This window comes from Nocardia sp. NPDC052254 (assembly GCF_040679495.1).
In the GTDB taxonomy this organism is placed as follows: Bacteria; Actinomycetota; Actinomycetes; order Mycobacteriales; family Mycobacteriaceae; genus Nocardia.
This window is the reverse complement of sequence record NZ_JBFAUW010000010.1, coordinates 203336-261006: the sequence shown is the minus strand read 5'-3', so window position 1 is coordinate 261006 and position 57671 is coordinate 203336. Positions and strand designations below refer to the sequence as shown.

General features: G+C 67.6%; 51 protein-coding genes and 2 tRNA genes (1 of these 53 cut by a window edge). 29 read left to right on the top strand and 24 right to left on the bottom strand.

The window, feature by feature from the left end:
* The 3 genes from AB0L57_RS24435 to AB0L57_RS24425 all read left to right on the top strand — a co-directional run.
* On the top strand, positions 1-97 hold the 3' end of the coding sequence (locus tag AB0L57_RS24435) for a glycosyltransferase 87 family protein (RefSeq protein WP_364966367.1). It extends 1208 nt beyond the left edge of the window; only the last 97 of its 1305 coding nucleotides appear in the window; its start codon lies beyond the left edge, outside the window; its stop codon occupies positions 95-97.
* A 136-nt stretch (positions 98-233) separates the two neighbouring features.
* Positions 234-1097, top strand: coding sequence for a hypothetical protein (locus tag AB0L57_RS24430; RefSeq protein ID WP_364966364.1), 864 nt, complete (start codon positions 234-236; stop codon positions 1095-1097).
* 103 nt (positions 1098-1200) lie between these two features.
* Complete coding sequence (locus AB0L57_RS24425) at positions 1201-2628, top strand: amidase (protein WP_364966361.1); 1428 nt, start codon at positions 1201-1203, stop codon at positions 2626-2628.
* On the opposite strand, the gene AB0L57_RS24420 is transcribed toward AB0L57_RS24425, so the two are convergent.
* A complete protein-coding gene (locus AB0L57_RS24420) occupies positions 2629-3453 on the bottom strand; it encodes an alpha/beta hydrolase (protein ID WP_364966358.1) in 825 nt (274 codons plus the stop codon).
* Between the two features lie 139 nt (positions 3454-3592).
* On the opposite strand from AB0L57_RS24420, the gene AB0L57_RS24415 reads away from it, so the two are divergent.
* The gene (locus AB0L57_RS24415; protein ID WP_364966355.1) at positions 3593-4453 is read left to right on the top strand and encodes a DUF1266 domain-containing protein; all 861 of its coding nucleotides are present in this window, start codon (positions 3593-3595) and stop codon (positions 4451-4453) included.
* 12 nt (positions 4454-4465) lie between these two features.
* On the opposite strand, the gene AB0L57_RS24410 is transcribed toward AB0L57_RS24415, so the two are convergent.
* Entirely contained in the window at positions 4466-5383 is a 918-nt protein-coding gene (locus AB0L57_RS24410) for a hypothetical protein (protein WP_364966352.1), read from the bottom strand.
* Positions 5384-5757: 374 nt separating this feature from the next.
* Between AB0L57_RS24410 and AB0L57_RS24405 the strand changes: the two genes are divergently transcribed.
* On the top strand, positions 5758-6741 hold the full coding sequence (locus AB0L57_RS24405) for a phosphatase PAP2 family protein (RefSeq protein WP_364966349.1): 984 nt from the start codon (positions 5758-5760) through the stop codon (positions 6739-6741).
* A gap of 39 nt (positions 6742-6780) precedes the next feature.
* On the opposite strand, the gene AB0L57_RS24400 is transcribed toward AB0L57_RS24405, so the two are convergent.
* Positions 6781-7143 (bottom strand): nuclear transport factor 2 family protein, encoded by a 363-nt coding sequence (locus AB0L57_RS24400; protein WP_364966346.1) that lies wholly within the window; start codon positions 7141-7143, stop codon positions 6781-6783.
* A gap of 300 nt (positions 7144-7443) precedes the next feature.
* Between AB0L57_RS24400 and AB0L57_RS24395 the strand changes: the two genes are divergently transcribed.
* Together AB0L57_RS24395 and AB0L57_RS24390 are read left to right on the top strand one after the other, a co-directional pair.
* A complete protein-coding gene (locus AB0L57_RS24395) occupies positions 7444-8901 on the top strand; it encodes an MDR family MFS transporter (protein ID WP_364966343.1) in 1458 nt (485 codons plus the stop codon).
* 129 nt (positions 8902-9030) lie between these two features.
* Complete coding sequence (locus AB0L57_RS24390) at positions 9031-10248, top strand: acyl-CoA dehydrogenase family protein (RefSeq protein ID WP_364966340.1); 1218 nt, start codon at positions 9031-9033, stop codon at positions 10246-10248.
* On the opposite strand, the gene AB0L57_RS24385 is transcribed toward AB0L57_RS24390, so the two are convergent.
* The 3 genes from AB0L57_RS24385 to AB0L57_RS24375 form a co-directional block, all read right to left on the bottom strand.
* On the bottom strand, positions 10245-11405 hold the full coding sequence (locus tag AB0L57_RS24385) for an amidase (protein WP_364966529.1): 1161 nt from the start codon (positions 11403-11405) through the stop codon (positions 10245-10247). The genes AB0L57_RS24390 and AB0L57_RS24385 overlap by 4 nt on opposite strands.
* Positions 11406-11488: 83 nt before the next feature.
* Positions 11489-13306, bottom strand: coding sequence for a hydantoinase B/oxoprolinase family protein (locus tag AB0L57_RS24380; protein WP_364966337.1), 1818 nt, complete (start codon positions 13304-13306; stop codon positions 11489-11491).
* A complete protein-coding gene (locus AB0L57_RS24375; protein WP_364966334.1) occupies positions 13303-15384 on the bottom strand; it encodes a hydantoinase/oxoprolinase family protein in 2082 nt (693 codons plus the stop codon). The genes AB0L57_RS24380 and AB0L57_RS24375 overlap by 4 nt, the downstream gene beginning before the upstream one ends.
* A gap of 318 nt (positions 15385-15702) precedes the next feature.
* Between AB0L57_RS24375 and AB0L57_RS24370 the strand changes: the two genes are divergently transcribed.
* The 6 genes from AB0L57_RS24370 to AB0L57_RS24345 all read left to right on the top strand — a co-directional run bounded on the left by AB0L57_RS24370 (position 15703) and on the right by AB0L57_RS24345 (position 21778).
* The gene (locus AB0L57_RS24370) at positions 15703-16437 is read left to right on the top strand and encodes a FadR/GntR family transcriptional regulator (RefSeq protein WP_364966332.1); all 735 of its coding nucleotides are present in this window, start codon (positions 15703-15705) and stop codon (positions 16435-16437) included.
* Between the two features lie 175 nt (positions 16438-16612).
* Positions 16613-17167 carry a MaoC family dehydratase gene (locus AB0L57_RS24365; protein ID WP_364966329.1) on the top strand — a complete coding sequence of 185 codons (555 nt, stop codon included), beginning with the start codon at positions 16613-16615 and terminating at the stop codon, positions 17165-17167.
* The gene (locus AB0L57_RS24360) at positions 17164-18381 is read left to right on the top strand and encodes a CoA transferase (protein ID WP_364966326.1); all 1218 of its coding nucleotides are present in this window, start codon (positions 17164-17166) and stop codon (positions 18379-18381) included. Before AB0L57_RS24365 ends, AB0L57_RS24360 begins: the two co-directional genes overlap by 4 nt.
* Positions 18378-19748, top strand: coding sequence for an MmgE/PrpD family protein (locus AB0L57_RS24355; protein WP_364966323.1), 1371 nt, complete (start codon positions 18378-18380; stop codon positions 19746-19748). Before AB0L57_RS24360 ends, AB0L57_RS24355 begins: the two co-directional genes overlap by 4 nt.
* Positions 19749-19772: 24 nt before the next feature.
* Positions 19773-20936, top strand: coding sequence for an acyl-CoA dehydrogenase family protein (locus AB0L57_RS24350; RefSeq protein WP_364966320.1), 1164 nt, complete (start codon positions 19773-19775; stop codon positions 20934-20936).
* Entirely contained in the window at positions 20933-21778 is an 846-nt protein-coding gene (locus tag AB0L57_RS24345) for an aldolase/citrate lyase family protein (RefSeq protein WP_364966317.1), read from the top strand. Before AB0L57_RS24350 ends, AB0L57_RS24345 begins: the two co-directional genes overlap by 4 nt.
* Before the next feature lie 87 nt (positions 21779-21865).
* Here AB0L57_RS24345 and AB0L57_RS24340 read toward each other — a convergent pair whose 3' ends face one another.
* Positions 21866-22399, bottom strand: coding sequence for a MarR family winged helix-turn-helix transcriptional regulator (locus tag AB0L57_RS24340; RefSeq protein WP_364966315.1), 534 nt, complete (start codon positions 22397-22399; stop codon positions 21866-21868).
* 68 nt (positions 22400-22467) lie between these two features.
* Between AB0L57_RS24340 and AB0L57_RS24335 the strand changes: the two genes are divergently transcribed.
* Complete coding sequence (locus AB0L57_RS24335; protein WP_364966313.1) at positions 22468-23277, top strand: oxidoreductase; 810 nt, start codon at positions 22468-22470, stop codon at positions 23275-23277.
* Positions 23278-23709: 432 nt separating this feature from the next.
* Positions 23710-24381: a response regulator transcription factor gene (locus AB0L57_RS24330; protein WP_364966310.1), complete on the top strand. Its 672-nt coding sequence runs from the start codon at positions 23710-23712 to the stop codon at positions 24379-24381.
* A gap of 106 nt (positions 24382-24487) precedes the next feature.
* Here AB0L57_RS24330 and AB0L57_RS24325 read toward each other — a convergent pair whose 3' ends face one another.
* Both AB0L57_RS24325 and AB0L57_RS24320 read right to left on the bottom strand, forming a co-directional pair.
* Positions 24488-25651 (bottom strand): histidine kinase, encoded by a 1164-nt coding sequence (locus AB0L57_RS24325; RefSeq protein WP_364966308.1) that lies wholly within the window; start codon positions 25649-25651, stop codon positions 24488-24490.
* Between the two features lie 76 nt (positions 25652-25727).
* Complete coding sequence (locus AB0L57_RS24320; protein WP_364966305.1) at positions 25728-26906, bottom strand: trypsin-like serine protease; 1179 nt, start codon at positions 26904-26906, stop codon at positions 25728-25730.
* Positions 26907-27260: 354 nt separating this feature from the next.
* Between AB0L57_RS24320 and AB0L57_RS24315 the strand changes: the two genes are divergently transcribed.
* On the top strand, positions 27261-27953 hold the full coding sequence (locus AB0L57_RS24315) for an NAD(P)H-binding protein (RefSeq protein WP_364966303.1): 693 nt from the start codon (positions 27261-27263) through the stop codon (positions 27951-27953).
* 88 nt (positions 27954-28041) lie between these two features.
* Here AB0L57_RS24315 and AB0L57_RS24310 read toward each other — a convergent pair.
* From AB0L57_RS24310 to AB0L57_RS24280, 7 genes are all read right to left on the bottom strand, one after another.
* Positions 28042-28115: transfer RNA gene (locus tag AB0L57_RS24310), tRNA-Leu, on the bottom strand.
* A gap of 55 nt (positions 28116-28170) precedes the next feature.
* Positions 28171-29652, bottom strand: coding sequence for an oligopeptide:H+ symporter (locus AB0L57_RS24305; protein WP_364966300.1), 1482 nt, complete (start codon positions 29650-29652; stop codon positions 28171-28173).
* Positions 29653-29755: 103 nt separating this feature from the next.
* Positions 29756-30703 carry a Ppx/GppA phosphatase family protein gene (locus AB0L57_RS24300; RefSeq protein ID WP_364966298.1) on the bottom strand — a complete coding sequence of 316 codons (948 nt, stop codon included), beginning with the start codon at positions 30701-30703 and terminating at the stop codon, positions 29756-29758.
* Positions 30696-31208 (bottom strand): DUF501 domain-containing protein, encoded by a 513-nt coding sequence (locus AB0L57_RS24295; protein ID WP_364966528.1) that lies wholly within the window; start codon positions 31206-31208, stop codon positions 30696-30698. Before AB0L57_RS24295 ends, AB0L57_RS24300 begins: the two co-directional genes overlap by 8 nt.
* Positions 31209-31285: 77 nt before the next feature.
* Positions 31286-31939, bottom strand: a complete 654-nt coding sequence (locus AB0L57_RS24290; protein WP_364966296.1) for a septum formation initiator family protein — start codon at positions 31937-31939, stop codon at positions 31286-31288.
* 66 nt (positions 31940-32005) lie between these two features.
* On the bottom strand, positions 32006-33292 hold the full coding sequence (eno, locus tag AB0L57_RS24285) for a phosphopyruvate hydratase (RefSeq protein ID WP_364966293.1): 1287 nt from the start codon (positions 33290-33292) through the stop codon (positions 32006-32008).
* 172 nt (positions 33293-33464) lie between these two features.
* Positions 33465-34142: a lytic murein transglycosylase gene (locus AB0L57_RS24280; RefSeq protein WP_364966526.1), complete on the bottom strand. Its 678-nt coding sequence runs from the start codon at positions 34140-34142 to the stop codon at positions 33465-33467.
* A gap of 285 nt (positions 34143-34427) precedes the next feature.
* Here AB0L57_RS24280 and AB0L57_RS24275 point away from each other — a divergent pair, with 285 nt between their 5' ends.
* The 8 genes from AB0L57_RS24275 to AB0L57_RS24240 all read left to right on the top strand — a co-directional run bounded on the left by AB0L57_RS24275 (position 34428) and on the right by AB0L57_RS24240 (position 41885).
* Positions 34428-35522, top strand: a complete 1095-nt coding sequence (locus tag AB0L57_RS24275; RefSeq protein ID WP_364966290.1) for a TauD/TfdA family dioxygenase — start codon at positions 34428-34430, stop codon at positions 35520-35522.
* Positions 35519-36523: an ornithine cyclodeaminase family protein gene (locus AB0L57_RS24270; RefSeq protein WP_364966287.1), complete on the top strand. Its 1005-nt coding sequence runs from the start codon at positions 35519-35521 to the stop codon at positions 36521-36523. Before AB0L57_RS24275 ends, AB0L57_RS24270 begins: the two co-directional genes overlap by 4 nt.
* 25 nt (positions 36524-36548) lie before the next feature.
* Positions 36549-37898 carry a Y4yA family PLP-dependent enzyme gene (locus AB0L57_RS24265; protein WP_364966285.1) on the top strand — a complete coding sequence of 450 codons (1350 nt, stop codon included), beginning with the start codon at positions 36549-36551 and terminating at the stop codon, positions 37896-37898.
* A 35-nt stretch (positions 37899-37933) separates the two neighbouring features.
* Positions 37934-38974: a cysteine synthase family protein gene (locus tag AB0L57_RS24260; protein WP_364966282.1), complete on the top strand. Its 1041-nt coding sequence runs from the start codon at positions 37934-37936 to the stop codon at positions 38972-38974.
* 43 nt (positions 38975-39017) lie between these two features.
* Positions 39018-40412, top strand: a complete 1395-nt coding sequence (locus AB0L57_RS24255) for an MATE family efflux transporter (RefSeq protein ID WP_364966279.1) — start codon at positions 39018-39020, stop codon at positions 40410-40412.
* 104 nt (positions 40413-40516) lie between these two features.
* Positions 40517-40969, top strand: a complete 453-nt coding sequence (locus AB0L57_RS24250; protein WP_364966276.1) for a flavodoxin family protein — start codon at positions 40517-40519, stop codon at positions 40967-40969.
* Positions 40970-41106: 137 nt separating this feature from the next.
* Positions 41107-41583, top strand: a complete 477-nt coding sequence (locus tag AB0L57_RS24245; protein WP_364966273.1) for a hypothetical protein — start codon at positions 41107-41109, stop codon at positions 41581-41583.
* A 5-nt stretch (positions 41584-41588) separates the two neighbouring features.
* Positions 41589-41885, top strand: coding sequence for an MTH1187 family thiamine-binding protein (locus AB0L57_RS24240; protein WP_364966271.1), 297 nt, complete (start codon positions 41589-41591; stop codon positions 41883-41885).
* Between the two features lie 17 nt (positions 41886-41902).
* Here AB0L57_RS24240 and AB0L57_RS24235 read toward each other — a convergent pair whose 3' ends face one another.
* The 4 genes from AB0L57_RS24235 to AB0L57_RS24220 all read right to left on the bottom strand — a co-directional run bounded on the left by AB0L57_RS24235 (position 41903) and on the right by AB0L57_RS24220 (position 48200).
* A complete protein-coding gene (locus AB0L57_RS24235; RefSeq protein WP_364966523.1) occupies positions 41903-42541 on the bottom strand; it encodes a MazG family protein in 639 nt (212 codons plus the stop codon).
* 89 nt (positions 42542-42630) lie between these two features.
* Positions 42631-46245: a transcription-repair coupling factor gene (gene mfd, locus AB0L57_RS24230; protein ID WP_364966268.1), complete on the bottom strand. Its 3615-nt coding sequence runs from the start codon at positions 46243-46245 to the stop codon at positions 42631-42633.
* A 304-nt stretch (positions 46246-46549) separates the two neighbouring features.
* Complete coding sequence (locus tag AB0L57_RS24225; RefSeq protein ID WP_364966267.1) at positions 46550-47197, bottom strand: ScbR family autoregulator-binding transcription factor; 648 nt, start codon at positions 47195-47197, stop codon at positions 46550-46552.
* 388 nt (positions 47198-47585) lie between these two features.
* Positions 47586-48200 (bottom strand): TetR/AcrR family transcriptional regulator, encoded by a 615-nt coding sequence (locus AB0L57_RS24220; protein ID WP_364966264.1) that lies wholly within the window; start codon positions 48198-48200, stop codon positions 47586-47588.
* Between the two features lie 543 nt (positions 48201-48743).
* Here AB0L57_RS24220 and AB0L57_RS24215 point away from each other — a divergent pair.
* The 5 genes from AB0L57_RS24215 (at position 48744) to AB0L57_RS24195 (ending at position 52800) form a co-directional block, all read left to right on the top strand.
* Positions 48744-48814 (top strand) — tRNA-Gln (locus AB0L57_RS24215).
* A gap of 218 nt (positions 48815-49032) precedes the next feature.
* On the top strand, positions 49033-50523 hold the full coding sequence (gene glmU, locus AB0L57_RS24210) for a bifunctional UDP-N-acetylglucosamine diphosphorylase/glucosamine-1-phosphate N-acetyltransferase GlmU (RefSeq protein WP_364966261.1): 1491 nt from the start codon (positions 49033-49035) through the stop codon (positions 50521-50523).
* Positions 50520-51500 carry a ribose-phosphate diphosphokinase gene (locus tag AB0L57_RS24205; protein ID WP_364966260.1) on the top strand — a complete coding sequence of 327 codons (981 nt, stop codon included), beginning with the start codon at positions 50520-50522 and terminating at the stop codon, positions 51498-51500. The genes glmU and AB0L57_RS24205 overlap by 4 nt, the downstream gene beginning before the upstream one ends.
* A 269-nt stretch (positions 51501-51769) precedes the next feature.
* Positions 51770-52108, top strand: a complete 339-nt coding sequence (locus AB0L57_RS24200; protein WP_364966258.1) for a hypothetical protein — start codon at positions 51770-51772, stop codon at positions 52106-52108.
* A gap of 56 nt (positions 52109-52164) precedes the next feature.
* A complete protein-coding gene (locus tag AB0L57_RS24195; RefSeq protein ID WP_364966255.1) occupies positions 52165-52800 on the top strand; it encodes a DUF2461 domain-containing protein in 636 nt (211 codons plus the stop codon).
* 3 nt (positions 52801-52803) lie between these two features.
* On the opposite strand, the gene egtD is transcribed toward AB0L57_RS24195, so the two are convergent.
* From egtD to egtA, 4 genes are read right to left on the bottom strand one after another with little or no spacing between them, the layout of a single operon-like run.
* The gene (gene egtD / locus AB0L57_RS24190) at positions 52804-53775 is read right to left on the bottom strand and encodes an L-histidine N(alpha)-methyltransferase (protein ID WP_364966252.1); all 972 of its coding nucleotides are present in this window, start codon (positions 53773-53775) and stop codon (positions 52804-52806) included.
* The gene (locus AB0L57_RS24185) at positions 53772-54734 is read right to left on the bottom strand and encodes an ergothioneine biosynthesis protein EgtC (RefSeq protein WP_364966249.1); all 963 of its coding nucleotides are present in this window, start codon (positions 54732-54734) and stop codon (positions 53772-53774) included. Before AB0L57_RS24185 ends, egtD begins: the two co-directional genes overlap by 4 nt.
* Entirely contained in the window at positions 54734-56071 is a 1338-nt protein-coding gene (gene egtB / locus AB0L57_RS24180) for an ergothioneine biosynthesis protein EgtB (RefSeq protein WP_364966246.1), read from the bottom strand. Before egtB ends, AB0L57_RS24185 begins: the two co-directional genes overlap by 1 nt.
* Positions 56072-56111: 40 nt before the next feature.
* Positions 56112-57398: an ergothioneine biosynthesis glutamate--cysteine ligase EgtA gene (gene egtA, locus AB0L57_RS24175; protein WP_364966243.1), complete on the bottom strand. Its 1287-nt coding sequence runs from the start codon at positions 57396-57398 to the stop codon at positions 56112-56114.
* Positions 57399-57671: the final 273 nt, after the last annotated feature.

Here is a 57671-nt window from a genome sequence, read left to right as displayed (position 1 = left end):
GGTCTACGTGTTCGCCGGACCGCGCCCGTCCAGCCAGGAACCGCTGCTGCCGGATTCGCTGCGGTCGTTGCGTGGCAAGGTGCTCAGCAAATCCTAATCCGACACGCCAGACGCAATCGATCGGTAAATCCCGGGCCACGCATCCGTCAACTGCAGCCGGATACTCGCGACACATCACGCACGATTCACTGACACCCCGGTCACGCAGGATTTTCGTCGTACCGTAGATAGGTATGGACGACAACACGCCGACCGCGGAAGGTGATCCCACCCGTCCCGATCGGCAGCTGATCCAGCGGCGGGAGCAAGCCTGGAGCAACTACCAGCAGGCGTGCGCCGATCTGGCGGGCACTCGCATCCGCGCGAACCTGGACGGCTGGAAGCGCTGGTTCCGGGTGATGCCCGGCGCCGCGGTCGATCAGGCGCAGCGGCGGCGCGATGAGATCCGCGCGGAGCTGGCCCGCAACGGTGTCGGCGCGGACCCCGACCACTGGGGTGTGCTGTCGGGCGGGGACACCGGAACCTTCGGCGGCTGTTTCGGACTCGAGCACACGATCGATCAGCTCACCGAGCGCTACGCCAAGGTCGATTCGCACTGGGTGCGCACCCTGCGCGCAATCGCCCGCACCACCACCGACATTCGCCCGCTGGCCGCCGACGGTGACCGCAGTGCCATCGAGGAGCTCACCGAGCGGGTGCTGCAGGCCGTGCGGATGGCCCCCGACGACGAGGCACGACGCCGGTTGACCGTGCACCTGCCCGGTGATGTGCGACCGGTGCCGGCGGACCCGGCGAGTCTGGTCGAAACCCGAGGTCCGGTCGCGGTGCAGTTCGACATCTACGCCAGCACCATCAAACTCGACCACATCGACGTCGTCCCGCCACTGCGCCGGATGGGCCTGGGCACCGCCACCTTGCGCCACATCTGCCGCACCGCCGACACACACGCGATGCATATCGTCGCGCAGCTGGTCCCGACCTTCCGCGACGACGACTCCGCGGTCCCGATCCTGGCGCGCTGGTTCCGGGAACAGGGGTTCGAGGTCACCGAACGACTGGGCGGACGGGTGGTGCGGGCACCGGCGAGCGTGCGGTAGTACGGCCGCATCCGAATCCGCGCGCCCGGCGGCAGGCGGATGGTAGACCGGACAGGCATGAGTGCGACGCGCGTGGGCGCCGCCGAAAGGAAGTCGATCCCAGATGACACCGCCGGTCACAGCAGAGCCCGTGCACGCCTTCACCGACGACGCGCTCGGAACCCACGACGCCGTCGGATTGGCCGCAGCCATCCGCGCGGGTGAGGTCGGGCGCCGGGAGGTGCTGGAGGCGGCCATCGCCCGGGTGCAACGGGTGAACCCGATCCTGAACGCGGTGCGGGTGGACTGTTTCGACCGGGCGCGGCAGGCGCCGGCGACCTTCGGCGCCTTCGCCGGGGTGCCGAGTTTCGTCAAGGACAACGCCGATGTGGCGGGCCTGCCCACCTGTCACGGCTCGGCGGCCTTCGATCCCCGTCCACGACGGCGCGACAGCGCACCGGCCGCGCAGTTCCTGCGCCAGGGCTTCGTGGTCCTCGGTAAGTCGACACTGCCGGAGTTCGGTCTCACCGCGAGTACCGAATTCGCCGATCGCGACCCGACCCGGAATCCGTGGAACACAGCGCATTCCGTGGGCGCGTCGTCCGGTGGTTCGGCGGCGCTGGTGGCTTCCGGTGCCGTCCCGATCGCCCATGCCAACGACGGCGGCGGCTCGATTCGCATTCCGGCCGCCGCGGCCGGTCTGGTGGGGCTCAAACCCACCCGGTGCCGCATGCTCGATCAGCCGGGCGCTCGGCAACTGCCGGTGAACCTGGTCACCGAGGGTGTGGTGAGCCGGACGGTACGCGATGTCGCACACTATTTCGCCGCCGCCGAAAGGTATCGCCCCGCCGCGAAACTGCCACCGATCGGCCTCGTCGAGGGGCCCAGTGCCCGCCGACTGCGGATCGGGATCGTCCGCGCCGATGTGCGCGGCCACGGTGTACATCCCGACACCGCGGCGGTACTCGATTCGGCGGCAACCGAACTCACCGCACTCGGTCACGAGCTCACCGAGGTCCGGCTCGACATCGATCCGCAGTTCATCGATGATTTCAAGACGTATTGGGCGCTGTTCGCGGTCCTGATGACGACATCGTTCGCGCTCGAACACGGCCGCCGGTTCCATCCGAGCCGGATCGATCCCTTCACCCGCGGGCTGATCGGCCGGATCCGCGGCAATCCGCTCGCCGTGCTGCCCGCGATTCGCCGGCTGCGTCGCGGAACCGCCATCTACGACGCACATTTCACCGAAGTGGACGCGCTGCTGAGCCCGGTGCTGTCCCATCCGGTTCCGGTCCTGGGTGAGCAGTCTCCACGGCAGCCGTTCGACGAACTGTTCGCCAAGCTCATCGATTACGTGGGGTTCACGCCGCTGAACAATATCGGCGGCGGTCCCGCGATCGCGGTTCCGCACGGCCGGATGAGCGGCAATCTGCCCGGCTCGATCCAGCTGTCGGCCGCCCGTGGTGACGAGGCGACCCTCCTGGATCTGGCATATCAGCTCGAGACGACGTGCGGTTTCCCGGCGATCACGGAATCCGGCGCCGGCTGATCACCGTGCGCGGGTGAGGAATTCGCCGATCGCGGGCGCGAGTTCGGCGGCGACCGGATCGTTGCTCACCTCGGGCAGTTCGCGCAGTGTGGCATCGGGCAGCACCTCGGCGATGCGCTCGGCGCCCTTGGTCAGCGCGGGCGCGGAACGGCCACCGATCAGCAACAGCACGGGCGCCTCCAGCGCCGCCCAGTCCTCGGCCCGCAGGGTCTCGCCGCGGCTGAACGGTTTCAGCACCGCGAAATCGTGTGCGGTCGAATCGGCGGTGGCGACCAGCCCTTTCCACACCGACGACAGACGCATCGCCCCCGCGACCGCCATCGGCACCCCCATGATCTTGGTCAGGTAGTACCAGGCCGCGCCCCCGCGCTTTCCCTCGGCGATCCGGGTGCGCAGCTTGCCCTCGGCGTCGGTGGGCGGGACGTGATCCTTGGGATCGACCACGATGGGCGGTTCGAAGGCCACCACATCGGTCACTCCCGGTACGGCGCCCGAACGCGCCGCCAGCAGTGCGAGCACGGCGCCCGAACCCCAGCCCACCAGCGCGGCCGCGCCCCCTTCGACCTCGACCAGCGCCCGCAGATCGGCGATCTCGTTGGCGCTGTCGTAGACCCCGGGCGAATCCGCGCTGTCGCCGCGGCCGCGCCGGTCGTAGTTGATCACCCGCAGGCCGTACTTCTCGGCCAGTGCCTCGGCCAGTGCGACGGTATTGGGTACCTGCCGATAGCCGAACGCACCGCCGATGAGCACGACGGTCCCCGCATCGCCGGAACCGATCCGGTCGAAGGCGATGGTGGTGCCGTCCTGCGACGTCACGGTCTGCATGTCCTGCTCCTTCTCGGCGACCGATGGCTGGGATGCCCAATCGAAGGTACGCGATCGGTTTCCGACGGGTCGGCGAGCGGTCGGCGGTCCGGTCGGTAGGCTCGCACGGACAAGTATTCACAGGTGAGGGGGTGCCGTGGTGACGACGGTCGCCGGAACGCACGGACTGCCGCGCATCAGCGGATTCCCGAGTTCGGATTTCGATGCCGGACCGGACAAGTGGTCGGGCGACGCCGTGTCCGAGGACCGCATCCGCGCACTGGCAATCGGCGCCTACTACGGCCGCAGCTGGAGCGCCTACAACGACTCCGTCGCCTTCCTGCCCGAACACCCCGGTAGTTCCGAGACCCGGTGCGAATCCACCATCGACGGCCTGCACGAATCGTGGGGAATCGATAGCGGCGAGGACGCTCGCGACACCATCGGCCGCCTGCTCAGCGGAATGCACGCGCCTCTGTTCGCGATGGTGCATCCGCTGGCCACCGCGGCCGCCCAGGACACCACCCGGGTCGACCGCACCGGCCTGGCCGACAGTCATCGCGAATTCCTGCACACGCTGTCGGAGGTGCGCGGGTATCGCGGAGTCAACGGGATCGACCGGGATTACGACGCGTGGTTGCAGGCCATCAAATTCGGCATCGTCGACCGCCTGCCGCAACCACTCAACACCGATGCCACCGCCTGGGATCTCTCGCGCATCGTCTTCATCGCCCGCGCCGCCCACACCGCGGGATATCTGGACGAGGACGAGGCGTGGACATTGCTGGGGCGTGGTCTCGCCGAAGCCCAGCAGCACTACCGCAATTGGCGGCAATTCGCCTCCGGCTTCCTCACCGGCGCCATCTTCTGGGCGGCGACCCAGGATCTGGCCGCGGCCAAGGAACAGGTCGACGAACGTCGCGGGATGATCCGCGGATTGCTGATGCGACCGTCGAGTCCGTGGCGGCGGGTGGCCCTGCATCCCGGTGCACCGGTCTTCGGCCTGTCGCCGTTCCACTGACAACGGGTACGGCTACTGCGGCATCGCGCGCAGGATGCCCACGCCCTCCCATTTGAACTGTTCGGTATCCACCATGCCGAGTTTGCGGCGCTCCACCAGCAGCTGCCATTCACCGAACAGGTCCAGTGACGAGGGCCGCGCCATCACGATCGATCCGTCGACATGTTCGATCTCGCAGGCCAGCTGTGCTCCTTGCAGGACCCGCTGCAGATCCGCCCCTTCGGTCGAGACGAATTCCAGATCGGCGTGGCCGTCCGAGACCCGCAGTGTCGCAACCGACCCCGGCGGGGCGGCGAGATCGACCCGATCGATCGCGGCGACCGGTAGCTCGTAGGTCGCGCCGGCGGAGACGAACAGCAGACGCAGGGTGGTGACGACGACCAGCCCCGGTGCGCCCCGATGCCCGGACGGCGCGCATTCGAGGACGTATTCGTCGGGGCGGGCGTAGGCGTGCAGCGCGCCGAGTTCACGGGCGCAGAGTCCAGGAGTGTGCATGCGCTCGGCCGCGCGCGCCACATCGGGGCGGATGGGCCCGTATTGTCCGGGCACCGCACGCGGCGGGATCAGATTCGGCCGCGGCCGCAGGATGCGGCGCATCTCGAGCAGATCGTCACGGATGGCTCGGACGAGCGCCGCCGCCTGCGGAAATACCTCCGGCTCCAGGAATACCGTGGCGGGATTGCGCCGGGTGGGCACGCCGTCGAGCGCGTAGTCGGGTGCGCGGAAGTACAACAGCACCAGCAGATCTCCGGCATCGGATTCGGCCAGGCAGGCCTCGCGCAGATCGCGGACCGCGATATCGAGCGCGATGTCGTCACCGATGCTCAGCGGTGTGGTGGTGATCCGGCCGCCGGAGTATCTGATCGCGGTTCGCCGCCCCCACACCTCCAGCACCGTCACATCCTCCCCATCCGACCCGGTCGCCCTCATCGCGGGCCGATTCTACCGAGCGGGACCCGTGTTCCACGGTATCCGGATACCCCGGGTCAGAGATTGCCGGCGAACATGCTCGCGAGTCCGGTGACACCCGCCAGTGCGGCACTGCCCGTGCTCAATCCGGCGAGAAGGAGTGTGATGATCATGGTCCCGACCTTTCGAACAGCTGCGATACCTCTCGAAAGATACTGCGGCCCATAGCGCTTCACCATGGCCGTGGCGACACTCACGGCCAACTCGCCGCCGATCGACAGCACATTCACAGCTACGGCGTAGCGTCGGCGTGGTAGACGCCCGATCGGGCCCGCGCCACTCCGTAAACCGGATGGGTGTGTCCGGCCCGTGAACGCTAGTGGCACACTGGCCGAATGCTCGGTGTACATCCGGAAACCACCGAAATCGCGGAGCCGACGACGCAGCGGCGGGCGATCCGCTATGCGGTGCGCTTCGCCTACCTGGCGGCTCTGGTCGCGGCGCTCGTCACCGGGTTACTTCCGGGCGGCCGGGTCCAGGAGGCCGCGTGGATGATCGGCGGCGTCCTCGCCTTCACCATCGACCGGCCGCTGCGTCAGCACGTCCGGGTGGTGGCGGACTGGCTGCCGCTCATCGCGGCCCTGATGGTCTACGACTACACCCGCGACCTCGCCGACAAACTCGGCATGCCGCTGCGCATGCACGAACTCGTCACCGCCGATCGCTGGATGTTCGGCGGCACCCTGCCCACCGTCTGGCTGCAGTCGCACCTCGCATCCGACGGTCAGCCGTGGTGGACCCCGATCATCGGCGCCGTCTACACCACGCACTTCATCCTGCCGTGGGCGACGGCGGCCATCTTCTACATCTACTCCCGGCCGCTGTGGGCCCGGTACATGCGCAGGATCCTGCTGCTGTCGTATCTGGCGCTGGTCACCTACATCCTGGTGCCGGCCGCACCGCCCTGGTACGCCTCGCACGAAGGCGCGATTCCGGACCAGGTGCGCCGGATCTCCGGTTTCGGACTGGGGCTCGTGTCACCGGATATCAGCGCGCAGTGGCTCACCGACCACGGCAACTTCGTCGCCGCGCTGCCGTCGCTGCACACCGCGTTCTCGGTCCTGGTCGCGGCCACCCTCTGGCCGCTCACCACACGCTGGTGGCTGCGGGCGATCCTGGTGGCCTATCCGTGCGCGATGGGATTCACCCTGGTCTACGGCGGCGAACACTATGTGCTCGATGTGCTGCTCGGCTGTGTGTATGCCGGGGGCACCATCCTGCTCACCAGGATGTGGGAGAACTGGCGGGCCGGGCGGGCACCGCTGGGACCGTTGCCGTCGGCACTGCCGGAGCGCAGCAGCGAGCCCGCGCCACAGTAGCTTTCGGTCACGACGGCGCGAAGGCCCACCACATCCGGATCACTCGGCCACGGAGGCGTGCGCCGCGACGACCCGCCAGCCGTGCGACGCATCGTATGACCAGGCGCGGGTGTATCGCATCCTGGCCGCGAACGGTGCGCCGTGCACGCTTCCCTCGACGACGCCGAGGAACCACGTCACCCCGGTGGTCCCTTCCACCAGCACCGTGAGCTGCTCTTCCTCGAGTTTGCGCACGACCTGCGCTCCAGTGCGGTGCAACTCGAGATCCTGCGCCTTGGTCATGGTGTCCGCGCCGAGGGTGAAGATCAGCCGATCGTCCAGCAGTGCGTCCAGGGCCCGGACATCACCCGACAGCTGCGCAGCCTGGAGTTGCCGTTCCGCGTCCCGCAAGTCGTTCTCCATGAGCACCATCATGCTGGTGCGCTGCCGTGGCCGCCGGACAGGCGGAACGATGTGATGAGCGTCTCGTCATCGCATGCCCTGCCGTCGATCCGCAGGTGAGAGCTCTCCGTCGGATACCGCACCCCGGCTGCCGGGCGAATAATCGCGTGCTTGTCCGCCGGAATTGCCGGAATACTGGCGCGGCACCGATGAGTTGACGGTGTCACGGTCGTCACGTCTCGTATGACGCCTGGGGCACACAGGGGTGGCTCGGCGTCGGTCACGACATTTCTGTGTACGCGAACACCCGGAGGTAAACCGATGCCCGCCGAACCTGATCTCGCCGTGGCCGGCCGGCGAACCCCCGCGGTGATCCGGCTCCTGGTCCTCGCCACCTTCGTGGTGATTCTCAACGAGACCATCATGGTCAACGCGATTCCGCGCCTGATGACCGATCTGCACGTCACCGAGCGCTCCGCGCAATGGGTTTCGACGGCGTTCATGCTCACCATGGCCGCGGTCATCCCGGTCACCGGCTGGTTCCTGCAGCGGGTCACCACCCGCCGGGCCTATGCGATCGCGATGGGTGTGTTCCTGCTCGGCACCGCGCTGTCGGCAGCCGCGCCCACCTTCGGCCTGCTGCTGGTGGGCCGGGTGGTCCAGGCCGGCGGTACCGCGGTGATGATGCCGCTGTTGATGACCACGCTCATGACAGTGGTGCCTCAACACGATCGCGGCCGTGTCATGGGCAACGTCACCCTCGCCATCTCGGTGGCCCCGGCCATGGGCCCGGTGATCTCCGGACTGGTCCTGCAGATCGCTTCCTGGCGTTGGCTGTTCCTGCTGGTCTTGCCCATCGCGGCGGCGGTCACCTGGTTCGGCCTGCGGAAACTGGAAAATATCGGCGAGCCGGAGAGCGGTGCGATCGATTGGGCCAGTGTGGTTTTCGCGGCCCTCGGATTCGGCAGCCTGGTGTACGGACTCAGCAAGTTCGAGGTCGGCAACATCGCGGTCCCGGCGTTGATCGTCGCGGTGGGCGCGGTCTGCATCGCGATCTTCGCACTGCGCCAGATCCGCTTGCAGCGCACCGGTTCACCACTGATGGATCTGCGCGTGCTGCTGGCGGGCACCTACACGAAATCGCTGGTCCTGATGGCCGTGGCCTTCTTGGCGATGATGGGTTCGATGATTCTGCTGCCGCTGTATCTGCAGAATCTGCGTGGCCTGAGCCCGTTGCAGACCGGTCTGCTCGTGATGCCGGGTGGTCTGGCGATGGGTGTACTCGGCCCCACCATCGGGCGGGTGTTCGATCGCTTCGGCGGCCGGATGCTGGTGATTCCCGGCGCGATCGGAATCACCGTGGCCCTGGCCGGTTTCACCACCATCTCGCCGACCATGCCCTACTGGCAGTTGCTGGCCCTGCACATCCTGCTGATGCTGTCGCTGGCCGCGGCCTTCACCCCGGTGTTCACCCTGGGTCTGGGTGCGCTGCCGCAGCATCTGTACTCGCACGGCAGCTCCGTACTCGGCACCCTGCAGCAGGTGGCCGCGGCCTTCGGCACCGCACTGGTGGTCACCATCATGTCCGCCCGCGCCACCACGCTGACCGACCACGGCACCGATCCACTCAGCGCGCATCTGTCCGGTATGCGGCTGGCGTTCGCGGTATCGGCGGCGCTGTCGGTGATCGTGATCGTGATGGCGGTGCTGCTGCCCAACCGTGCGCCCGCGCCGGCGGAAGCCGGAGAATCCACGGAATTGGAACCCGTCCACCCATGACCTGAACGGTGGGGCACATCGGCCGCCGTGCCCCACCGGAATCGTCGGCCCGGTACTGCGGACGAGGGATAATTAGAACGTGTTCTATATTCGAGGGAAGTGTTCCGGCAACCCTCGGGAGTTCACGACATGTACCAGTGGTCCGACGAAGATCTGATGCTCCGCGATGCGGTGCGCGGTTTCATCACCAAGGAGATCGAGCCCCACGTCGAACAGCTGGAAAGTGGTGCCCTGCCGCCGTTCGACATCATCCGCAAGCTCTATGCGACCTTCGGACTGGACGAGCTGGCCCGGGAGGGCTTGCAGAAGTCCCTGGACCGCGAGGAAGCCGGGGAATCGGGGAAATCGGGCGAATTCAGCGGTTCGGGCAGCATGGGGGTCATCCTCAACAGTGAGCTGGCCGGGGTCAGTCTGGGACTGGTCGCCTCGATGGGCGTCAGCCTCGGGCTGGCGGCCGGCACCATCCGCAGCCGCGGCACCCTCGCGCAGAAGAAGCGGTGGCTGCCCGAACTGGTCACCTTCGACAAGGTCGGGGCCTGGGCCATCACCGAACCCGATTCCGGCTCGGACGCTTTCGGCGGCATGAAATCCTACGTCCGCCGCGACGGGCAGGACTACATCCTCAACGGCCGCAAGACCTTCATCACCAACGGCCCCTACGCCGATGTGACCGTGGTCTACGCCAAGCTCGACGAGGAAGACGGCACCGACCGCCGCGATCGCAAGGTGCTGGGCTTCGTCCTCGACAAGGGCATGGCGGGATTCACCCAGAGCGCACCCTTCAAGAAGATGGGTATGAACTCCTCGCCCACCGGTGAGCTGTTCTTCGAGAACGTCCGCCTGACCCCCGACCGGCTGCTCGGCGAGAGTGAGACCCCGGCCAAGGGCGACGGAAAGGACAGCGCCAAGGAGTCTTTCGCGGCCGAGCGCATCGGTATCGCCTCACTGGCCCTCGGCATCATCAACGAATGCCACCGGCTCTGCGTCGATTACGCGAAATCGCGCACGTTGTGGGGCAAGGAGATCGGCCAGTTCCAGCTCATCCAGCTCAAACTGGCCGAGATGGAGATCGCCCGGATCAACGTGCAGAACATGGTATTCAACGCGATCGAGCGCATCGCAGCGGGCGAACAGGTCACCCTGGCCGAGGCGTCGGCGATGAAGCTGTACTCCTCGCGCGCGGCCACGGAGGTCGCGATGGAGGCGGTGCAGCTGTTCGGCGGTAACGGCTACATGGCCGAATACAAGGTGGAACAGCTTGCGCGCGACGCGAAATCGCTGATGATCTACGCGGGCAGCAACGAGATCCAGGTGACCCACATCGCCAAGGGGCTGCTCGCCCGCTAGCGCGGCCGTGCCGAATGCCAGTGCGTCACCTGCTGATAGCGGTGCCCGGCCTCGAACAGCACCGCCTCCCGATGCGCGGCGGCGGTGAGCTGGGCACCGATCGGCATCCCCGAATCGGGATGGAATCCGACCGGCAGGGCCAGGGTCGGGCCGTCGTGCAGGGACCAGGGGTAACTGAATTGCCCCATGCGCCGGGACTGGGCGATGACATCCGCGCCGCCGTCGAGCAGTGGCACGTCGGTGGGCATCGTCGGTGTGAGCACGATGTCCACCTGGTCGAATACCGTGGCCAGCCCCCGCCGGAAGGCGGTGCGCCCCGCTGTCGCCGCATTCCGCTCGGCGTCGGAGATCCGCAGCCCCAGCGAGACACGTTCCAGGGTCGCGGGCTGGAACAGCTCGGGAGAGTGCAGGATTCGCTCGCGATGGCGGCGGGCGAGATCGGAATAGATCAGCGTGTAGACGATGTCCTGTGCCCGCTCGGCATCGGGAATCGCCACCGGCACCACCTCGTAGCCGAGGTCGGCGAACCGGTCCGCGGCCGCGCGCACGGCCGCGGCGACGGCGGGATCGACATCGTCGGTGATGAAGACGTCCGGGACTCCGATCCGGCGCGCCACACCCGCCGCGGCCGGGCCGGTGCGCAGCACATCGAAGATGCGGGCGACGTCGGCGACCGAGCGGGCCATCGGGCCCACCGTGTCGAACGGTTCGCTGACGGGGAAGACACCGGCATTGCTGATCGCACCCCAGGTCGGTCGCAGCCCGGTCACCCCGCATGCGGCGGCGGGCAGCCGGACCGACCCACCGGTGTCGGTGCCGAGCGAGGCGTCCACGAGGCCGGCGGCGACGGCCGTCCCCGAGCCGCCGCTGGACCCGCCGGGCACCCGGGCCGGATCCCACGGATTGACCACCGGGCCGGCCGCGGAATTGCGGGAGGTGACCCCGACCGCGAATTCGGCCATGTTCAGCTTCGCGGTCACCCGCGCGCCCGCGGCGATGAGCCTGCGCACCACCTCCGCGTGCGCACCGGCGACCCGGTCGGTGAAGAACGCCGAGCCGCAGGTACTGGGCACGCCGGCCACGTCGATATTGTCCTTGACCCCGATCCGCAGCCCGCGCAACGGGCCGTCGCCATCGGCTGCCGTCGGTGGATCGATCCAGGTGACAACGCTGTTCGTGCTGTCCGCACCCGGATGCGGGGCCGGGCCGCGGATATCGGCGGCCCGGCCCCCGCCCTCGTTCAGGACGCGCTCCCCGCCCGCAGCGCGGCGGTCGCCGCATCGTCGACGGTCCAGTCGTCGGTGTTCACGACGACACCGTAGTCCCGGCGTGCGTCCTCGGCGGTGAGGTATTCATCCCACACATCGCTGAGCACCTGGAAGGGATCGCGTTCGAACGGGTTGCCGAATCCGCCACCGGAGGGCAGTTTGATCTCGAGCGTCTCGCCCGCGCGGATGGTCTCCTGGGTGACCTTCGAGAACAGCACCTGCTCGCGGTCGGTGCCGGCATTGCGGGTGAAGGAGCCCGCGACCCCGTCACGTCCGCCGAGCGCGCCTGCCGGTGGATCGGACCGGTTGTCGGCCTCGGAACCGAGGAAGGTGTCGGTTTCCATCAGCCACTTGCGCACGCTGCCGATACCGCCGCGCCACCTGCCCGGCGCCGGCGCCTCGTCGCGCAATTCGTAGCGCAGCGCGCGCATCGCGTGGTTGAGTTCGAGTTCCTCGATGGGGTTGTTGCGGGTATTGGCCATCAGCGCGTCGACGCTGTCCATCCCGTCCTTACCGTTGCGGCCGCCATAGGAGCCCTCGTTGATTTCGATGTAGACCCAATATGATTCGCCGTCCGGGGCGACACCGGAATAGGCGATCGCGCACAGCGCCGCCGACGAACCCGCGACCGCATGGTCCGGAAGTACCGGCGCCAGAGCCAGATTGATCGAGTCGAACACCCGGTTCACCTGAGAGAAACGCGCGAAGCACGAGGCCGGGAAGTCCGGATTGAAGATGGTGCCCTCGGGGGCGTACGCCCGCACGGGCCGGAAACATCCGTCGTTCTGCGGAACGAATTCCTCGGTGGTGTCCTCGTCGAGCAGGATGGTGCGGATCGCGGAGACCGCCACCGGCAGCACCGAACCCTCGAAGGGCACATTGAAGGCCGTCGGCACCTGATCGTTGGAACCGGTCAGGTCGATGAGGATGTCCTCGCCTTCGACCTGTACCCGCACCGCCACCTTCAGCGGCACACCGCGATTCTTGCCGTCGTCGTCGAGATAGCCGATCGGCGCCTCGTAGCTGCCGTCCGGAAGCTCGCGAATCCTGCTGCGCAGCATGTTCTCCGAGTAGTCCATCCAGCGCTCGGCGGCACTCATGACCGTGTCGAGGCCGTACTTCTCGAGCAATTCGAGGAACCGCTTCTCGCCGATGCGCGAACACGCGATCAGTGCCTCGAGGTCGCCGCGATTCTGTTCGGGCGTACGCACATTGTCGAGAATGTGCTGGATGAGATAGTCGTTGCGAACCCCGGCCTCGTAGATCTTCATCGAGTCCATGAGCTTGCCCTCGGCCCACACATCCACGACATCCATGCACAGACCGGGGAAGTTGCCGCCGACATCGGAGACATGACCGGTGCAGCCGGCGAATCCGATGTGCTGTCCCTGCCAGAAGATCGGGATGATGATGCCGTAGTCGGGCGAATGCGCGGCGCCGTGATACGGGTGATTGTGCAGGATGACATCACCGGGCTGATAGGTTCCGGCCAGCCGGCGGTCGACACCGCGGATGTAGGCCGGAATCGAACCACAGTGCATCGGAGTCGAATCCGATTCGCACAGCTCGCGGCCGTTGACATCGAAGATGCCGGCACCGAGATCCTCGGACTCCCGGATCAGGCTCGAATAGGCCATCCGATACAGAACCTGCGCCATCTCCTTGGCCATCGACTGCAGGGCGCCACCGATCACGCGCAGGGTGATCGGATCGACCTCGACGTCGTTCCAGATTCTGGTGGCCTCGCCCGCGAGCGATACGCCGGTCTTGGGCATCAGCGTCTTGCTCATGCGGACTTCCTCTCGATGATGATGTGGCCGACGGCGTCCACGATGGCCCGCTGATGCATGCCGACGATGGTGGTCGAGTCGAACTGCTCGACGATGGCCGGTCCGTCGATCTCGTTGCCCGCCAGCAACATCGACCGCTCGTAGACCGGCGTGTCGATCCATTCCGGATCGGCCTTGTCATCGCGCCAGAACAACGCGCGTGTGGTGGTCTTCAGTGCGGCCGAACTGTCGGCGGTGCCCGTGCCGATCTCGGCGATCCGCACATGGGGCACCGCACCGACACCGGTGACACGAATATTGATCAACTGCACCGGCTTGTCGTCGAAGCGCTGCGAATAGGTGCGGCCGTGTGCCTGATGGAACGCCTCGGCCACCGTCTTGACCCAGACATCGTCGATCTCGCCCTCGGGCGCCGGGACCCGCAGCTCGTAGCCCTGGCCGACATAGCGGCAGTCCACACTGCGCTCGAGGGAGATGTTCTCCGCGGCGACGCCGTCGGCCTCGAGTTGTGCGGTGGCCTGACGCGACAGTCGCGCCATCTGCGCCGTGAGCAGTTCCAGGTCGGGATCGGCGGAGGAGGTCCACACCGTGGTGGGCACCTCGTAGCGGATATCGGTGGTCAACAGGCCCACGGCGGAGGTGATACCGGGATGGCCGGGCACGATCACCCGCGGGATACCGAGCTGATCGGCGATCTGCCAGGCGAACAACGGCCCGGCGCCGCCCTCGGCGATCAGCGAGAAGTCGCGTGGGTCATAGCCTTTGCGGACCGAGTGCAGACTGATCGCCTCGGTCATCGAATGGGCGAGGATCTTGAAGATGCCCATCGCCGCCGCATCGAGAGTGGTGCCGAGTTTGCCGGCGATATGGGTTTCGATCGCGGTGCGCGCCAGTTCGGGCCGCACCTCCATCGTTCCGGACAGGAAGCTGTCCTCGCGCAACCAGCCCATCGCCACCATGGCATCGGTCGATGTCGGCTCGGTGCCGCCGCGGGCGTAACACGCGGGCCCCGGTACGGCACCGGCACTGCGCGGACCGACCCGGAACATTCCGCCCTCGTCGACCACCGCGATCGAGCCACCGCCGGCGCCGATCGTGTCGACCTCGGCCATCGGCACCATGGCGTGATAGTCACCGATGCGGGTGTCGAGCAGATGCTTCATCCGCAATGCGCCATCGGGCGCGACACCGATATCGGCCGAGGTACCGCCGACGTCGAGGGTGATCACGCTGGGGAATCCCGAGGCCTTGCCGATCGCGCAACCACCGAGCAGACCGGCGACCACACCGCTGGTCAGCAGGGAGACCGGGACCTCGCTCGCACTGCGCGAGGTGACCAGACCACCGGCCGAGGTCATCAGATGAACGTCGTCACCGACCTGGGCGGCACTCGCCTTCTGAGCCAGATTCTCGATGTAGCGCGACGTCTTGGGGCCGATGAAGGCATTCAGCGCCGCCGTGGAAAAGCGTTCGTACTCACGGTATTGCGGTGCGACCTCACTGGACAGGGAGACGAAGACATCCGGGTACTCCTCGCCGATGATCTCCTTGACCCGCTGCTCGTGCGCCGGGTTGCGATAGGAGTGCAGGAATGCGACCGCGATCGCCTCGACTCCGCGCTCGCGCAGCAACCGGACCTGATCGCGCACGGCCGCCTCATCGAGCGGGGTCAGCACAGTGCCCGCGGCATCGATGCGCTCGGGAACCACCCGGCGGTTGCGGCGCGGCACCAGTTGCCATTTCTGCCACGGCAGATCCTGGTAGTTGGAGTAGTTGAGCGGGCGCTTCTTGCGTGCGATGTGCAGCAGATCCCGGAAGCCCTCGGTGGTGATCATGCCGACATCGCAGCCGTTGTGCTCGAGCACGATATTGGTCGCCACCGTGGTGCCGTGGAAGAACATCTCGATATCGGCGGGGTCGATTCCGGCGCGCGCGGCGAGCACCTCGATGCCGTCCATGGTGCCGATCGACGGATCGTGGTTCGTCGACGGCGTTTTGTGCACGACCACACTGCCGTCGTCGTCCCACAGCACGAGGTCGGTGAACGTGCCGCCGACGTCGACTCCAATTCTCTTCATCAAGATTTCCATTCTTCCGGCGCCCACGAGGGAGCGGAGGGGGCGACCGAGGCGGAGAGCCGTCTCTCGAGGTCGGGGGACCACCGCGCGAGGTGATGGGAGCCATCGTGCTTGAGACCGCCGAAGAAAGCAATACCTCAGATGTTTTAACCGTAAATTCGACGTTACGACTGACAGTACGCGGACAACCACGCCAAATTCGACGGTAATTGGCGGATGTTTACCCTCGACTGGACAGTCGAAGTACGGCAGCACACGCGGACCCGGCGACTAGGCTCGGGCCCGTTGACAGCCGCTCGAACAGAAGGACCGAAGCCGGTGACCGAACCGACGACAGGCGACGCACAGACCAAGCCCGGACCCGCCTACGCGGTCCTGGCCGAGCAGTTGCGCAGCCGAATCCTGTCGGGAGAACTGCCACAGGGCGCCCGGTTGCCCAGCGACGCCGAGCTGACCGCCGAATTCGGCGTCGGCCGCAGCACGATTCGCGAAGCACTGCGCTCACTGGCCAGCCAGAACCTGATCACCACCACTCGCGGCGTGACCGGCGGCAGTTTCGTGGCCTCCCCCAGCATCGGGCACATCAGCGCCCACCTGGAGACGGGGGTGGCATTGATGGCCGCCGCCGAGGCCGTCACCGTGGACCAGCTGATGGAGGTCCGCAACCTCATGGAGGTGCCGGCCGCCGGAATCGCCGCGTTCCGGCGCACCGAGGAGCATCTGGCCGAACTGCGGGCCGCCATCTTCGACCCCGACAGCCTGCAAGGCCAGGACACCTATGCCAAGAACCAGGAGTTTCACCTGGTCCTGCTGCGCGCCACCGGCAATCCGCTGCTGGAACTGATCACCGCGCCGGTCTTCCGGGTGCTGTCCACGCGATTCGGCCGCGATCATGCCCCCGGCGGCTTCTGGCAGTGCGTCGATCACGACCACCGCGCCATCCTCGAGGTGGTGGCGGCCGGCGATTCGATGGCCGCCATCGATCTGATGCGCCGACACCTGGATCACCTGGGCGACTCCTACCGCCACATGGACCGACTCCGGAGAGAGTGAACCGATCCTGCGGCCGACGAGACCGCAGACCGCTAAACATCTGCTTTTTAAGCACTCTCGGACGCGCCACTGTCTCATCTTCTTGCGACAACTGTCTAAATCTCACCTCTTGACGATCTAAATGTCTGATGTATTGTTCGAGTCACGCATACGCTGAACGAACTGAGGAGATACGGTGGCAGTGCATGAGGCTGTTCTCGGTCGCTTCTTCGAGGACTACGTCGTGGGTGACGTGTACCAGCACCCCATCGGACGGACGATCTCCGAAGCGGACAACACGTGGATCACGTTGCTGTCGATGAACACCAACCAGAACCACTTCAATGCCCACCTCGCCGCGCAGAACCCGATCACCGACGGCAAGGTGATCGTGAACTCGGGGCTGACAGTGGCTGTGGTACTGGGGATTTCGGTTCTCGACATGAGTCAGAACGCGATCTCGAATCTCGCCTTCACCGATATCAAGATGTCGAATCCCGTCTATGTCGGCGACACCATCTACGCGGAGAGCATCTGCACCGGGCTGCGCAGATCCGAATCGCGCCCGTATGCCGGCATCGTCTCGATGATCACCCGCGGGCTGAATCAGGAAGGCACCGAAGTGATTTCGTGGAAACGCTCGGTCATGGTCGCCACCCGCGACAGCGGTATCGGCCGGAACTACTTCCCGGAGGCGACGAACGGTCCCCTGCGTCTGCCGAGCTCGGACACGGAAGGTGCACAGTCGTGAAACCGTTGGAAGACGTCCGGATCATCTCGCTCGAGCAGTACGGCGCCGGCCCGTTCGGCAGCGTCCATCTGGCCGATCTCGGCGCCGATGTGATCAAGATCGAGGACCCGAACGCCGGCGGAGACGTCGGCCGGTACGTCCCGCCGTACACCGAGGGTGAGGATTCGCTGTTCTTCGAGACCTTCAACCGCAACAAGCGCAGCCTGTCGCTGGACCTGTCGAATCCGGCCGGCCGGGCGGTGTTCGAGGATCTGGTCCGCACCAGCGATGCCGTGTATTCGAATCTGCGCGGTGATGTCCCCGCCAAGATCGGCATCACCTACGACGATCTCAAACACCTCAACCCCGCCATCGTCTGCTGCAGTCTGACCGGCTTCGGGATGACCGGGCCGCGCAGCACCGAACCCGGCTACGACTACATCCTGCAGGGCCTGGCCGGATGGATGAGCCTGACCGGTGATCCGGACGGCCCGCCCACCAAATCCGGTCTGTCCCTGGTGGATTTCTCCGGTGGCTTCGTCGCCGCGCTCAGCCTGCTGTCCGGTCTGCACGCCGCTCGCCGCGACGGTATCGGCGGCGATTGCGATGTCTCGCTGTACGACACGGCGATGTCACTGCTCACCTATCCGGCCACCTGGCATCTGAACGCCGGTTTCGAACCGGTGCGCACGAAGAACTCCGCCCATCCGTCGCTGGTGCCGTTCCAGGCGTTCGAGGCCGCCGACGGGTGGCTCGTGGTGGGGTGTGCGAAGGAGAAGTTCTGGCAGCGTCTGGTCGCCGCGATCGGCCATCCGGAACTGGCGGCCGATCCCCGATTCACGAATTTCACACTGCGTGGCGAGCACCGCGACGATCTGCTCCCGATTCTGGAACGGATCTTCGCGACCGAATCGGTACAGCACTGGCTGGCGCTGCTGCGACCGGCCGGCGTGCCCTCGGGACCGATCAACGATGTGGCACAGGCACTCACCGAACCGCACACCCACGCACGCGGACTCGTCGTGGAGACCGAACATCCGCGGTATGGAACGCTCCAGCAGCTGGCCTCTCCGGTCCGATTCGGTTCCGAGCCACCGCAATACCGTCGCGCGCCCGCGCGTAACGAGCACTTCACCGAAATCGTCGGGGCCGGACTCGGATACGACGACGAGAAGATCGCCCGGCTGGCAGCGGAGGGCGCTTTCGGCACCGAGCACGACCGGGCGAGCGCATGATCTCCGAGGTACTGGCCCAGTGGGTTCACGACCTGACGCCCGGTGACCTACCCGCCGAGGTCGGCCACGCGACCGCCCGTCACCTGCTCGACGGGGTCGGCAACGCCATCGCCGCCCGCCGGCTCGGCCAGGGGTTGCCGGGCTGGGTGGTGGCCGACTCGCTCGGCGGGCCACCCGAGGCCCGGCCGCTGACCGGTACCCGAGCGCTGTCGGCACCCGCCGCCGGTATGGCGACGGCAGTACTGGTGCACGCGTTGGACTTCGACGACACCCATGCCGGTGCGCTGGTGCACGCCACCGCGGTATCGCTGCCCGCGGCATTCACCGTCGGCCAGCGGACGCGTGCCTCGGGTGCGCAGATTCTGACCGCCGCGGCACTCGGACTCGAGGTGGCCTGCCGCCTGGGGCTCGCGAGCCCGCACGGCTTCCACAGCCGAGGTCTGCACGCGACCGCGGTCGTCGGCCCGCCGACCGCCGCCCTCGTCGCGGGCCACCTGTCCGCGCTCACGGTCCGTGAGCTGGTCGATGCCATCGGTATCGCGGGATCGGCCAGTGGCGGGTTGCTCGAATTCCTGGATACCGACGCCGACACGAAGGCACTGCATCCCGGTACGGCCACGCTCAACGGCATCCTCGCGGCGCGGCTGGCGGCGGCCGGTGCCAGCGGTCCGCCGTCCGTGCTGGAGGGCCGGCGCGGACTCTACGCGGCACTGTCGGCCCGCGACGCCGATCCGGCCACCATCACCGATGAGCTCGGAACACGCTGGGAGGCAACGAATATCGGTATCAAGCCGTATCCCAGCTGTCAGCTCATGCACGTCACGCTCGACGCGGTCGCGGCCGCCCTGGCCGATACGCGGGTGGACCCCGCGCGCATCGCCGAGATCGAGGTGCACGTGCACACCGATTCCCTCCCGATCGTGTGCGGGCCCAATGCCGGCGTCGCCGCACCCCGCAGCACCTACGACGGTAAATTCGATCTGCCGTGGAGTGTGGCGGCGCTGGTGCACGACGGCACCGTCGACATCTCGACCTACACACCCTCGTCGATCGCGCGCGAGGCGGTACTGGACACCGCGCGCAAGGTGCGCGTCGTGGAAACCACCACCGCCGGGCCGGCCGCCTCGGCACCCGGATATGCCGTGATCACGCTGGACGACGGGCGCAGAATTCCCGGACGCGTCGACGGCAGCCGAGGCACCAGCGCATTCCCTCTCGACGACGCACAACTGCGCGCCAAGTTCCTGGCCAATTGCGCGGGCCACGACCGCGGCGACGAACTCGCGGAGCGGATCTTCGCGCTCAGCGACGAGCCCGACCTGTCGGCGGTACTCGACCTGGCCGCGGCGATCGCCACCCCGAACTGACCCTTTCGATCCTGGAGCGACATCATGGATTTCACCTTCGACGAGCAGCAGCTCGACTTCCGAAAAGCATTGCGCCACTTCGTCGACAAGGAGATCGTGCCGGTCGCGGCCGAATGGGAGCGCAGCGGCCGCTACCCCACCGAAATCGTCGAGCACATGAAGGCGATGGGCCTGTTCGGTATCACCACACCGGAGGAGTACGGCGGGATCGATCTGGACAAGGTGTCGTTCACGCTCGTCTACGAGGAACTGGCACGCGGCTGGATGGGCATCGCCGGAATCGTCGGGAGCCACAATCTGTCCTGCTGGATGATCAGCAAGCACGGCACACCGGAACAGAAGCGGGAACTGCTGCCGAAGCTGGCCACCGGCACCTGGCGTACCGGTATCGGACTCACCGAGCCCAGCGCGGGCACCGATCTGCAGGGCATCCGGACCACCGCCCGCCGCGACGGTGATCACTACATCGTCAACGGCGCGAAGACCTGGATCACCAATGCCCGCCACGCGAATATCCTTCCGGTACTGGTCAAGACGGACCCCACCGCGACCCCGCCGCACAAGGGGATGAGCATCCTGCTCATCGACACCACGACCGACGGCTTCGAGGTGCAGCGAGACCTCGGCAAACTCGGTTACAAAGGCACCGAATCCTGCGAGATCCGGCTCGACGATGTCCGCGTCCCGGCGACGGCGCTGCTCGGCGGTGTCGAGGGCCGGGGGCTGCAGCAGGCGCTGTCCGGGCTGGAGATCGGCCGGCTCAATATCGCGGGTCGCAGTGTCGGTATCGCGCAGGCCGCCTACGACGCGGCGCTGGCCTATGCCTCCGAACGCACCGCCTTCGGGCAGCCGATCGCGGATTTCCAGGCCATCCAGCTCAAGATCGCCGATATCGCGACACAACTGCAGGCCGCCCGCCTGATGACCTACTGGGCCGCCTCACAAGCCGATTCGGGTAAGCGAGTCGATATGGAGGCGGGGATGGCGAAGTACTTCGCCTCCGAGACCGCGATCAACGCCAGCCTGGAGTCGATGCGCATCCACGGCGGATACGGCTACTCGACCGAATTCGTGGTCGAGCGCCTCTACCGGGACGCACCGCTCATGGCGATCGGCGAGGGCACCAACGACATCATGCGCACCATCATCGCGAAGGCACTGGTGGCCGGTACCGGAGTGGTCGGGTGAGGCCGCTGACCTACCTCTATGTTCCCGGCGATGTGCCGCGGCGGTTCGACAAGGCGCTGAGCTCCGGCGCCGACGCGATCGTCCTGGACCTCGAGGACGCCGTGGCTCTCGACCGCAAGGACGAGGCCCGCGCCGCCGTGGCCTCCTGGATCGCGGCGACCGATCCCGGCCGGGTTCAGGTCTGGGTGCGGGTCAATCCGGGAGCGCTGCAGGACAACGATATTCGTGCCGTGGCCCATCCCCGGCTCACCGGGATCTGGCTGCCCAAGGTCGGCTCCGCGGCCGAGGTGGAGCGTGCGGACCGGCTGCTCGCCCGCAGCGCCTGTCCGGAGGCCGAGCTCTCCGCGCTGATCGAAACGGCCGCCGGGGTTTTCGACGCGCTGCCCATCGCCCGCGCCCCGCGCATGAGTTTCCTGCAACTCGGTGAGGTCGATCTGGCGAGCGATCTGGGGGTGGCCGCCGAGCGTGCGGACACCGCGCTGTTGTTCGCCCGCAGCCGGATCGTGGCCGCGAGTGTGGCCGCCGGTATCGCCCCGCCGCCGGCAGCGGTCTCGCGAAACTTCCGTGACCTGGATGAATTCCGTTCCGATACGGGCAAACTGGCCGATCTCGGCTTCGTGGGGCGGGTATGCATCCATCCCGCTCAGCTCGAACCGGCACGGACGGTATTCACCCCGGCACCGGCGGATGTGGCCGCGGCCCGTGCCGTCCTCGATGCCCTCGATGCCGCCGAATCCGGTGTTGCCCTGGATGATCGGGGCTTCCTGATCGACGAGGCGGTGGCCAGGCAGGCCCGGGCAGTCGCCGAGCGCGCGGCGCTCACAGGTGTCGGCACGCCCTGAGACCGCCGCGCTCGCGATGATCCCACCGCGATTCGCGCTGGGTGCGTCGGATGGCGCAGGCGTTCGGACTGCGCGGCTGCCGGGCGATCAGGGCCTCGACGCTGCCTCCCCCGGCACATCGTGTCTGGGGCCGGATCCGAGATCGTGTTCCAGCGCCGCGAGCAGTACGGCGAGCCGGGTATTGATCTCGGCGAGGCCGTCGTCATCGAAAATCGCTCGTACCAGGGCGGTTTCGCGACGGGTGCGATCAGCGGTGGCACTCGCCCAGAGTTCGTGTCCCGCCGAGGTGGCCCGGACGGGGCGGCTTCTGGCATCCGCGGCGCCACCCTCACCCGTGATGAGGCCCGCCTCGGTGAGGCGTTTGATGCGCGTGCTGACCGTCCCCGAGGTCAGCCCCAGTTCCCGCGCGAGTTCGGTGGGCGTGCACCCGTCACCGCGAATGATCACCGACAACGCGGTCCAGTCCGCGCGGCTGATCTCCCGGGCGGCGGCGATCTGATCCAGCACCCGATCGAACAACCGGGACAGCCTGCCCACTCGCTGACGCAACTCCTCGACATCCCGGTCGGCGGCGGGCATCTGCGCCATCCACGTACCGATATCTCGCGCAACCGAATCCATCGGGTCAGTTTATATCTTGACCCTCAAGGTACTATTGTCTTGAATATCAAGATACTTTGGAGGTTGCCTTGTCGAAGGTATGGCTCATCACCGGCGCGAGCACCGGATTCGGCCGCGCCCTGGCCACCGCGGCGGCGAAGCGTGGCGACACGGTCGTCGCCACCGCTCGCGATATCGCGAGCGTCGCCGACTTCACCCACCACGATCGCCTCGACGTCACCGACGATGATCAGGTGCGCGAGGTGGTGGCACGGACGGTCCGCGAGCACGGGCGTATCGACGTCGTGGTCAACAATGCCGGGCACGGCCTGCTCGGGGTCACCGAGGAGGTCACCGACGACGAGTTGCGCGCCCTGCTGGAGACGAATCTGCTCGGAGCGTGGCGGGTGACGCGGGCGGCTCTGCCCCATTTGCGGCAGCAGCGCGGCGGGCACATCGTGCAGCTCTCCTCGGTCGGCGGTGTTGTGGGAAACCCCGGACATGCCGCCTACGCGACATCCAAGTTCGCGCTGGAAGGGATGTCGGAGGCGCTCGCCGGTGAGATCGCCGGCTTCGGAATCCACGTGACGATCGTCGAGCCCGGCCCGTTCCGAACCGATTTCGCCGGTCGGTCGATCCACACGACCGAACCGAATCCGGCCTACTCCGGCACCCCCGGCGGCGATCTACGCGCACGGTTCTCGCAGCAGGACGGCAGACAGCCCAACGATCCGGACAAGGCCGCGGCGGCGATCATCGCGGTGGTCGACGCGCCCGAGCCGCCGCTCCGCCTTCCCCTCGGCCCCGAGGCCGTCACCCGCATCCGCGCCAAACTACGAGACCAGCTGACCGCCATCGACGAATGGGAGGCGCTGGCACTCGACACCCGTGCGCAGTGATGCCGCCGTGGACATCGCCGGGTTTCCGGCGCGAGACGGATCACCCGCGGGGTCGAGCACGACCACATCGCCCACATCCCGATGCGGTCCGAAATCACATGCGGTAGCGCCGTATTCGCGCCCCGCCTCCCGTCTCTCGTCGACGACGGTCCAGCCGGACCGCACCACATGAGTGTCCCACCCCGGGACGGCTCCATGCACGGGGTGGGACACCGTCGAACCACTCACCACGAAGGTTGACGTATCCGCTCCCAGGGAGGGCAACCTTCGCGGCATCACCGTATCCGATACACACCCATCGGTCGGATCGCATTAATGCAAATGCAATCAAACCTTTTCAAACGCGAGAGGACACGCCGGCATGGCCGAACGTGGTTGTGTTGGTGTACTACTGGCGATCGGGGTTTCCGGACGAGATGGCGAGGGGGCGCGGTGACTCCGATCAATGTAGCGGTGGTGGACGATCAGCCGCTGGTGGCGTCGGCGTTCGAGATGCTGCTGTCCGACGAACCGGATTTCCGGGTCCTCGACGGCGGCCGGACCGGCCGGGACGCGGTGCGGCTGTGTCGCACCCAGCCGCTGGATGTGCTGCTGCTCGATATCCGCATGCCGGATATGGACGGACTGGCGGCGACCCGCGCGATCACCCACGCCGGACCACGGCCCCGGGTCATCGTGCTCACCACGTTCAACGTCGATTCGTATGTGGTGGAGGCGGTGGCGGCGGGAGCGGCCGGCTTCCTGCTCAAGGATTGCGAGCCGACCGAACTGCTCGCCGCCATTCGCGCGGTCCACACGGGCGGCGCGGTGATCTCCCCGACCGCCACCACCCACCTGTTCGACGCCTACCGGCGTGGACGCACTCCGCCCGATCAACCGCCACCGGACACCGCTACGCACCGGACACTCGCCCGGCTCAGTCCCCGTGAACTCGATGTGCTGGGCTCGATCGCCACCGGGCACACCAACTCCGAGATCGCCGGACAGCTCGGTATCGCGGAGACGACGGTCAAGACACATGTGCGCAATCTGCTGACCAAACTCGACTGCCGGGACCGGGTCGCGCTGGTTGTGCTCGCCCATGCGGCGGGGCTGGTGCGCTGAGACATCGGCTCGGCGCACACCACCGGATCGATCGTGACGGTCCGGCAGGTGTTCCGCGTGGATGGCCGAGTCGCACCGGCCGGACGCCGTACTCACAGCTCGATTCTCATTCCCCCGCTGTGCCGATCGGCATTCGCGCCGTCAGCCGGACGCCCGTCGTGGTGACGGCAACCTCCAGCATGCCGCCGACCGAGGACATTCGCTCACGGAGTCCGGCCAGGCCGCGGCCCGATTCGAGATCGCGGGGAACGACGCCGGTGTTCTCCACGACCACCACACAGCCGCCGGATTCTCCGGTCACCGTCAGCCGCATGCGCGCATCGGGCCCGCCGTGTTTCATGACATTGGTGACCGCCTCGCGTACCACCCGCAGCACGGCGAGCCGGGTCGCCGCGGGCCAGGTTCGCTGCCAATCGGCCAGGGTGTCGTCGGACGGCAACTCCTCATCGACGACGATGCCCGCGGCACGAGCGCGGCGGACGGTGTCGCGCAGGTCGGCGAACGAGTCCGCCGATGCGATGTTCTCGAATCCCGCCCACTCACCACCGTGACCGTCACGGAGCACGCCGACGAGATGGCGGACATCGCCCAGGGCGTCCTTGGATATCTCGGCGACCGTGCGCAGCACCTCGGCGGTCGATTCACCACGCCGCTCGGCGATCACGAGGCCCGCACCGGCCTGTGCCCGTACGGCGGCCAGGGTGTGGCCGAGGACATCGTGCAGTTCGGCGGCGATCCGGTTGCGTTCGGAGGTTCGCGCCGCCACCAGCGCACGTTCATGCGCGGCCCGGGTCGCCCGCCGACGGCTCGCCCACAGATAGGCCACCACGAGCGCCACGATGTGGTACTCCATCGACCAGCGGAAATTCTCGGCCCGCACCGCCGGACTGCCCAGGCTGCCCACTATCCCGACCGACAGCGCGACCGGACCCCACCACCAGGACCGCGCGTATTCGGTGACCGCCATCAGCGAGACCGGGGCGAAGATCAGGGTCAGCGGAATGCTCAGGTAGACCGGTGACAGCTGGGCCGTGATCGCCATGGCGCCGAAGAGAACACAGGTGACCACGAAGGCCGGGACCACTCGGATCCGGCGGAAGAATACGGTCAGCGCCACGCCCGTGCACAGCGCGGCGACAGTGAAGTACTCGACCGGATGACCGCCCTTTCCGACGATCGCGATCACCCAGTACAGTCCGGCGAACATCAGTGCGACGACGCCCAGGGCGATATCCGTGCGGGGCACGGCACGGAACGCGGCGCCGACCATCGTCCACCCCGTTTCGGTCGTAAGAGGTTGCAGGGCAATGGTAGTGGCGCCTCGATCGATGCCGGCGGCCGTGCGATCAGGCGTGGACATCGACACCCTCGGATACCGTCCGGATCACACCGCCCGCATTCTTCGCGGTCACCACACACACCGCGTCGCCGGGCCGGCGCGCCGCATCGGCGATCGCCAGATCCGCGGTATCGGCGCCCGCGATCGGAGCCACGATGGGTAGCTGCCCCATCCAGGTGCGATTCGCCCATCCGGTCGCGACGTTGTCCGGCCGCCCGCCACGAACCTCGTCCCAGCGTGGTGGATCGCAATGCAGCGATCCGTCGGTGCGACGGACGACGGGCACAGCGGTGGGATAGGGCTCCCACGCGTCGAGCGGCCCGAGAATCCAGTCCCGGAATGCGGTCGGATCGGCGAAGCCCTGCGGAGCCGGCCCGCACCCCTTGCCGACGATCTCACCACCGAAACTGAACAGCCCCACCAATTCCGGCCGGCCCGCCACATCGACGACCGCCGGACTGCCGCTGTCCCGGAAGCAACTCGCGACCGGACGCGCGGACGTGTCCTGCACACACATCACCGACCGCTCGTCGACCGCCGGTGACAACCCCGCGACGCAGTCGGCGTGCGACATGGCGGTGAAATCACCTCGATACAAGGCATCGTTGCGGTACTCCGGGTCCTCGAAGCCGACAGCTTTGCCGGTGTTGCCGTGCGCGAAGAACGACACCGCCGTGCCGGGCACCGGCCCGGCCGCGGCGATCGGCAACACCGGGACGTCCTCGACGGGCCGATCCAGCGCGATCACCGCCAGATCGTCACTGGCGCTGTCGAGATCGACGTCGTCCGGGTCGGCGGGTGAGGGCCGCAGCGCGTACCCGGGCAATACGGCGATACCCCGCACCGCACGCTCGATCCCCGGCTGCTTCGACAGCACCCGAGCGTCGATGTGGATCTTCATCCGGCCCGGATCGACGGAGTCGACACAGTGTGCCGCGGTGACCACGCGATCCGGACGCACCAGTGCCCCGCCGCATTGCGCCGTATCGAACAACGACCCGTTGCCGACCGGATCGATGGTCGCGACCCACCGCGCCGTCTCCGCATCGGCGACCGGCACACCGTTCACCATCGCGTGCGCCACCCCGGCGGAGGGCACCATCGCGACCGCGACAACGGCGCCTGCCACCACCCGCTCCCGTATCGATCGCCCACGATCGCCGTCTCGATTCAGTTTCCCGATCATGGCAACGATTATCGAAAAACACTGTGCTGCAACACTTCATCCCGGCGAAGGAAATGCGCGACCGGTCTCCTCCCACAGGAGGAGCCCCAGAGAAGTAACGCACAGGTGAGTACCCGGCGGCGCCATATTTCGATGGAAGGATGCCCGGGCGCGGAGACTCGTGCGCGAGGACGATGTCGACCGGGCGCGGGAGCTGCTACCAGCGGAGGACCCCTATCCGGTGCCGGGCGAGCTCGCGGATCGACTCGCAATGCGCCGAACCGCGTGCGCCCGGACCCTCCGCAGCTGTCACAGACGTGCGGCCGGCGGCGTCTTGTGGTTACTCATCCATGGAAAACAGATTCGGGAGTAACCATGCGCATCACAATTTTCGGAGCCAACGGCCCCACCGGCCGCCTGCTCACCGAACAGGCGTTGGCCGCCGGTCATCAAGTCGCCGCAGTCACCCGGCGGCCGGATTCCTTTCCACTGCACCATGATCGGCTCGAGGTGATCGGCGCCGATGTGCTCGATCCGGCGGCTGTCGACGGCGCGGTGGCGGGGCGGGACGCGGTGCTGTCCACCCTCGGGGTGCCGCCCGCGAAAGAGGTGAACACCTACTCGCAGGGCGTGGCCAATATCGCCGCCGCGATGCACCGACACGGGCTCCGCCGGATCGCCGTGGTCAGCTCGAGCGGGGTCGACCCGCAGCCGTATTCCGACGGCGGATTCCTGTTCAATCGAGTGTTCGTGCCCTTCCTGACCCAGGTGGCAGGCAAGGAGTTGTACGCCGATATGCGGCGGATGGAAGACCTGTTGCGCGCGGGTGATCTGAACTGGACGATCGTGCGCCCGAGCGCCTTGTACCACCTGCCGGAGGTCACCGACTACACCATCGTCGAGGGCCACGCCGACGGCATGTACACCTCCCGCACCGACCTGGCCGCGAGCATGCTGGCCATGCTCAACGACGACCGCTACGTCCGCGCCACCGTCGGCGTCATCACCACCACCGACAATCCCACTCTGTTCCGGTGGATCCGCCGGGAAGCACTGGCCGGGAAATGAGGGACGCGACTGCGGACGAACTGCGGACCGGGACGGCCGAATGCGCCCGGACACCGACGAAACTCCCGGTCCGCCAGCAGCGTCGTAGTGCCCCCGGTCGGACTCGAACCGACACTGTGCGGATTTTAAGTCCGCTGCCTCTGCCAATTGGGCTACGGGGGCGCCGGGATAGCGTACCTAAGTCGTACGTCCGTCTCGGAATTGTCCGGGGATTTGCTCAGTGCACGCCTTCCATCAGGCGGCTGACCTGCGGAGCCAAAAAGTACACGACGATTCCGACCGCGATCGCCACCAGGCCGGTGATACCGAAGTAGGCGACCTCGTGGCTGGTGTCGTAGAACTCCGACAGCACTCCGGACATCGATGTGCCGATGCCGACGGAGAAGAAGTACAGGGCCATCATCTGGGCGCGGAAGGCCTCGGGCGCGAGCTGGGTGGTCACCGCGAGGCCGATGGGAGACAGCAGCAGCTCGGAGACGGCGAAGCCCGCGAGGATGACGAAGATCAGCACGGCGGGGACGGTCTTGCCGCTGAATCCGGCCAGCGGGACGAACAGCAGGAACGACGCGCCCATCCCCATCACGCCGTAGGCGAACTTGCGCGGTGTGGTGGGAGCCCTGGAGCCCAGCCGGGTCCACATCAGGGCGAACAGCGGCGACAACAGGATCACCCACACCGGTTCCGCCGAACCGACCCAGCTCGACGGCGCGGTCCAGCCGAACAGGGTCCAGTTCATCCGCTCGTCGGAGTACACCGCCAGCACCGTGAAGATCTGCTGGAACAGCGACCAGAACACCGCGTTGGCGATGAACAGCGGTATGAAGGCCCGCACCCGGACACGTTCCACCGCAACCACTTTCGGACTGGTCAACATCAATCCGAAATAGAATATCGATACCACCGCGATCACGCCGGTCGTGACCCACGACAGATTCGACAACCGGACCACCCCGGTCCACAACGCGAGGGCGACGACGACCGCCACCACCAGCACGAATACGATCACCCGCCCGATCTGCCCGCGCGGCAACGGGTTCGGAACCTCCCGCCCGTGGGTACCCAGATTGCGGCGGAAGATCACGTACTGGGTCAGACCGAGCGCCATTCCGATGGCCGCGGCGCCGAATCCGAAGTGGAAACCGACATGGGTCTGCAGCAGTCCGGTGATCAGCGGACCGACGAACGCACCGAGATTGACACCCAGATAGAACAGGGTGAATCCGCCGTCCGCGCGCGGGTCACCCTTGTCGTAGAGGGTGCCCAGCAGCGACGAGGCATTGGCCTTGAGCGCACCGGAGCCGAGGGCGATCAGCACCAAACCCACTCCGACACCGGTCAATCCGGGCAGCAGCGCCAGCGCGATGTGGCCGAGCATCACGACCACACCGCCGTAGAAGACGGTCCGCTCCATCCCCAGCAGCCGGTCGGCCAGCCAGCCGCCGAGCACGGCGGACAGATACACCAGTCCGCCGTAGGCGCCGACGATCCCGGTGGCGGTCGACTTCTCCAGCCCGAGCCCGCCGTCGGTCAGCGAGTAGTACAGGTAGTAGCCGAGGATGGTGAGCATGCCGTAGAACGAAAACCGCTCCCACAGCTCGACTCCGAAGAGATTGACCAGCCCGATCGGATGGCCGAAGATCGTGCGCGCCGCGGGATCCGGCGCTGCCTGCGCCCCCGGGACGGGTTCCACCGTGCTCATGGGATGCAATTGTCCGGCAACTCGCCGTCATGATCACGGATAACGCGGCCATGACTCGCCGATGTCGCCCGGGTGGGCCGAACCTCACCCGGACGACGAGCCCTCAGGCGATCGACAGCGCGATCCCGTCGAGGATGTCGTGTTCGCTGACCACCAGTTCGGTGATCCCCGCCCGGCGGGCCAGCTCGTCGGCGAGCACCTCGGTGACCACCGCACCGCCACCGATGACATCGACCCGGCCCGGGTGGACCGGCCCCAGGGCGGCGCGCTGGTCGTGATCCATCGCGATCAGCCGGTGGCAGACCGTACGGACCTCGTCGAGCGACAGCCGGGTCAGATGGACCCGGTCGGAATCGTATTCGGGCAGGTCGAGTGCGACCGCGGCGATCGTGGTCATGGTGCCGGCCACGCCGACCCAGGTCCGTGCGCGCTCCACCGGCACCACCCCGAACGACTGCGCCAGCCGCTGGGAGGCGAAGAAGCGGGCCGAGGCGACCTCCTCGTCGGTGGGCGGATTGCCGTGCAGGCAACGTTCGGTGATCCGCACACAGCCGATGTCGGCCGAATAGGCCGCCTGCACACCGTTCCCGTCGCCGAGCACCACCTCGGTGGAACCGCCACCGAGATCGACGACCACGAATGGCCCCTCGGCGCCGGACAATTCGCCGACGGCACCGGCGAACGACAGCCGGGCCTCCTCGTCGCCGGTGATGACCTCGGCCTGCGCACCGGGCACGACCCGGCCCAGCTCGACCCCGGTCATGGTGAAGAAATCCTCGCGATTGCGGGCATCGCGGGTGGCGCTGGTGGCCACCATCCGCACCCGGCCGACCCCGGTCTCGACCATACGATCCACATAGTCGTGCAGGGCGACGCGAGTGCGCTCGATCGCCTCCGGATTCAGTTCGCCGGTGGCGTCGACACCCTTGCCCAGCCGCACGATCCGCATCTCGCGATGCACATCGGTGAGGTGGCCGTCCGTGCCGACATCGGCGATCAGGAGACGGATGGAATTGGTGCCGCAGTCGACCGCGGCGACCCGGTCACTCATCGACCCTCCCTGTATTCGGTTGGTACTGATCGTATTTCGGCCAATCCCGCGGAATCGCGGTGCCGCGCAGCCCGGTGTCGGCGGCCAGCGCGACCGCTTCGTCACCGAGTGGATTCAGTCCGGGCCCCTTCGCGAGCGAATGCGCGATCAGCACATGCAGGCATTTGACCCGCTCCGGCATCCCGCCACCACTGAAATCCGTTCCCAGCGACTCGATCTCGTCGCGCTCGGCCAGATAGCTCTCGTGCGCGACGCGATAGGCGGCGGCGAGTTCGGGATCGGCGGACAGGCGTTCGGTCATCCCGCGCATCAACCCGGCGGCCTCCTGCCGGCTCGCCTCGGCGGTGAGCCGCGGGTCGGTGAGGTAGTACAGGGTCGGGAACGGGGTGCCGTCGGGCAGTCGCGGCGCGGTCTTCACCACCGCCGGCAGGCCGTCGGGCGTGCGGTAGGCGATCGCGAGCACCCCGCGCGGCTCCCGGCCGAGCTGGCGCGCCACGATCTCCAGATCCGCCGCAGCGGGAGAATCACGGTTCCCGTCGTCACGCCCGCCTCCGGACGGTGGCTGGGACGTAGCGGGATCGGTCACCGGGGTTCTCCTTCGGGGCTGGGCGGGGGTGGCGCCGGGCTCGGCGGCGGGGCGGGCGAGGTCGCGGCCGGGCGTGGTTGTGGATCGGACATACTGCGGTACAGCTGGGTGTACCAGGGGTCGGGGCGCGCGGCCTTGGTGGTCGGCACCGGCACCGCGGGTTGTTCGATACCGGGGACCTGCACGATATAGGCCGTGTCCCCGGGCATGACGAGTCGCAGACGATCGCGCGCCTCGGAACGGATGTAGGCCGGATCCTGTTGCTGCGCCCGGCGATCACGCAGTCGCGCCAGATCGTTCTCCAGGTCGTGCCGTTGCGAGGCCAGCTGCGCCGCTTCCGACCGCTGGCTGAAATAGGTACGCATCGGCACCGCCAGCGTCAGCGCGAGCGCGCAGAGGACCGCGGCCAGGATGACCGCGCGGCCCGTGGACAGGCCGAGAATCCGGCGCTCGGACGCCTTGCCGGACGTGTTCCGCCTCGAGCGGGCGGGACCGGGTTCGGATCTCGTGGCGGTCCGGCGCTGGGCGGCGCGTTTACCGGCCCCGGTGCGACCGGCGCCACCGGCCGCCCGTTCGGGCCTGGCCGACCGCGACGAGCGGCGGCCACCACGTCCTGCCGGACTGGTGCCGCGCGCCCGTCGCTCCGTCATCCCCACACCTCGAAATCGCCTGTCTCCACGCCGCGTCGGTGCGCCGCACAACCGTGTGCGAGGCTACTACCCCTCGAACGCGAACCGGGGGAACGCGACGTCACCGGCGTAGCGAGCCGAATCGCCCAGACCGTCCTCGATCCGCAGCAGCTGGTTGTACTTGGCGACGCGCTCACTGCGGGCGGGCGCACCGGTCTTGATCTGACCGCTGCCGACCGCCACCGCCAGATCGGCGATGGTGGTGTCCTCGGTCTCGCCGGAACGGTGGCTCATCATGGTCTTGTAGCCGTTGCGATGGGCCAGTTCGACCGCGTCCAGGGTTTCGGTCAGGGTGCCGATCTGGTTGACCTTCACCAGCAGTGCGTTGGCGGCGCCCTTGGCGATACCGTCCTCGAGCCGCTCCGGGTTGGTGACGAACAGATCGTCGCCGACCAGCTGGATCTTGTCGCCGATCAGATCTGTCAGCGACACCCAGCCGTCCCAGTCGTCCTCCGACAGCGGGTCCTCGATGGAGACCAGCGGGTAGGCCGACAGCAGGTCGTTGTAGAACTCGGCCATCTGCTCGGCGGTGCGCTCACTGCCCTCGAACTTGTAGCCCGCGGTGCTGTAGAACTCGGTCGCGGCCACGTCCAGCGCCAGGGCGATGTCGCTGCCCAGGTTGTAGCCGGCCTTGCCGATCGCGGACGCGATCAGATCCAGTGCCTCACGGGTGCCGCCGGCCAGATCGGGGGCGAAACCGCCCTCGTCGCCCAAGCCGGTGGCCAGGCCCTTGGACTTCAGCTCCGCCTTGAGGGCGTGGTAGACCTCGGCACCCCAGCGCAGCGCCTCGCGGAAGGTGGGCGCGCCGATCGGGGCGATCATGAATTCCTGGACATCGACACTGGTGTCGGCATGCGCGCCACCGTTGAGGATGTTCATCATCGGCACCGGCAGCACGTGGGCGTTGGGGCCGCCCAGGTAGCGGAACAGTTCCAGATCCGAGGACTGCGCCGCGGCGCGCGCGACCGCCAGCGAGACACCCAGCAGCGCGTTGGCGCCCAGCCGGGACTTGTCCGGGGTGCCGTCCAGATCCAGCAGCACCTGATCGACCGCGCGCTGTTCGACCGCGTCCAGGCCGATGACCGACGGCGCGATCTCGTCGAGTACACCCTCGACGGCCTTGCGAACGCCCTTACCGCCGTAGCGGTCCCCGCCGTCACGCAGTTCCACGGCCTCGTGCTCGCCGGTGGACGCGCCGGACGGCACCGCCGCCCGGGTCATCGTGCCGTCGTCGAGACCGATCTCGACCTCGACGGTGGGGTTACCGCGCGAATCCAGGATCTCGCGAGCTCCGACCTGTTCGATGATGGCCACTAAACGACACTCCTTCGGCTGCTGACAATCAATCCCGGGGCCCTGCCCACCGACGTCCATTCGCAGATCACACGGCGGGCCCGTGCGCTTGCGAGCCTAATGGGTGCGGTGGTCCTCGCACGACACCGGTGCGCACCCGCCACGGGAGATACCGCAGCGCTCCGCACCCGGTTCATGCGCGGCGGCCGACGCTGTATGCCGCCGCCTTCGTCCGGACGGTCGCCATATAGGTCGTGGATTGGTTGTAGGTCAGGATCGCCTGCTGCCATCCCTGCGGGGTCCGCAGATCGCCACCGCTGGCGCAGAGGTAGCGCGCGGCGGTCAGCGACGCGTCATCGATGTTGTCCGGGTCGAGGCGGCCGTCACCGTTGGCGTCCACCCCCCAGTGCCGCCAGGTCTCGGGCAGGAACTGGAACGGCCCCTCCGCACGCACGTAGACCGGAGCGCCGGCGAGCTCGGTGGCGTCGCTGTCGAGAATCTTTGCGACACCGGGTGATCCGTCGAGCGGCACACCGCGGATCGGCGGCCGGACCTCACCGTCGGCGTCCAGATGCGACCCGCCGTGGCTACCGTGTTTGCTCTCCACCCGTGCGATACCGGCGATCGTGGTCCAGCCGATCCCGCACTCGGGTGCCGAACGGGCCATCACGGCCGCGGCATAGCCGTAGGCCGCCAGCGCCACGGTCGGGATTCCGAGCGTGTCGGATTGTCCAGCGGCCCAATCGTGCAATTGTTCGGCACTGCGACCGGGAGCGTCGAGATCGATGGGTGGCACCGGCGCGCCCACACCGGGCGGTATCCCGTCCGGAATCGGCGGCAGGTTGGTGATTCCGGAACATCCGGACAGCACTGCTGCCGTCGCGACGGCAGCGAAGGCGAGGGTCCGGAAACCGGAGACAGTCGGGCGCACCTTTCCATCATCCAGATTCCCGCGTGGGCGGTTACCGATCCGACCGGGCATCGGGAGGCCACGAGCACACGATCAGCTACCGTTCGGAACGGCCCGTCCATGCGCGAAAGCTATGTCCGTTCGCATTCTTTAGGTAAGCCTTGCTTAAGATATCCACAGCGACTAGCTTCGCTGACCGAGTCTTCACCACCTGCGTCATCCCCACTCCGAGGAAGGGAACTCCTGGTGAAAAACGTTCTCCGCGAACGTAAGACACCCCACTACGAAGAATACGAGAAGATCGACCGCCGCACACTTCCGGAAGAAGCAGCGGCGGCCGTGCTCTGTTCGGCCAGAGAGATCGCGCTCACAATCGATCACGGGCCCAGCACCGCCGATCTGCCGGCGACACTCGCCGATCCCATGCTGATCCGGCTGGTCGATGCGTACGCCGCCGACCTTCCGGCCGCGGTACGCGTCGCCCTCCGTCCGCCCGACACCGCCGCGGGCGCGGCGATCATCGGGCGGCTGGATGTGCCCGAGGCCGGCCTCGGTGCCACCCCGCACGATTGGCGCGAGGCCGCGAAATGCGCTCTGCCCGCGTCGTTTCACCTCGATATCGCCATGCTGCTGCTGGCGCGCTGCGCCGGTGAGCCCTTCGGCTGGCAGGGCCAGCAGGGCGGCCGGCTGGTCAACAACATCCTGCCCACCCCGGGACACGAGGACGAACAGTCCGGTGCGAGCAGTACCACCCTGCTCAGCCCGCACACCGAGGACGCCTTCCATCCCGAACGCGCACATCTGCTGCTGCTGGGCTGCCTGCGCAATCCGGAGAATGTCGGCACCACGATCTCCTCGGTGCGGCAGGTACGGCTCGAGCCCGAACAGCACCGGCTGCTCACCGAATCCACCCTGCCGATCCTGCCCGACGTCTCCTACGGCGAGGATTTCGGCGAACACCGCCCGGCGCCGGTGGCGACCATCGGCACCGGCGCGCACGGCCCGACGCTGCGCTACGACCCCGCCTACACCCCCCTCGACGAGGCCGATGACGAATACCGTTGCGCCTACTCCGAACTCGGTGCCGAACTGGAGCGCGTCTGCCACAGCGCGGCGCTGGCTCCCGGCGAATTGCTGCTGATGGACAATGATGTCGTCGTGCACGGCCGGGTTCCGTTCACACCCCGCTACGACGGAACCGACCGCTGGCTCAAACGGGTGAACATCCGGCTGACCCGGCACCGCGCATCGGCCGAGGCCGGTGAGAGCGGATACGGCCAGCGCACGGTTCGTCCGTTCCGGTCGAAAACCGCTGGGGAGCAGGACAGCTCGAACACATGAACCGAAGGAAAGCAGTGAGCCGACCCACACCGTTGCGCGTACTCAGCCGCAGCGATCTCGCCGATGTCCCGATCGCCCCGAGCGAGGTGGTACGCGCCGTGGAGGACGCCTATCTGGCGCTGGCGCAAGGCGAGTCGGACAACCCGCGCAAGCTCAGCGTGGCACATCCGGACGGCTGGTCGGTCGCCTACGCCATGCTGGGCCGCGACGGCCGCCGCCGGGTGGTCGCGATGAAGACCTCCTACAAATTCGATCCGAGCCACGACCGCAGCACCAAGCGGTACTACACCACCATCACGCTGTACGACGATGCGACCGGAACGCCGATCGCGATGATGGACTGTTCACGGGTGGGCGCCCTGCGCACACCCGCCGTCTCCGGCCTGCTGGTCCGCGAGACCGCCCGGCCGGGCGCACGCAGTGTCCTGCTGATCGGCACCGGCACCCAGGGCCGCAACGCACTGCCGCATCTGCTGGCCGCGAATCCGCAATTGGATCGGCTGATGGTCTACGGAACCCACACCGAGGGTCTGGCGGCGGTCGGCGAGTATCTGCGCACGCACGCGCCGCATCGTGAACTCGAGGTGGTCGACGACCCCTACGCGGCCGCCGCCACCGCCGACGTCGTGCTCGCGACGGCGGGCCCGGGCACCGAGGTGGCTCTCGAATCCTCCGATCTGGCACCGGGTTCGGTCGCGGTGCTGGTCGGCTACGGCCTGGCGCCGTCCGCCCTCGTCGATGCCGATCGGGTCGTCGCGACCAGCGCCGAGCAGATGGCGCTGACCGGCACCGACATGGCCGGACCGGACGGCCGGCTGCGGCCGGTGGACGCCGAACTGCCGGCGATCCTGAGCCGCCGCCTCCCGGCCCGCATCCGCCCCGACGAGCGCTTGTTCGTCTACAACAGCGGCCTGGTACTCACCGACGTCGCGGTCGCGCACGCACTGGCCGAACGCGCGATCGCCGAGGGACGCGGTACGGAGGTCCCACTGTGGGACTGACCTCGCGCCGGAACGGCCGGGACCGGTGACCGCGGACGCCACTGCGCGGTCGATCACCGCCGCACCGCTGCCCGCCCACCGCGCGGAATGGGAGCAGCGACTGCTGGCCGATCCGGATCTGCCGGGCGATATCGCCCACGCGATCGGCGGTCCGTTCCACGTGTTGTATCCGGAACAGGTGGGCGCCCTGATCGACGCCTTCACCGAGCAGTTCCGGCGCAGCGGTGTCGACGGAGCGATCTACTACGGCAAGAAGGCCAACAAATCCGCGGGCGTCGTCCGGGCCTGCGCCGAGCACGGCGCGGGCGCGGATGTGGCCAGCGCCGGCGAACTGACTTCGGCACTGGCACAGGGCATCCGGGGGCGCGATCTGATGGTGACCGGCCCCGCCAAATCCGACGATCTGCTCTGGCTCGCCGCCCGCCACGGGGCCCTGATCGCGATCGACGAGCCCGGCGAATTCGATCGGCTGGCCGCACTCGACGCCCCCGCGCGAGTGCTGCTGCGGGTGCTGCCGCCCGGTTCGGACAGCCGCTTCGGACTCACCGACACCGAGATCGAAGCGCTGTTGCTGCGCACCGACGCGACGTCGATCCGGGTGGAGGGGTTCAGTTTCCACCTCTCCGGCTACGATCCGATCGCCCGTTCGGAACTCGCCGCGGCCCTGATCGAGCGCTGCCTGCACGCTCGCACCCTGGGCCATCCGGTCACCACCATTTCCATCGGTGGCGGTTTCGGCGTGGAGTACCTGTCCGGCGACGCGTGGCGCGCCTTCACCGCCGGCCAGCACGCCGGCTGGTTCCACGCCGGGAAATCCTTCGGCTCCTATTACCCGTATCACCAGCGCCCGGCCGGTCCCGCGGCACTGGCCGCGATCCTGGACCACGGTGACCTGGCACGGGCCCTGCGCTCCGGCGCGCTGCGCCTCGCGATCGAGCCCGGGCGCGCCCTGCTCGATCGCGCGGGCAGCACCGTGTTCCGGGTCCAGGGCGTGAAAACCCGTACCGCGCATGCGCTTCCCTATCAGCTGCTCACCGTGGACGGCACCAGCCTGAGCCTGTCCGAGCAGTGGTTCGACAGCGAATACCTGCCCGACCCCGTGCTGTGGCCGATGCGACCGGGTGCGGTAACACCCGCGAGTGTCGGCGCCACCACCTGCCTGGAGTCGGACATGCTCAGCTGGCGGCGCATTCCGCTGCCACGCCCGGCCGTCGTGGGCGATCTGCTGATCTACCCGAATACGGCCGGCTATCAGATGGACTCCAACGAGTCGGCCTTCCACGAACTGCCGATTCCCCCCAAGGTGCTGCTGTCCGGCGGCACCGGATCGGATCCGGCCCGGCCGTCCCGGCTGCGCTGGACCCTCGAGCGTTGACCCACCCCACCACCACTGCCACGAGGAGACTCGCCATGCCGATCGTCACGCGCGTGACGGACCTGATCGGGAACACTCCCCTGTTCGAGCTGGCCGCCACGGCCGGCGGCACCCGGCTGTTACTCAAGCTCGAACAGTTCAATCCGACCGGTGCGGCGAAGATCCGGATGGCGCGCGAAATGGTGCTCGACGCCGAGCGGCGGGGTTTGCTGAAAGATGGCGGGCATATTATCGAGTCCACATCCGGAAATACCGGACTGGGACTTGCGGTGGTCGCGGCCGAGCGAGGCTACCGATTCACCGCGGTCGTGGACCACCACGCCTGTAAGGACAAACTGCGCGCGATGCGAGCCATGGGCACCGACCTCGTCTACGTCGCCGACGACGGGGACGACACACTATCCACCTCCGCCCGGGAGGATCTGGCCGAGGCGATGGCGGCCGCGCGACCGGACGCGTTTTTCACCGAACAGCACAACAACGATGCCAATCCGGTCGGCTACTACGCGGTCGCCGAAGAATTGCTGGAAGATCTCGGACACGTCGATATCCTGCTGTCCGCGGTCGGTACCGGCGGCTCGCTGTTCGGTACCGCGCGCCGGCTCGCCGACTTGGGACATCCCGCGCGGGTGATCGGCGTGGAGCCGGTCGGATCGATCGCCTTCGGTGGGCCGGGCGGGCCCTACTGGCAGTCCGGCACCGGAACCCCGCCGGGCGCGACCGTGGGTACCGCCGTGGACTATTCACTGCTGGACGAGGGCGTCACCGTCTCGGATGTGGACGCCTTCGCCACCGTCCGCGCGGTCGCACAGCGGTCGGGCCTGCTGATCGGCGGATCCGCGGGCGGCTCGGTTCATGTCGCGCTACAGCGGCTGGAGGAATTCGAGCCGGGTTCGACGATCGTGACGATCGTCTGCGACGGCGGCGAGAAATATCTCGACACCGTCTTCGACGACGAATGGATGAACGAGCGCGAGCTGCTGGACCACACCGCCGAACACGCCGTCACCGATCTGCTCGACCGGTACGCGCCGTCGACCGCGGCGAGCCGGCGAAATCTGGTCGGTGCGGAGTGAATCGCCCGATCGCCGAGGCGGCACGACATCCGGGGGTGCGGTGATGACGGCGATTCTGCTCCGTGGCGACAGCCGGCGCCTCACCGCACTCGCCACCCCGATCGCCCTGACCCAGCTGGCTCAGGTCGCGATCTCCACCACCAATATCGCCCTGATGGGCAGCCTCGGCGTCGACCAGGTGGCGGCCGGCGGCCTGGCACTGGTGTTGTTCAACCAGATTCGCACCATGTGCGTCGGCCTGATCACCGCCAGCGGTAATCAGGTCGCGACCGTACTGAGCCGGGCGGAGAAACAGAGCCGGTCCGCCGATGACGAGATCCGCGAGGTCGTGCGGTCGAGTTTCCTGATCGCGACGATCGCCGGGCTGCTGGGCGCGGCGATCCTGGTCGGCCTGGGCTGGTCGCTGCAGTGGCTGGGCCAGGACGCGACCGTACTCGCCGAGGCGCGGCCGATGATGGTGGCGCTGGCGCCGGGTCTGCTGCCCTGCCTGTGGTTCCAGGTCATCCGCCAATACACCGTCGGGATGCAGCGGCCACAGGCGCTGCTGGTGGTGACACTGGGGTCGGTGGCGGTGAATGTCGTTGTCGCCCTGGCGCTCATCCATGGCTGGGCCGGACTCCCCGCCCTGGGCCTGACCGGTGTGGGCGTGGCGTCCTCGCTGGTCTTCCTGCTCACCTTCGTGGTGTTCTGGACGATGGTGCGCCGGGACGGGGTACTGGGGCCGATGCTGCCGGTCCGAATATGGCCGGTGCGCCGACGCACCGTCGTCGCCGAACTGCGCCTCGGCACTCCCATCGCGCTCACCTACGGTTCGGAAGCGGGCATGTTCTCGGTGCTCGCGCTGGCGATGGGCACACTCGGGCCGGCCGCACTCGCCGCGCACAATGTCGTCTACCAGCTGGTCTACATCGTGTTCCAGATCGCGGTCGGACTCTCCCACGGGGCGTCCATCCTGGTCAGCCGCGCGATCGCGCGCGACGAGTATCGGCGCGCCCAGAATCTGGCCTGGCTGGTCCTGCGCCAGGCCGCGGTGGTGGCCGCGCTGGTCGGCGTGCTGTACGTGATGGCCCCCGATCTGGTGCTGCACCCCTTCCTCAGCGGCCACGACAGCGCCACCGCCGACCTCGCGCACAGCATGTTGCTGATCGCCATCGTGCTGCAGTTCTTCGATGCCGCCCAGAACATCGGCAACGGGCTGCTACGCGGGCTCAAAGACACCCGGGCCGGATTCCGGCTGTCGCTGGTGGGCTATTGGATCGTCGGGCTGCCGACCGCACTGATGCTCGCCTTCCCGCTCGGCCTGGGCGCGGCCGGAGTGTGGTGGGGCCTGACCGCCGGACTCGCCGCCACCGCGATCCTGATGTTGCGGCGATACTTCGCCCTGCTGCACCAGCGCGAGCGCGCCGAACCGCGGCAGTTGGCCGACAGCCTCAACTGACCCGGATGCGGTTCGGGGTGGGGCAGCACACGCCCGATTCCCCCTCGAATTAGGATAGGCTTACCAAAATTATTGGCACATGGTGAGTTCGAGGAGGAACAGCGGTGCGGATGGTGATCCTGTTCGGAACCGAGATGGGAACCGCCGAGCGGGCGGCCGAGGCCGTCGCCGACGTCCTGGCCGGCCGCGACGTCGCGGTCCACGACATGGCCGACTTCGACGTCGACGACCTGAACATCCAGGATTTCCACATCCTGGTCTGCTCCACCTACGGCTCCGGCGATCTCCCCACCGGCGCCGAACCCTTCTTCGAGCAGCTCGACGACCGGCTGCCGGATCTCACCGGCCTGCGCTTCGCGGTCTTCGGTCTCGGCGACACCGTCTACGGCGACACCTTCAATCGCGGCGGCGAGATCTGCGCGGAGAAGTTCGCCGCCCTGGGCGCGGTCCAGGTCGGCGAACACGGGCGCCACGACGCCTCGGAACCGACCCGGGCACACGAGCAGGCCCGGGTCTGGGCGCGCACGCTCCCGATCGGCACCCTCGCCGCCGTATGAATTCCGCTCCTGCCGCCATTTCACCAGCAGAGTTCCTGTGCCCCCGGGTACACCCCAGCGGGTAAGCGGCACAACGGTTTACACTGGGACCTCAGCCGCGGTGGCCGATACCGCGTGAGCCGACGTAAGGTGACGAGATGGTAGCCAGAGCCGGAGAACGTCAACAGCCTGCCACCGAACATCCCGAACTGGACGTGCTGCCGACCTGGCCACTGGATACCATCGCCAACCTGGTCACCACCGATCCCTCGCCGCACGCCATTCCCGTCAGCTGGCCGGTACGCGCCGGTGACAGGCAAATTCTGCTGAGCCTCAAATACGATCGTGGTTCGCTGGCCCGGCTGCGCAAGCGGCCCGATGTCGCACTGCTGATTCTCGGCGGCGGCAATGTGGCGCTGTGCGCCCGCGGCCGGGCCCGCGTCATCGCCGATCCGATGCCCGGTGCCGAGGACTACGTCGCGGTCGCCATCGATGTCGAGGTCATCGACGATCACCGCCAATCCGCCTTCGAGGTGGACCACGGCATCCAGCGCACGGTGCTCGACGAGCCGGAACTCGAATACCTCCGCTCGCGTGTCGCCACCCTGCAGGAGCTGGCCGCACAGCACAATTGACGGCCATGATCGCCGCCTTCTCGGTCACCCCGCTCGGCGTAGGCGCCGATGTGGGACGCGCCGTCGCCGAAGCCGTCCGCATCGTTCGCGCCAGCGGCCTACCGAACGAGACCAATGCCATGTTCACCACGCTCGAGGGTGACTGGGACGAGGTCATGTCCGTCATCAAGCAGGCCTCCGACGCCGTCCTCGCCGCGGCCCCGCGGTGCAGCCTGGTGCTCAAGGCCGATATCCGCCCGGGGGTCACCGGCGCGCTGACCAGCAAGGTCGAGACCGTGGAGCGATACCTCGCCGAGGGCTGACGGCTCCGAGTTCTCCGCTAGTCCACCGCGGGCCAGAACTCGCGCCACCGTTCCGCGCTCAGCGGTCCACGTTCACCACGCGCCTTTTCGGCGGCGTCCTCTGCCGCGCGGATACTGGCGGCAAAAGATAAGGCCGCCTTGCGCAGCCGCTCCTCGGCGCTCTCCGGCCCGCCCAGGGCGACCGCGCGCAGATCCCCCGGCACCAGATCCTCCGGCAGCCCCGCCTTGGCGCTGCGCGAGCGGATCTTCTCCGCGAGCGCCAGAGCAGGCTGGGCCATCGCGATACCGTCGAGGCAGGAGCGGCGGGCCTTCTCGGTGAGTTTGCGCTCCTCCCAAGCCTTTTCCTGGGCGGCGACCTTCGCGTCGACATCGGCGCCGACGTCGACGGCGGGATCGGTCAGATGCGGGCTGCGGTTCACCAGTTTGGCGACCAGCGCCGCGGCCACGTCCGCGACGGTGAATTCGCCTGCGGCCTCGGCGATCCGGGAGTGGAACAGTACCTGCAGCAGCAGATCGCCGAGTTCCTCCTTGATGGTCTCGGCATCCTCCTGCCCGATCGCATCGAGCAGTTCGTAGGTCTCCTCCAGCAGATACGGCCGCAGCGAGTCGTGGGTCTGAGTGACCTCCCAGCCGCCGAAATTCCACAGCCGGTCCATCACCTCGACGGCTTCCGCGAGCCCGTGCGCGATCCGCGCGGATTCGGCCGCGGTGCCGACGGCGCCGGTCCGATCCGGCCCGGCCCCGCTCACCCGACCGGTACCTCGACCGGCACCGACAGATCGACCATGCCCTTGGGTTTTCCGTCCAGCGTGAGCAGCAGATCGGCGACGAACTGCAACAGCCGCACATCGCGTACCCGGGACGCCCCCACACTGTCCTCCACACGTGGCAGCGGCAGTTGCACGATGCCCGTGGTGGGCCGGTAGCTCGCACTGGGATACAACCGCTTGAGCCGCATCTGTTTCGAATCCGGCAGCTGCATCGGCGAGACCTTCAGCGTGGTCCCGGTGACACCGGCCTCCTGGATGCCGTACTCGCGGCACAACAGCCGCAACTTCGCCACCGACACCAGGCGCCCGACCTCCACCGGCAACGGGCCGTACCGGTCGACGAGTTCATCCACCACCGCGCCGACCGCCGAATCGTCCTGAGCGGCTGCGAGTTTCCGATACGCCTCGAGCCGCAACCGCTCGCTGGCGATGTAGTCCGGCGGAATGTGCGCATCCACCGGCAGGTCGATCCGCACCTCCTTGACCTCTTCCTCGGTCGTGATCGGCCGGCCGTCGGCGGCAGCGCGGTAGGCCTCCACCGCCTCACCGACCAGCCGCACGTACAGATCGAATCCGACGCCCGCCACGTGGCCGGACTGCTCCGCGCCGAGAACGTTTCCGGCGCCGCGGATTTCGAGGTCCTTCATGGCGACCGCCATACCCGCACCCAGATCGGAGTTCTGCGAAATGGTGGCGAGGCGGTCGTAGGCGGTTTCGGTGAGCGGCTTCTCGGCCGGATACAGGAAGTAGGCGTAGCCACGTTCCCGGCTGCGCCCGACGCGGCCGCGCAGCTGATGCAGCTGGGAAAGACCCAGCGCGTCGGCGCGCTCGACGATCAGGGTGTTGGCATTGGAGATGTCCAGACCGGTTTCGATGATCGTGGTGCAGACCAGGACGTCGAATTCACGTTCCCAGAACCCCTGCACGGTCTTCTCGAGCACATCCTCGTTCATCTGCCCGTGTGCCACGGCGACACGCGCCTCGGGGACCAGATCGCGAATCCGCTTGGCCGCCTTGTCGATCGAGGAGACCCGGTTGTGCACGTAGAAGACCTGGCCGTCGCGCAGCAATTCGCGGCGCACCGCGGCGGCGACCTGCTTGTCGTTGTAGCCGCCGACGTAGGTGAGGACGGGGTGACGTTCCTCCGGCGGGGTGAGGATGGTCGACATCTCGCGGATTCCCGCCAGGCTCATCTCCAGGGTGCGCGGGATCGGTGTCGCGGACATGGTCAGCACGTCGACATGGGTACGCAGTGCCTTGATGTGTTCCTTGTGCTCGACACCGAAGCGCTGTTCCTCGTCGATGATGACCAGGCCGAGTTCCTTCCACCGCAATCCGGTCTGTAGCAGCCGGTGGGTGCCGACCACGATATCGACGTCACCGACGGCCATCCCGTCGATCACCTCGCGCGATTCGCCCGGATCGGTGAAGCGCGACAGGCCCTTGACGGTCACCGGAAATCCGGCCACCCGTTCGGTGAAGGTCTGCAGATGTTGTTGTGCCAGCAGCGTTGTCGGCACCAGCACCGCGACCTGTTTACCGTCCTGCACGGCCTTGAAGGCGGCGCGCACCGCGATCTCGGTCTTGCCGTAGCCGACATCACCGCAGATCACCCGGTCCATCGGGACCGCGCGCTCCATATCGGACTTCACCTCGGCGATCGCGGTGAGCTGATCGTGGGTCTCGGTGAACGCGAAGGCGTCCTCCATCTCCTGCTGCCACGGCGTGTCGGGCGCGAAGGCGTGGCCGGGCGCGGCCTGCCGCGCGGCATACAGCTGGACGAGTTCGGTCGCGATCTCCCGAACCGCCTTGCGCGCCTTGCGTTTCGTATTCGCCCAGTCCGAGCCGCCGAGCTTGGACAGGCTCGGCATCTCGCCACCCACGTAGCGCGACAGCTGATCCAATGAGTCCATCGGCACGAACAACCGGTCGCCCGGCTGACCACGCTTGCTCGGCGCGTATTCGATGACCAGATACTCCCGGCGCGCACCGCCGACGGTGCGCTCGATCATCTCCACGAACCGGCCGATGCCGTGCTGATCGTGTACGACCATGTCCCCGGCGGTCAGCGCGAGCGGATCGACCTGGTTGCGTCGCCGCGCGGGCAACTTCTTGCCCTCACCCGGTGCGGTGACCCGGTTACCGGTGAGATCGGATTCGGCGACCACGACCAGTTTCGCGTCGTCGAACACGATGCCGTCGTGCAGCGAACCACACAGCACCCCCACCAGCCCGCGCACCGGTTCGGCACCCGGCTCGAGGGGCGCCGCCGGTACATCGGCATCGGCGAGGCGTTCCTGAATACGTTGCGCCGTACCATGTCCCGCGACCACGATCACGGCGCGGCCGCCGGTGCCGACATGTGCGCGCAGTGACGCGAACACGGTCGCGACCAGTTCCTCGGAACCGCGTGCGGCGGGCGTGGACAGGACGGGCAGCACGATTTCGGCCGGATCGTCGGCCGCCAGCGGACTCAGGGTCCACCAGGGCAGTCCCCGATCCTCCGCATCGGCGCGGACGATGTCGAGTCCCCGGTAGGCCGAGGAGGCCAGATCCAGTCCGTGCGCGCCCAGCGGCGCGGCGCCGCCGAAGGAGGCCGCGGTCCACGACGCCTCGAGGAACTCCTGACCGGTGCGCACGAGATCGGCGGCCCGGGTACGGACCTTCTCCGGATCACACAGCAGCACTTGGGTTTCGGCCGGCACCACGTCGGTGAGCAATTGCAGTTCACCGGGCCGCAGGACCGGCAGCAACGCTTCCATGCCCTCGACCGGAATGCCCTGGGCCAGTTTCTCCAGCATTTCGACCAGTGCCGCATCCGCCGGATTGTCGGCGGCGACCTTGGCCGCGGTCTCGCGCAGCTCCTCGGTCAGCAACAGTTCCCGGCAGGGTTGCGCCACAACGAGGTCCACCTCGACCTCGGTGAGCGAGCGCTGATCGGCGACCGAGAACGCGCGCAGCTCGCTGATCTCGTCACCCCAGAACTCCACGCGCACCGGATGATCCGCGGTGGGCGGGAAGAGGTCGAGAATGCCGCCGCGGACCGCGAATTCACCGCGCTTGCCCACCATGTCGACGCGCTCGTAGGCGAATTCGACCAGTCGCGTGGCCAATTCGTCGAAATCGAATTCGGCGCCCACCCGCAGCACGACGGGTTCGATATCGCCCAGTCCACCGGCCATCGGCTGCATCAGCGACCGCACGGTGGTCACCACCACCCGCAGCGGTTCGGGATTGCCGGGATCCTCCGGATGCGCCAGCCGCCGCAGCACCTGCAACCGGCGGCCCACCGTGTCGGCACTGGGTGAGAGCCGCTCGTGTGGGAGCGTCTCCCACGAGGGGAACAGAGCCACGCCGCCCCCGATGATCTCGCCCAGTTCGACGGTCAGATCATCGGCCTCCCGCCCGGTCGCGGTGACCACGACCAGCGGCCGCGCCGCGGCCACCGTCGCCGCCACGAACGGCCGGATCGCCGAGGGCGCGACAAGTTGCACCGACGTCCGCCCGATCAGCTCCCGAACCCGGGCCATCGCGGCATCGGTACCGGCCACCTCGGCCAGTCCCGCAAGAGGTGGACGACGGCTCGGCATGAAAGAACTCCCAAATGCGCAGACAGCGAATAGACCGGCCCACCGAGTCTAGTTGTGGGCAAACACCCCCAGCACGGTGGTCCCGAATACGTCGACAACCGACCGAAGGCCCGAACCTCCTCCGGTAACCGGAGGCCAGGAGCACTCCACCCGGGTCAGCGTTTCCGAGATGGTCCACCCGGGTGGTTTTCGGCCCGCCTCGATTGTGGCGCGACGGAGGGAGGGAGCGCAGCGACCGACCGTAGGAGTGAAAAATCGAGGCCGAGGGGCCGAAAAACCTGCCGGAGCGACGCGGAGGCCAGAACTACGGCACGTACCGGCGGAGGCGCCGGGCCGCGAACTCCCTGAAGTAGGCGACCTTCTCGGCCGGCACGATCGACGGCAGCAGAAAGTACCACATCCGTTCCATCCGCACCGCCATCTGATCGATGGATTCGGTGCCGACCGCCGTGATGTGCACTCCGGCCGTCATCTCCTGCAGGAGCAGGCCGATGGTCTCCGGATCGAGTTCGGGCTGGAGATCGCCTTGCGCGATGGCGCGTTCGGAGAGCAGGCGGTGGGTCTCGCCCCAGTTCTTGGTGACGTTCTCCCCGGAGGCGCCGCGATAGTCACCGATCTGGTGGGTGAGTTTGAGACTGGCACCGACCATCGGATCGTTCATGGTGAGGTCGGCGACCACATAGGTGATGCCGATCGCCGCCTCGAGGGCGGGTACCCGGGGGTCGAAGAATCCCTGGCACGCGTTGACCAGTCGCTCGTTGCCCTGATCGACCACGGCGCGGGCGAGTTCTTCCTTGGAACCGAAGTGGAAGTACAGCGCACCCTTGGTGACGTTGGACTGCGAAATGATCTCGCTCAGGCTCGCATTCGCGTAACCGAGTCGCAGAAAGACGTCGGCCGCGCCTGCCAGCACCGAATCGCGAGTGATTTCCGCACGCGCTTGCCTAGCCATCAGATCCGCCTGTCCTCAAACCAGCCATCCTGAAGTAGACCGATATCCCGAAGTTGACCGACATCACAGCTCGAACAGCACTTGAAGGATGGGTGAACCGTACCATCCGACCGCCCGCCGCCAACGGAATCGAGCATTAAGACCAGTCTCCTTCGCAAATCCTGGGTTAACCGTCCAGTTCGGCCCGTGTTTACCCCACCGGACCAACCGCTGCTGCCCCCACTGAACCCCTAATCCCCGCCGTCCCGCCTGTATCTCCCCCGCGGTCCCGCCTGAATCACTCCCACCGTCCCGCCTGAATCACTCCCACCGTCCCGCCCTGTATCTCCCCCACCATCCCGCCTGTGCTCTTCCCCCGTCCGACCCGTTGACGCTCCCCTCGCCGCGATCAGAGCCCGTTGCCGCTCGGCCATTCGGAGGCGAGCTGGGGGTCGGCCTCGAGGTGCGCGAGCCCGTTCCAGCACAGATTCACCAGATGCGCGGCGACCACTTCCTTGGTGGGTTCCCGCGCGTCGAGCCACCAGGTCGCGGCGGTCGCGACCATGCCGACCAGCGCCTGGGCATAGAGGGTGGCGAGACTGGGATCGAGGGCGCGGCGGCCGAAATCACCGGCCAGGATGTGCGCGACCTGATTGACCGCCTCGTTCAGCAGACTCGAGTAGGTTCCGTCGGCCGCGGCGGCGGGCTGATCGCGCATCAGGATGCGGAAACCGTCGGTCCGTTCCTCGATATAGGTCAGCAGCGCCAGCGCAACCTGTTCCAGCCGGACCCGGGACCGATTCTGGGTCAGCGAGGAGGTGATCATGTCCAGCAGTGTCGACATCTCCCGGTCGACCACGACCGCGTAGAGTCCTTCCTTGCCCCCGAAGTGTTCGTAGACAACCGGTTTGGACACCTGCGCGCGCTGGGCGATCTCTTCGATGGACGTGGCGTCGTACCCGCGCTCGGCGAACAGTGTCCGACCGATCTCGATCAATTGCTGCCGCCGCTGGGTGCCGGTCATCCGTGGACGCGGCGTCCGATTCACATCACCCGAAGTCACTCCCCCGCCTCTCCGCGAATTTTTCCGGTCGCAAGCGCATGGAGTTTTCTCGACCGGGCCGACGGTCGGCAGCTTACTCCAGGTCAGGGGGCACCCAACGAGTTACCCGCATGCTTCCGAGACCGCGCGTCATGTTTCTCGATACGGTGTTTCACCGGCGTGGAGGACCACCGAGGCTAGGTCTGAGCAGGCAAGATCTGGCGGCGATTCGAAGTGCGGCGGACCGGCTTTCGCGCCGGTTCTCGCGAGCACAGTCGGCGACTCGCCGGGCACGCGCTCCCCGTCCGCGGCGCCCGGGAAAGAGCTCCGCACCACCGATTTCGCAAGCACACGGGTAACTCACCGGATACATCCGGCCCCGGCCTGCACCTCACCGGGAGCCCGGTCGGAAAAATTCCCGGCTCCCGCGAACGGCAAAATTCGCGGAGAGGCGGCCCAGCGTGCGAGGATCTATCCGCATGCCGTGGCGTGGCGGTGGATCCGAGTGGTCCGCCGGTGCGACAATCCGCCGTAGTGTAATGGCAGCACCACTGATTTTGGTTCAGTTAGTTCAGGTTCGAGTCCTGGCGGCGGAGCTGGCGATGGGGCTGTGACCTGCGCGGATATTGTGGCAAGCCCCGAGCCGATCGCTACCGGCGGTGACTTCCCGATCCCCCGAACGACTGTGTCGCCGGGCCCGGGTTCGGGTGCACTAGGGTGTGGGCGGTCGGCGCGCCGCCGGCAGCCGAGTGCGCTGTCAGCCAGGACAGCTCACCAGCACGATGACAGGCATACAGGCAGCCGAGGGAGATCCATGCCACAGCAGACCGCCGTCGTCGTTCTTGCCGCCGGTGCCGGAACTCGAATGCGGTCGAAGACACCCAAAGTGCTGCATTCGCTGGCCGGTCGCACCATGCTCGAGCATGCGTTGCACGCGGCGAACGAGATCGACCCCACCGCACTGATCACGGTGATCGGCCACGATCGCGAGCAGGTCGGCGCAGCGGTGAATTCCGTTGCGGCGGAACTGAGTCGCCACATCGTCTCCGCCCTCCAGGAACAGCAGCTCGGCACCGGGCACGCCGTGCAGTGCGCACTGACCGCGCTACCCGAGGACTTCACCGGGGATCTGCTCGTCACCTCCGCCGACGTGCCGTTGCTGGACGGGCACACGCTGTCCGCGCTGCTGGACGAACACCGCAGCTACCACCCGCGGCCGGCGGTCACGGTGCTGACCTTCGTCCCCGAGGACCCCAACGGCTACGGCCGCATCGTGCGCGACGAGGACGGTGGTGTCCTCGAGATCGTGGAGCATGCCGACGCCAGTCCCGAACAGGCCGCGATCGGCGAAGTCAATTCCGGCGTATACGTTTTCGACGTCACCGTGCTGCGGAAGATGATCAACCGGCTCACCACCGCGAACGCCCAGCACGAGCTGTATCTGACCGATGTGCTGAAGCTGGCGCGCGAGGCCGGCCATCCGGTCCACGGCGCCCGCCTGGTCGATGCCGCGAAGGTGACCGGGGTCAACGACCGGGTGCAGATGGCCGCGGCGGCCCGCACACTCAATCGCTACATCGTCGAGCGCCACATGCGTGCCGGTGTCACCGTGATCGATCCGGCCACCACGTGGGTCGACGCCGGGGTTCGGATCGGCCGCGACGCCGTCATCCGGCCCGGTGTGCAACTGCTGGGCGCGACCGTGATCGGCGAGGATGCCGAGGTCGGTCCCGATTCGACACTGACCGATGTGGTGGTCGGCGAGGGCGCGAAGGTGATCCGGACACACGGTGAGGGCGCGACCATCGCCACCGGTGCCACCATCGGGCCGTTCGCGTATCTGCGCCCCGGGACCATCGTCGGGGAGTCCGGCAAATTGGGTGCGTTCGTGGAAACGAAGAATGCCAGCATCGGCGCGCATTCCAAGGTTCCGCATCTGACCTACGTCGGCGACGCCACCATCGGCGAGTACAGCAACATCGGCGCATCGAGCGTGTTCGTCAACTACGACGGCGTGACCAAACATCACACGGTGATCGGTTCGCACGTCCGCACCGGCAGCGACACGATGTTCGTCGCACCGGTGACGGTCGGCGACGGCGCGTATTCGGGTGCGGGTACTGTGCTGCGTAGAAACGTTCCGCCGGGGGCGCTCGCCGTATCGGGCGGAGCACAGAAGAACATTGAGGGCTGGGTGCAGCGGTACCGTCCCGGGACGGCCGCGGCGCAGGCGGCGGCGGAGGCTATCGCGGCCGACAACAGGGCGAGTCAGGCAATCGAGCAAAAGGATGGCAACACAGAGTGACCGCGTTCTCGACCGACAACCAGAAGAACCTGATGCTGTTCTCGGGGCGTGCTCACCCCGAGTTGGCGGAGCAGGTCGCGAAGGAACTCGACGTCGCGATCACACCGCAAACCGCTCGCGAATTCGCCAACGGCGAGATCTTCGTGCGGTTCGAGGAGTCCGTGCGCGGCTCGGATGCCTTTGTGCTGCAGAGCTTTCCGGCACCACTGAATCAGTGGCTGATGGAACAGCTGATCATGATCGACGCGCTCAAGCGCGGTTCGGCCAAGCGCATCACCGCCGTGTTGCCGTTCTACCCCTATGCCCGCCAGGACAAGAAGCACCGCGGTCGTGAGCCCATCTCCGCGCGTCTGGTCGCCGACCTGCTCAAGACCGCCGGTGCGGACCGCATCATCACCGTCGATCTGCACACCGACCAGATCCAGGGCTTCTTCGACGGCCCGGTGGACCACATGCACGCGCTGGTCCAGCTGTCGGAGTACGTGCGCAACCACTACAGCACCGACAACTGCACCATCGTCTCCCCCGACGCGGGCCGCGTGAAGGTCGCCGAGAAGTGGGCCGACGCGCTGGGTGGCGCCCCGGTGGCCTTCATCCACAAGACCCGCGACCCGCTGGTGCCGAACCAGGTCAAGTCGCACCGCCCCGTCGGTGACGTCGCGGGCCGCACCTGCATCCTGATCGACGACATGATCGACACCGGTGGCACCATCGCCGAGGCCGTGCGCGTGCTGCGCGAGGCCGGTGCGGGCGATGTGGTCATCGCCGCCACCCACGGCGTGCTGTCGGCCCCCGCGGCCGAGCGGCTGGCCTCCTGCGGCGCCAAAGAGGTCATCGTCACCAACACCCTGCCGATCACCGAGGACAAGAAGTTCCCCTCGCTGACCGTGCTGTCGATCGCGCCGCTGCTGGCCCGGACGATCCGCGAGGTCTTCGAGAACGGCTCGGTCACCGGCCTCTTCAACGGCAGCGCTTAGGCTGGGCCGCCTCCCGGGACTTTTGCGTGCCGTGAGGTGGTCGGTGGCTTCGGCTCCCGGTCTCACCTTGTCGCCGTGGGGAGTTCTGGGCGTGCCCGGTGAGTTACCCACATGCTCGCTGGATCAGTGGTCTCGTTGGATTCTTCCGACGGGGCCACTGGTCATTTTGCGACCCTCCAAGCGCTCGAGCAGCGGTTCTATTCACTTCAGCCTGGGGCGGCGGTAGCGTTGAGGGAGGGTACGCCGGATTGCTGGTGGTGTGCCTGCCCGTGAGAGAGGCGAGCTTCGGGATGGCCGACGAGCGCGAGGAGTTCCGTTTGACGGACGAGGTGTTCGATATGGACGACGAAGACCGCGAGGATCTGGACTACGACCTCGGCGATGACGAGCAGGCCGATGAGATTCGTGAGTATCAGCGTTATATCGACGATCCCCCGCAGGATCTGGTGATCGAGTACCACGAGAACAACGACGACGGCCGGCTCGGGATCAAGAGCGAGTTGGACCAGGAGTGGACGCGGCGGCGACATCGTGACGAGGAGCGGGCCGAGGACGATCGGCCCGCCGAGGTCGCGGCCATCGAGGTGGTCGACGAACCCGGCGACTGACCGGCGGCCCGGCGCCCGGCGATTTCCCCGTCGGACCGGGGCACTAGATTGGCGGAATGAGCGGATTCGCGGGGTTCCCGTTCGCCGGGCTGGACTTCTACGAAGATCTGGAAGCCGATAATTCGAAGGCTTTCTGGACCGCGCACAAGCATGTCTACGAGGCGTCGGTGCGCGCGCCCATGCTGGCGCTGACCACAGAGCTCGAAGATGACTTCGGGACGGCGAAGCTCTTCCGGCCGTATCGCGATGTGCGGTTCGCGAAGAACAAATCGCCCTACAAAGAGCATCAGGGTGCGTTCGTCGCGGTCGCCCCGGGTACCGGATGGTATGTGCAGATCGGGGCGCCCGGACTGTTCGTGGCGGGCGGCGTGTACGCCATGACGCCGGAGCAGCTCGCGCGGTTGCGAACCACGATCGACGACGATGTCCGCGGGCCCGAACTGCAGCGCCTGCTCGACGAATTGACCACGGCGGGTTACGAAGTCGGCGGCGATCAGCTCAAGACCCGCCCCAAGGGCTATGCCGCCGACCATCCGCGTATCGATCTGCTGCGGCACAAATCGCTGGTGGTGCGCCGGAACTTCGGTGCACCGGACTGGCTGAAGACTTCCCGCACCGGCACCGAGGTCCGCACCGCCTGGGAGGCGATGCGGCCCCTGGTGGACTGGCTGGGCGCGGTTCTCGGTCCCTGACGGTCAGCGCCGCTCGGCGAGCACCAGTACGAAACGATCGTCCGGATCGGTCCACACCTGTTCGGTCGTGAACCCGGCGGCCGCCAATTCCTGCGCCAGGCCGTCGAGCCGGAACTTCGCGGAGATCTCCGTGCGCATCTGCTCGCCGGCCGCGAAGTGTACGACCAGGCCGAGGTCCGCGATCGACACCGTCATATCGCGAGTGGCCTCCAGGCGCATCTCGATCCATTCGTTGTCGGCGTCCCAGTGCGCGATATGGGTGAAGGCGTCCGGATCGAAATCGGCGTGCAGCCGAGAGTTCAGTACGTGCAGCACATTCCGGTTGAATTCCGCCGTCACCCCCGCGGCATCGTCGTAGGCGGGCACCAGGACGGCCGGATCGGTGACCAGGCCCGCACCGAGCAGCAGTTGTTCACCGGGTTCGAGCACCCGCTGAATACCGGCGAGGAATTCGGCCTGTTCGGCGGGCACGAGATTGCCGAGGGTGCCGCCGAGGAAGGCGATCGTCCGGCGCCCGCCCCGGGGCAGATTGTGCAGGGTATCGGTGAAATCGCTGACCACGCCGTGCACCGCGAGATTCGGGAATTCGACCCCGATCTGCGCGGCGGCGCCGCGCAGCGCCGATACCGAGACATCCTGCGGTACATAGGTCTTCAACGGCCCCTCGGACAACATGGCCGACAGCAGCAACCGGGTCTTGGCCGCCGAGCCCGCGCCCAGCTCCACCAGCACCTCGGCCTGCGCGATCCGGGCGATATCGCCGACCACCCGTTCCAGCAGCGCGCGCTCGGTCCGAGTCGGGAAGTATTCGGGCAGCTCGGTGATGGCCTCGAAAAGCTCACTGCCGCGGGCATCGTAGAACCATTTGGGCGGCAGGGTCTTCGGCGTCGCGGTCAGTCCGCTCCGCGCGTCCGAACGCAGGGCGACGGCGAGGTCCTCGTCGGTGAGGTGGACTTCCAGCGTCGGTTCGATCATGAACGCGCCCTTTCGGATTCATCGGGTCCAGCGGAGAGAAGAGAGGGTCGGCTGTCGAGGGATGTGACGGTCAGATGACCGGGCCGCATGGTCAGTACCTGCCGATCGGCGATGGGCCGCCAGCGCGGATCGTCGTCATAGGGTTCGGACGCGACGACTGCGAGCTCATCGGTGACCAGTACCGACAGGGAGTGATACACGGTTGTCGCCCAGAGGGTTCCGCCATCGGCGAGCAGGAGGTTCAGCCGTGCGGCGGGGGCGCGCGCGAGGATCGCGAGCGCCGTCCCCGCCAGAACATCGGCGACCTCGTCCGTGGCGACGCTCGCATCCGCACGCGGCTCGCTCATATCTCCGGTTCGCGCCTCGACCGCGCCTGTTCGTCCCGACAGGGCCGCGCGCACGATCACCCAGAGCGCCGCCGAATCGGTCGCGGCTTCGGCCGTCAGCAGATCCGGCGCACCGAATTGCGCTGCCACCTCGGGCAATACCGCGCGCCACTCGGGGATCACACCGTTGTGGCTGAAGGCCCAGCATCCGTCGACGAACGGCGCGCAGGCGGAACGCTCGACCGGCATACCGACCGTTGCCGATCGCACCGCCCCCAGCACCGCCGTCGACCGCAATTGCGGCAGGACCTCGTCCACGGCGGGATCGGTCCAGATCGGTGCGGGGTTGCGATAGCGGCTGGCCCGCAACCGGATCGGCGCCCGACCGCCGATCCGCCCGGGACCTGCCTCGGTGCCGTCGCCGATGCCCGCGCGGCCGGCACCGTCACCGATGTCGGCGGTGGCGACCACCTCCGGAACCCACCAGGCGACACCGAAACCGTCGGCGTTGATGGTGCCGCCGCGGCGCATGTCCGTGGGCGCCCACGCCTGGGTGCGCAGGGAATGCGGCCCCCGCGTGAGGATTTCCCCCACCGCGGCCGGTGGCCCCAGATAGCCGAGGTGCCGGCACATCAGCGCTCGTCCGGTCGCAGATCACGGGCCAGGCGAAACCCGGAGAAGATCTGCCGCCGGATCGGATGATCCCAGTTGCGGAAGGTGCCGCGGCAGGCGACGGGATCGGTACCGAACGAACCACCACGCAGGACCCGATAGTCACCGCCGAAGAACACCTCGGAGTACTCGCGATACGGGAAGGCGCCGAAGCCCGGATACGGCTCGAAACCCGAGGAGGTCCACTCCCACACGTCACCGATCAGTTGATGCACCCCGCCCGGGGAGGCACCGGCCGGATAGGCGCCCACATCCGCCGGTTCCAGATGACGCTGGCCGAGATTGGCGGTGCTCTCGCCCGGATCCGCATCACCCCACGGGTAGCGGCGCGACCGGCCGGTGGTGGGATCGAAACGCGCGGCCTTCTCCCATTCGGCCTCGGTGGGCAGCCGCTTGCCGGCCCAGTTGGCGTACGCCTCGGCCTCGAACCAGCACACATGCACCACCGGCTGCTGCGGACGCACCGGGCGCACGCTACCGAAAGCCCTTCGCCACCAGCGATTGTCGGAGTCGAGCTCCCAGAACTGCGGAGCCCGCAGATCCGATTCGACCCGATGCGCCCAGCCACGCGACGACCACAGCTCCCGGCGCCGGTATCCGCCGTCGTCGATGAATGCCTGATATTGCGCATTCGTGACCGGGGCGGCGTCGATCGCGAATCCGGGCACGTGCACCCGATGCTCGGGCCTTTCGTTGTCCAGCGCCCACGGGTCGGTGGAGGTACCCATCACGAATTCGCCTGCGGGAAGGACGACCTCGTCACCGACCGCGACCCGGGCACCGGGTGCGGGCGGGGCCGAGAGTGCGACCGGGCCGCGGCGTAGCTGATGAGTGGCCAGCATGGTCTCGTCGTGTTGCTGTTCGTGCTGGGCGATCATTCCGAAGGCGAAACCGCTGTCCACCAGACGATCTCCGCGCAAGGGACTGGTATCGAGGACATCGAGGACCTTTTCCCGGACGGTCCCCACATAGCCGCGAGCCTGGGCCGGATCCAGCAGTGGCAGGGCCGGGCGATCGGCGCGGGGGTGACGGAACGCGTCGTAGAGATGGTCGATGTCGGCACGCACCGGCTCGCGAGCACCGACATCGCGCACCAGCCACAGCTCTTCCTGGTTGCCGATATGAGCGAGGTCCCACACCAGCGGGCTCATCAACGGTGAATGCTGGGCGACCAGTTCCGCCTCGTCGACCGCCTCGGTCAGCAGGGTCGTACGGGCGCGGGACCTGGTCAGAACCTCCGCGATCCGGGTGCGCAGACGCTCCGTCTCGGCGCGATCGTTTCCGGTGTGTGTGGTCATCGACGTTCTCCCCACAGTCGTGCCGGGTGGCTCATCATGGTCATTCGGCATCTCCTGCGGGCTCACAGCGAGCGATCGCACCGCCGGGCGTGCGCCCCTCGCGACAGCGGCGCACCGCGGCACCGATCTGGTCGGCCGCGTCATCGGTACGGGCGTGTTCGGCGGCCAGCGCCAGCAGCGCCACCGCGACCTCGCGGATCTGCGGATCGGCCAGACCACAGCGTGCCGCCATGGCCCAGTCGTCGGCGACCGGTTCGGCCACCGCGGCCGCCTCGGCCACCACCGCCGGTGCCGACATCAGCGCGTCGACCGCATGGATCGGCACCGTCCACTGCTCCTCGGGCTGGGCGTCGAGGTACCGGATCTCCAGATGTCCGGACGCGCGGACCTGCGGAAAAATCGTGGTGAGGTGGTAGTCGAGGTCTTCGCGCTCCGGTCGCCGGCCGATCTCCTCGTCGAGCGCACCGCACAGCCAGTCGGCGAAACTCGCCCCTGGCGGCGCCGTCCAATCCGTCTCGGAGCCGCCGCGCCGCACACACAACAGCGGGACATCCAGCGCCCACCGGCCGTAGTCGGTGATCGGATCGTTCCAGTTCCGCACCGGCGGCCGGGTGCGGGTGTGGTCGAGCCGCAGCCAGGTCCGCATTCGCTGCGAAGCCCAGGTACCGGCGGGGGCACCGCGCAGTCGCGGGGAACAGGCGAAGGCCGCGAGCAACGCCGGGCCGATCGTGTAGAGCGCGTTCCACCGGGCGGCGATTTCGGCACGATCGGCGCCGGCATCCACGCTGACCTGCGTGGCGGCCGTATTGCACATCATGAGTTTGCCGTACGGTCCGACACCCGCGAACGACCGTTCCATCGCTCGATAGCGGGGCAGCCGGAGGACTCGGCGAGCCCGGCGATCCGGGTCCGCGGCGCCGGAAATGATTCGAATGGACCGGGTTTCGAGCAAACCGGACAAGAATTGAGAATCCTCGAGCAGCCGGGCACACAGCTGCGAGGCATCGTCGAAGGGGGCGCTGGAGAGTTCGACCTGACCACCGGGTTCGAGGGTGATCCGGCTGCCCCCGGGAAGCACTTTGGCGGGAGAATCGGGCGAAATGGACTGCGGTGCATAGGGACCCAACGCGTCGGCCAGCATCGACAGCCGCGGACGCGAATCCGACGCCGAAGACACACCACACGCGGTGAGCCACTCCAGTTCGGCGCCGATGAGTCTGGGCGGCCCCTGCTTGAAGCAGACACCACCCACATAAGCCTCCGCCACGGCCCGCGACGACAAACCCACACCCGGCTCAGCCGGTGCCTTGTCCACAGTTACCGCCATGCCAACCTCCGCTCAGCCCGCACAGGGTCGACCACCGCCCCGGTCCGGCCGGTATCGCGTGTAGCCGTACAACAGAAGACCACGCCAGGTTCTTCCACCGACTCGAACCAGATTAGTCGCGGCCACCGACAGGAAATCTGACGAAACGGTGAACAGCCTGGTCACGGCCGGACCGACAACACCACCGCGCCCGCCGAACGGCGCTGTTCGAGCCCGCGGCGGCGAGCGGCGGCGGCAGCGGCGGCAGCGGCGGCAGCGGCGGCAGCGGCGGCA

What these genes read in the sequence shown, in the direction of transcription:
- AB0L57_RS24300 (WP_364966298.1), bottom strand. Translation starts at nt 30,703, where the DNA reads ATGAGTGACCGGGTCGCCGCGGTCGACTGCGGCACCAATTCCATCCGT.
- AB0L57_RS24290 (WP_364966296.1), bottom strand. Translation starts at nt 31,939, where the DNA reads ATGACGGAGCGACGGGCGCGCGGCACCAGTCCGGCAGGACGTGGTGGC.
- AB0L57_RS24305 (WP_364966300.1), bottom strand. Translation starts at nt 29,652, where the DNA reads ATGAGCACGGTGGAACCCGTCCCGGGGGCGCAGGCAGCGCCGGATCCC.
- egtB (WP_364966246.1), bottom strand. Translation starts at nt 56,071, where the DNA reads ATGACCACACACACCGGAAACGATCGCGCCGAGACGGAGCGTCTGCGC.
- AB0L57_RS24255 (WP_364966279.1), top strand. Translation starts at nt 39,018, where the DNA reads ATGACGGCGATTCTGCTCCGTGGCGACAGCCGGCGCCTCACCGCACTC.
- AB0L57_RS24245 (WP_364966273.1), top strand. Translation starts at nt 41,107, where the DNA reads ATGGTAGCCAGAGCCGGAGAACGTCAACAGCCTGCCACCGAACATCCC.
- AB0L57_RS24320 (WP_364966305.1), bottom strand. Translation starts at nt 26,906, where the DNA reads ATGATCGGGAAACTGAATCGAGACGGCGATCGTGGGCGATCGATACGG.
- AB0L57_RS24340 (WP_364966315.1), bottom strand. Translation starts at nt 22,399, where the DNA reads ATGGATTCGGTTGCGCGAGATATCGGTACGTGGATGGCGCAGATGCCC.
- AB0L57_RS24225 (WP_364966267.1), bottom strand. Translation starts at nt 47,197, where the DNA reads ATGGCTAGGCAAGCGCGTGCGGAAATCACTCGCGATTCGGTGCTGGCA.
- AB0L57_RS24400 (WP_364966346.1), bottom strand. Translation starts at nt 7,143, where the DNA reads ATGGAGAACGACTTGCGGGACGCGGAACGGCAACTCCAGGCTGCGCAG.
- glmU (WP_364966261.1), top strand. Translation starts at nt 49,033, where the DNA reads ATGCCACAGCAGACCGCCGTCGTCGTTCTTGCCGCCGGTGCCGGAACT.
- AB0L57_RS24405 (WP_364966349.1), top strand. Translation starts at nt 5,758, where the DNA reads ATGCTCGGTGTACATCCGGAAACCACCGAAATCGCGGAGCCGACGACG.
- AB0L57_RS24260 (WP_364966282.1), top strand. Translation starts at nt 37,934, where the DNA reads ATGCCGATCGTCACGCGCGTGACGGACCTGATCGGGAACACTCCCCTG.
- AB0L57_RS24235 (WP_364966523.1), bottom strand. Translation starts at nt 42,541, where the DNA reads ATGGACCGGCTGTGGAATTTCGGCGGCTGGGAGGTCACTCAGACCCAC.
- AB0L57_RS24410 (WP_364966352.1), bottom strand. Translation starts at nt 5,383, where the DNA reads ATGAGGGCGACCGGGTCGGATGGGGAGGATGTGACGGTGCTGGAGGTG.
- AB0L57_RS24420 (WP_364966358.1), bottom strand. Translation starts at nt 3,453, where the DNA reads ATGCAGACCGTGACGTCGCAGGACGGCACCACCATCGCCTTCGACCGG.
- egtA (WP_364966243.1), bottom strand. Translation starts at nt 57,398, where the DNA reads ATGGCGGTAACTGTGGACAAGGCACCGGCTGAGCCGGGTGTGGGTTTG.
- mfd (WP_364966268.1), bottom strand. Translation starts at nt 46,245, where the DNA reads ATGCCGAGCCGTCGTCCACCTCTTGCGGGACTGGCCGAGGTGGCCGGT.
- egtD (WP_364966252.1), bottom strand. Translation starts at nt 53,775, where the DNA reads ATGATCGAACCGACGCTGGAAGTCCACCTCACCGACGAGGACCTCGCC.
- AB0L57_RS24315 (WP_364966303.1), top strand. Translation starts at nt 27,261, where the DNA reads ATGCGCATCACAATTTTCGGAGCCAACGGCCCCACCGGCCGCCTGCTC.
- AB0L57_RS24350 (WP_364966320.1), top strand. Translation starts at nt 19,773, where the DNA reads ATGGATTTCACCTTCGACGAGCAGCAGCTCGACTTCCGAAAAGCATTG.
- AB0L57_RS24220 (WP_364966264.1), bottom strand. Translation starts at nt 48,200, where the DNA reads ATGACCGGCACCCAGCGGCGGCAGCAATTGATCGAGATCGGTCGGACA.
- AB0L57_RS24270 (WP_364966287.1), top strand. Translation starts at nt 35,519, where the DNA reads ATGAACCGAAGGAAAGCAGTGAGCCGACCCACACCGTTGCGCGTACTC.
- AB0L57_RS24240 (WP_364966271.1), top strand. Translation starts at nt 41,589, where the DNA reads ATGATCGCCGCCTTCTCGGTCACCCCGCTCGGCGTAGGCGCCGATGTG.
- AB0L57_RS24395 (WP_364966343.1), top strand. Translation starts at nt 7,444, where the DNA reads ATGCCCGCCGAACCTGATCTCGCCGTGGCCGGCCGGCGAACCCCCGCG.
- AB0L57_RS24355 (WP_364966323.1), top strand. Translation starts at nt 18,378, where the DNA reads ATGATCTCCGAGGTACTGGCCCAGTGGGTTCACGACCTGACGCCCGGT.
- AB0L57_RS24325 (WP_364966308.1), bottom strand. Translation starts at nt 25,651, where the DNA reads ATGGTCGGCGCCGCGTTCCGTGCCGTGCCCCGCACGGATATCGCCCTG.
- AB0L57_RS24390 (WP_364966340.1), top strand. Translation starts at nt 9,031, where the DNA reads ATGTACCAGTGGTCCGACGAAGATCTGATGCTCCGCGATGCGGTGCGC.
- AB0L57_RS24195 (WP_364966255.1), top strand. Translation starts at nt 52,165, where the DNA reads ATGAGCGGATTCGCGGGGTTCCCGTTCGCCGGGCTGGACTTCTACGAA.
- AB0L57_RS24380 (WP_364966337.1), bottom strand. Translation starts at nt 13,306, where the DNA reads ATGAGCAAGACGCTGATGCCCAAGACCGGCGTATCGCTCGCGGGCGAG.
- AB0L57_RS24375 (WP_364966334.1), bottom strand. Translation starts at nt 15,384, where the DNA reads ATGAAGAGAATTGGAGTCGACGTCGGCGGCACGTTCACCGACCTCGTG.
- AB0L57_RS24430 (WP_364966364.1), top strand. Translation starts at nt 234, where the DNA reads ATGGACGACAACACGCCGACCGCGGAAGGTGATCCCACCCGTCCCGAT.
- AB0L57_RS24425 (WP_364966361.1), top strand. Translation starts at nt 1,201, where the DNA reads ATGACACCGCCGGTCACAGCAGAGCCCGTGCACGCCTTCACCGACGAC.
- AB0L57_RS24185 (WP_364966249.1), bottom strand. Translation starts at nt 54,734, where the DNA reads ATGTGCCGGCACCTCGGCTATCTGGGGCCACCGGCCGCGGTGGGGGAA.